This is a genomic window from Nocardia aegles (assembly GCF_052545135.1).
In genome coordinates this window covers 1-57,671 of record NZ_JBQWRI010000002.1, presented here as the reverse complement: position 1 = coordinate 57,671, position 57,671 = coordinate 1, and the positions used below count along the sequence as shown (strand labels likewise).

Sequence of the window (57,671 nt, the reverse complement as noted above, 5' to 3'; positions counted from 1 at the left end):
AAGGTTCGGTCCGAGAGGGCATTTCGCACAGGTTCGTGTGGATACCGGTCGCGGTCGCGATCATGCCCACACTGTTGTGGCGCCGGAGCCGACCGCTGCTGATGATCGGCATCGCCTTCGTCGGCTCGGCCGCGGCGACGGTGCTGCTGGACGGCGATCAGTCGGGCATCACCGCGATGGGGGCGATGCTGCTGCTGCCGTACGGGTTGTACCGGTGGGGGTCCGGGCGCGACATGGTGATCGGATCGGCGATCGCCTTCCCGAGCGCCGGCGTCGCGATGCTGACCGGCCGCCTTCCCGCCGCCGATGCCGCCGGAGGGTTCATCGTGCTGTTCTCGGCCGTCGCACTGGGCTTGGCCTTCCGGTACCGGGCGCGGGCGAAAGCCCGTGAAATCGATCAGGTCAAGTTGGTCGAACGCGAACGACTGGCCCGCGATCTGCACGATACCGTCGCACATCACGTGTCGGCGATGGCGATTCGCGCCCAAGCCGGCCTGGCGACCGCGCAGTCCACGCCCGGCGCCGCCGTCGAGGCGTTGCGCCTGATCGAGACCGAGGCCGCGCGCACGCTCGCCGAGATGCGCGCCATCGTGCGAGTGCTCCGGCGAGACCAACCCGACGACGAAGAAGCCCGCTCGCCGCACCCCGGCATCACCGACTTGACACGGCTCGCCGGTCCCGCTGGTAACGGTCCGTCCGTGGAAGTGGAGATCAGTGGTGATGTCAGCGATCTGCCCACGACGGTCGGTACCGCGATCTACCGCTTGGCTCAGGAGTCGATCACCAACGCGGTGCGTCACGCCCGGCACGCCACCCGCATCGAAGTGCGTGTCACCGCCGACGACACAGCGGTACGGCTGCTCGTACGGGACGACGGCGACGGCGGTCCCGCACGCCCGGCCGGATCCCCGGGTTACGGGCTGGCCGGCATGGCGGAGCGCGCCGACCTGCTGGGCGGTACCTGCGAAGCCGGCCCGAACTCCGGCCGCGGGTGGACCGTGACGGCGGTGCTACCCCGCGCGGGCGCGGCGACATGACCGCGGGCGGGCTGCCGGCGTCGAATCTCCGGGTGGTCGTCGCCGACGACCAGGAGATAGTCCGCACCGGGCTGGTGATGATTCTCGACGCCCAACCGGGAATCGAGGTCGTCGGCGCGGCCGCGGACGGGGAGCAGGCCGTCCGGCTTGCCCGCGATCTCCGTCCGGATGTGTGCTTGTTCGATATCCGCATGCCCGGCGTCGACGGCATCGAGGCCACCCGCAGGCTCGCCGGGCCGACCGTCGATGACCCCCTCGCCGTGGTCGTCATCACCACGTTCGACCTCGACGAGTACGTCTACGCGGCGTTGCGTGCCGGCGCGCGCGGATTCCTGTTGAAAGAGGCCGGGCCCGCGATGCTAGCGCAGGCCATCCATGCCGCCGCACGCGGCGACGCGCTCATCGCCCCGAGTGTCACCGCACGTCTGCTCACCGCCTTCGCCGGCACCGGACGCGCGACATCGCCGCTTCGGCCTGCCATGGAACTCACCGACCGCGAGGAGCAGGTACTGGCCACCGTGGCCCGGGGACGAACCAACCACGAAATCGCCGCGGAGCTGCGCATCAGCCTGAGCACGGTCAAGACCCACATCGCGAGCCTCATGGCCAAGCTCGGCGCGCGCAATCGAGTGGAACTGGTCATCTGGGCGTACGAGACCGACCGGGTCGAGCGCTGACGCTGGCACCTCGGCCGAAAGTACCACGGCACCACCGGCCTATCGGCCGGCGCAGATCCAACCGCCCGTCCGATGTGCTACGTCGGCCTGTTCGCCAGGATGGCCTCATACCCACGCCGCGCGCCGCCCGGCGTGACCGTCCGAGGAGAAGCCATGTCGGCATCGACGAACGCGACCACACCCCGCGACGACCGGAACACCACAATGAAGGCGATCGTCCAACGCGGCTACGGCCTACCGGAACAGGTACTCGTTGCCGACGACATCGCCCGCCCCACTCCTGGCGACGACGACGTCCTGGTACGCATGCGAGCCACCAGCGTGAACACCCCGGACTGGCTCGCGGTGACCGGTGTTCCGTATCTCCTCCGACTGGAGTTCGGACTCCGTCGGCCCGCGTCAACGGTGCGGGGAAGTGACATCGCGGGAATCGTGGAGTCCGTGGGAAAGAACGTGACCGGCTTCCGGCCCGGCGACGAGGTCTTCGGTTCACTGTGGGACAACAGCGCGACATCGCGGGCGGGCACGTTCGCCGAATTCACGGTGGTACCGGCGTCCCAGCTGATCGCGAAACCCGCCGAGCTGTCGTTCCACGAGGCAGCGGCATCGGTCATGTCCGGAATCACGGCGCTGCTGGCGATGCGCGACGCGGGTAGAGCCGAGCCGGGCAAACACGTGCTGATCAACGGCGCGTCGGGCGGAGTCGGGACACTCGCGGTGCAGATCGCCAAGGCGCTCGGCGCTGAGGTCACCGGCGTGTGCGGCACCCGCAACATCGAGTTCGTGCAGTCGTTGGGCGCCGACCACATCATCGACTACACCCGGGAAGACTACACCCGCAGCACCCAACGCTACGACGTGATCCTCGATAACGTGTTGAACCATCCGCCCTCGGCGACAGCCCGTCTGCTGACCGCCACCGGAACACTCATTCCCAACAGCATCGGAAACGCCCGAGGGGTTTTCGGAAGCCTGCCGAGGATCGCCCGAGCGAAGGCGATGAGTTGGGGCTCGACCGATGTCCGCACCGTCACCTGCCTCCCCGACCGGGACAATCTCAACGATCTCGCCGCACTCTTGGTGTCCGGTGCGGTCAAGGTGATCATCGAAAACGCCTACCCCTTGGACGAGGCCGCCCATGCGGTCGCCCACATGCTCGGGCACCACGCCAGGGGCAAGATCGTCATCACCGATCAGCTCGACGATCGCGCGGCGTGCCGCCGGATACCATGAGCCGGTGCCCATTTCGTTCGATGCCGCGAACTTCCAGCAGGTGGACAACGAGACCTGGCGCGATCCCCGGACCGGCGACATGGTCAACATGACCTACTTCGACCTCGTCGCGGATCTGCCCGCGCCATGGGAGGATCTGCCGACCCTGCGCCGGCGGCCGGCCGAGCGAAGCGCCGAGAACGGCTGCCTGATCGAAGCTTTCGTGGTGTGGCTTGACGCGCAGCCCGCACGGCGCTGGATCGCGCGCACACCCCGTCCCGACCGCCCGGCTCAGCCGCGCGAGCACCCGCTGAGGCGGGAGGAGACCCACGCGGACGGCGGGACACCACGCCACCCCACGCCACCGGCATGGGACTCTGCATCTTCGACAACGTCGCCGCCGCCGACGCGAAAGATGTTCTCGGCGTTGGCCGCATCGCCGTCGTCGACTGGGACGTCCACCACGGCAACGGCACGCAGGAGATCTGGTACGAGGATCCGTCGGTGCCGACCATCTCGATTCCACCAGCATCTGTGTTTTTGCCGTCGTCTGCCAGGCAGCGTGCTCGGGCCAGGTTCACGCCGGCGGTGAACTGCCGTCGGAGTGGCCGTCCCTCACCAGTGGAGTCGGTCACCTACGCCAGGTGGTGGAGCCCGCTCGCGCGCACGATCGTCCAGTCCGGATCGCCGGCGCGCGGCTCATACTGTGCCCGCGTGGACCAGGTGCGGCACCGAATCCGCAGGCCGAGCGGTCGTTCCGACGCCATAGCTGTCCAGTAGCTCTGTCGCGGTACGGTCTTCGACCCGCGTGAAACCGAAAGACAGCAAGTTACTGCGGATTTCCTCCGCCGTGAAGAAACTCAGCCATGGCTCGCCCACCGCGGCGACTCGATCCGCGCGCGCCCGCCTGCCGTCGGCCGCGGCATCATGCGGCGCCGAGGAGAGCGGATACAGGTAGTCGAAGACCACCTCCGCCGCCGCGCCGTGACCGGCGAGGTAGCGCAGGGTGTCGTCGACGGATGCTCTGGTCAGGTACATGACAACGCCCAGCCAGATGAACAAGGCGTCGCGGGTGCGGTCCAGACCCGCCGCGGCGAGCCCGGCGGCCGGCGTCGACTGTTCGAAGTCGATCGGGGCGAAGGTCAGCGATGACGGGATCGCGATTCCGCTCTCGGCGAGCCTGCGCCGCTTCCATTTCTGGGTGTCGGGGTGATCGACCTCGAAGAATCGTACGTTCTCATCGGTATTCCGGTAGGCGCTGGTATCCAGCCCCGCTCCGAGGACCACTACCTGGTCCGTCCCCCGGGCGACCGCGGCCGCAACGACGTCGTCGGCGAAGCGGCTGCGCGCCGCGATGAACATGCGCCGTCGACGAGCCAGATCCTCATCGACACCTCGATCGAATTCAGTTGTGCCGATGGCGGTTTCGCCGATGATCCGCAGGGCCAACGGATCGGTGAACACCCGAGGCTCGTCGGCGACCTGATGGTCGGCCCGCGCTCGCGCTACGGCCATGGCTGTTCTACTCGGTTCCCCGACCTGCATGCGGCCACACTACCGACACGCCCGAATCATCCCCGCGCCGGACGGTGACAAGGACCGCTTGACGCATCGCCGAAATCGATGAGAGCATTGCTCTCTATAAAGAGCGGTTGTCACTGGAGGTTGTTGTGCTCGGCGTGGTCAAAGGGGCCAATCTCGGCCTGATGTTCCTGTTGGAGTTGAGCGTGCTGGGGAGCGCCGGATATTGGGGTTTCACCGTGAACACACAGTGGCCGATCAAGATTGTGGCGGGCATCGGCGCACCGCTGCTGCTGGCCGTACTGTGGGGACTGTTCGCCGCCGGCGGCGGAACGAATGCCATCTACCCGTTGCACGGCTTCGCTCGAATTCTCTTCGAAGCGGCCTGGTTCGGCGCCGGCGCTGCGGCGCTGTACGGTGCCGCGTCACTCACGCCGGCCGCGATCCTCTTCGCCTGCTATCTCATCAACGGCGTGCTGCGCCTGGCATGGAATCAGGGGTGACGCCGCATATCGACGCCTGCCCGTAGAACTCATTGCGTCGCAGAAAAGGGGCGGGGCCGGCAACTGCGCGCCCTTCCACCTTCAACCTATAGCGCACCCGGGGGCTTGCGGCAAGACCCCGGTCGTGCCGCAGAATCGCTGGCTGCGGCGCTGCTGCTCGAGGTCATCAAGCGAGGCAGCATCCGCGCGGAATCGTCGAGCCGAGAAACGGAGGGGCCTGTGTCCACTCAGGGGTACGAGGACGAATTGCGGTCCGAGCGGAGCTATGTGGCCGGGCTCTACGCACGGCTCGACGCCGAGCGCGCGCGAGCGAAGAGCGGGTACACCGCGGCCTTGCGCGGAAACGGCGGAACGCCGATGGAACGGGATGTCGAGGTCCGCACGCTGGCCAGGGAGGTGAAGCGGCTGGATGTGGCCGACAACGGGCTGTGTTTCGGGCGGTTGGACGCACTCTCGGGCGAATATTCCTACATCGGCCGGATCGGCCTGTTCGACGCGGACAACGAGTACGAACCACTGCTGCTCGACTGGCGGGCACCCGCGGCGCGCGCGTTCTACGTCGCCACCGCCGCCAGCCCGGAGAACATGCGCCGCCGCAGGCAATTCCACACCCGCGGGCGCCGAGTGGTCGATTTCACCGACGAGATCCTCGGTCGCCCCGGCGGCGGCGAGCGAGGCGACGCGGCGCTGCTGGCTGCGGTCAACGCGCCGCGCGGCGAGGGCATGCGCGACATCGTGGCTACGATCCAGGCCGAACAGGACGAGATCATCCGGCTCGACCATCCGGGCGTGCTGGTGATCGAGGGTGGCCCCGGCACCGGCAAGACCGTCGTGGCGCTGCACCGCGTCGCGTATCTGCTCTACACCCAGCGGGAGCGGATGGAACGCAACGGTGTGCTCGTGGTCGGCCCCAATCCCGCATTCCTGAACCACATCGGCCGTGTCCTACCGTCGCTGGGCGAGACGAACGTCGTGTTCGCGACCACCGGCGACCTGGTGCCCGGCCTGCACGTCACCGCCGAGGACAACCCGGAGGTCGCGCGGCGCAAAGGCTCGCTGACGATGCTGGACGTACTCGCGGCGGCAGTGGCCGATCGGCAGCGGCTGCCGGAGCATCCGCTGTCGATCGAACTGTCCGACGTCACGGTGCGAATCGACGCCGAGACGGCGGAGTGGGGCCGGGAGGAGGCGCGCGCGAGCGGGTTGCCGCACAACGCGGCTCGCGCCGTGTTCGCCGAGATCGTCACGTGGGTGCTCACCGAGCGGGCGATAGCTCGCATCGGCCGGGGCTGGCTGACCAGGCAGGACCGCGAAGCTTGGGAGAACCTGCGGTCGGACCTGCGCGCCGAGCTCGCGGACAACGACCGGTTCGCCGCCGCCCTCGACGAACTCTGGCCGGTCCTGACACCGGAGACATTGTTGGCGCAGCTGTACGAGTCACCGGAACGACTGGCAGCGGCGGGCGCCCACCCGACGCTCCTGCGGCCCGACGGCGATGCCTGGACGGTATCGGACGTGCCCCTGCTCGACGAAGTGGTCGATCTGCTCGGGCCCGACAAGCCGGCCGACCGCGCGGCCGAACGGGCACAGCGGGCCGAGGCCGAGTACGCGACAGGCGTGCTGGACATTCTCATCAGCCGTGCGGACCTGATGGACGACGAGGACCACCTGCTCGCCCAGGACATGCTCTACGGGGCGGACCTGGCGGACCGCTTCCTCGAGCGCGACACCCGGGAACTCGCCGAACGCGCTGCGGCGGACCGGGATTGGACCTACCGGCACGTCGTGGTGGACGAAGCCCAGGAACTGTCGGAAATGGACTGGCGGGTGCTGATGCGGCGCTGCCCGGGCCGCTCCTTCACTATCGTCGGCGATCTCGCCCAACGCCGGTCGGCCGCCGGAGCGACCTCGTGGTCCGCGATGCTGGAGCCGTATGTGCCCGGCCGGTGGGTCTACCGGTCGCTGACGGTGAACTACCGCACCCCGGTGGAGATCATGACCGTCGCCGCCGAGCTGCTCGCCGAGTTCGCGCCCGGCGTCCGGCCACCGGAGTCGGTTCGCGCATGCGGCGTACGGCCCTGGTCCAGGCGGGTCACCGCGGCCGGCATGAGCACGGCCATCGAGGAATTCGTCCGTGCCGAAGCCGCACGCGAAGGCACCAGCGTCGTGATCGGGCCACCGGATGTACCGGGCGTGGTGGCGGCATTGGAGACCAAGGGCCTGGAATACGACGCCGTCCTGGTGGTGGAGCCGGAACGAATCCTGGCCGGCGGCCCCCGGGGCGCCGCCGAACTCTACGTCGCCCTCACCCGCGCCACCCAACGCCTCGGCGTACTACACCTGGGCCCGCTGCCGCGGGCGCTGACCGGCCTCGCCGAGACCGGGGCTCCGGTCGGGGCCGTGGGTGATGGTATGCCGTGACAATTCTGGGCCCGCGCCGCTGTTCACCTCGAGCAGCGTAGATCAGCGGCCGGAACGCAGATCGCTGTCCCGCTCGGCCCCATCCGGCCCGCCGCGGTGCGCGCGGAGGTCAGGGCCCGGTGTCGAGTTCGGTGAGGTCCAGCAGCGCGGCGGCGCGGGTCAGCATGTCGTCGATCATCGTCTGCGTGCTGCCCAGATAGTCGTCCGTCGGCGCATCGGCACCGGTGAGCTCGGCGATCGATCTCCGTTCGGCGGTCAGAGCGCTCCAGGAGTCGGCCGCCGTGGCGGACATTCGATCGGCGTTCACCCGCAGGCCGGTCAGGAGTTCCGTAGTCTGCGAGGCCGCGACCACGGTCCGGCGAGCAAGGCTGCGCAGGGACGCCCACTCGGTATGCCAAGCGCCGTCCGACCGTTCGTCGCCCGCCAGGCTCGCCGCGAGGTGGAGCGTGGCGGCGAGCGGTGGCGCGGCGATGGCGGCGCGGCGGATGAGTACCGAGAGCACGGGATTCCGCTTGCCGGGCATCGTGGACGATCCGCCGCGGCCGGGCGCGGCCGGTTCGGCGAGTTCGGCGATCTCCGGCCGGGACAGCGTCACGACATCGGTCGCGATATGGCCCCACGCGTCGGTGCAGCGCACCAGCGCATCACCGACAGCGACCACCGCGGCGCGGGCGGTGTGCCACGGCGGCGCCGGTTCCAGGCCGAGGAGTGCGATCGCGGCCGAGACGAGTTCGGTGGCAGCGCTGGCGCCGCCCGCGAGATCGGCTATCGCGGAGCGGGTTCCGGCCGCGCCGCCCAGCTGCGCGGGCAGCTGCACCCGGTCCACGACTTCGGCGGCGTCGAGTATTCCGCCCAGCCAGCCGGAAGCCTTGAGCCCGAACGTGATCGGGACCGCGTACTGGGTGAGGGTCCGGCCCGCCATCACGGTGTGCCGGTACCGGCGGATCAGGCCGGTCAGGGCCTCGACCTGCCGGCGCAGTTCGGCACGAAGCCGCTCGACCACCGCGCGCAGGCACAGCACCAGCCCGGTGTCGACCACGTCCTGGCTGGTGAGACCGCGATGGATCCACCGCGCGGCCGCGGAGTCGGCACGTTCGCGCAGCAGCGTCACCAGCGGCAGGACAGGCGTGCCGGTGAACTCGGCGCCGCGGGCGATGCCGTCGATGTCGGCGACGCCGAGCAGGCCCGCCAGCGGCACGGTCACGGGTGCGACGCGGCGGGCAGCGAGGGCGTCCAGCCACGCCTGCTCGACCCGCACCATCGCCACCAGCCATGCCTGCTCGGTCAGCAGTTCGCCGGCGCGCTCGTCACCTGCCCAGAAGAGGTCGCTCACCGGCCCGGGAAGCGAAGGAACACGGTCTCGTTCTCGCCTTGCAAGCGGATGTCGAAGACGAATCCGCGCTCGTCACGATCGGCGACGAGAGTGCGTCGGCGTTCCGGGGCGAGCGATGCGAGAAAAGGATCCGTGGCCAGGGCCGCCGGGTCATCGGGCAGATAAGCGCGGGTGAAAAGACGGTTCAGCAGGCCGCGTGCGAAGACGGTGATCGCGAAGAACGCGGGCCTGCCCGGCTCGGTGGGACCGGGCGGCAGTGTGCTGAAGGCGTAGCGGCCGTCGCGGCCCGTGGCAGCGCGCCCGAATCCGGTGAAGGTCCAGCCATCACGCCGAATGGGACCCGGCTCCCGCACGACGACACCGTCGGGCCGGGCCTGCCAGAGCTCGACCAATGCGTCCGGGAGTCCGACGCCCGCGCCGTCGACCACTCGTCCGCCCAGGCGCACCGAGCCGGGACTGCCCGGCGGGACCAGGTCGCGATCACCGGGATAGGGCAGGCCGTAGTGGAAGAACGGGCCTACGGTCTGCCCCGGGGTCGGGGGAAGTGTCACTGGTCATCGCCTTCCTGTTCGATGTAGGTGCGCCGAGCGCCGGACAGCACGATGTCCCAGCGGTAGCCGGTAGCCCATTCGTGGGTGGTCAGGTCGTGATCGTAGGTGGCCACCAGCCGTTGCCTGGCTTTGCTGTCGGTGATGGACTGGTAAATCGGATCGAAGGGGAACAGCGGGTCGTCGGGAAAGTACATCTGGGTGACGAGCCGCTGGGTGAAATCGGTGCCGAACAGTGAGAAGTGAATGTGCGCCGGTCGCCATGCGTTGTGGTGATTGCGCCACGGGTAGGGGCCGGGCTTGATGGTCTGGAACCGGTAGTGCCCGTCGTCGTCGGTCAGGCACCGGCCCGCGCCGGTGAAGTTCGGGTCGAGGGGGGCCGGGTGCTGGTCGCGCTGGTGACGGTAGCGGCCGCTCGCATTGGCCTGCCAGATCTCCACCAACTGCCGCCGGACGGGGCGTCCTGCTCCGTCGGTGATCCGGCCGGTCACCACGATCCGCTGCCCGAGAGGTTCACCGGCATGGCCGATGGTGAGGTCGGCTTCGAGCGGATCCACGTCCCAATGGCCGAAACACGGCGCCGCCAGCTCGATCGTCTCCGGGTCGGCCGGCTGCGGGTCCTTCGTCGGATGCCGCAGCGCGCTGGAGCGGTAGGGCGGATAGTTCAGTCGCGGCTGGGTCTCCTCGACTCCCGTCTGCTGGTAATCGGTTTCGATGGCGGCGATCTCCGCATCGATGACCGACTGTGGCGACAACCGGGCCACTGCCGGGGGAAATTCGTTGCCCATGGCTCGCAGCGTATGTCCGCACTGCCCAGCCGACCACGTCCGGTCTTCTGCTCAGTGGAATACTCACCGCATGGCAGGCAACACCAGCACTCCCGGGGCAACTGTCACCGGTCGCGTGCTGTCGATCCTGTGGGCCTTCGACGAGCAGCATCCGCGGCTGACGCTGTCGGAGATCGCGCGCCGGTCCGGATTGCCGCCCGCCACCGCGCACCGCCTGGTCGGGGAGCTGACCGAGCACGGCGCGCTCATCCGGGAGCGCAGCGAGTACGTCATCGGTCGACGGCTGTGGGAGATCGGGTTGCTCGCCCCCATGCAGACCTCGCTGCGGGAAGTGGCCTCCCCGTTCCTGCACGACATCTACGCCGCGACGCGCGCCACTGTGCATCTCGCGATCCGCGACGACGACCGGGTGCTGTACCTGGAGCGGTTCTCCGGCCGCGCATCGGTGCCGGTGGTGAGCACCGTCGGCGGCACACTGCCGATGCACTCGACCGGGGTGGGGAAAGTGCTGCTGGCGTATGCGCCGGAGGACGTGCGGCGAAGGGTGCTCGGTTCGCTCACGCGGATCACTCCGTACACCATCACCCATCCGGGACGGCTGAACGAACAACTCGCGCGAGTTCGGCGCGAGGGCTTCGCGAGCACGGTCGAGGAGATGACACTGGGCGCCTGCACCGTCGCGGTTCCGGTGCGGCGTGACGACACGACGGTCGCGGCCATCGGGGTCGTAGTGCCGGATCTGCGCCGCTACCGCGGACGGCTCGTCGCCGCGCTGCAGGTCGCCGCCCAGGGTATCGGGCGGCAACTGGAGTCGGGTACGGCCGGGGCGCCCCGCCCGCCCGGACGAGTTCGACCGGAACTATTTCACTGAGCGGAAAGCACGGCTCGCCCGAAGAATGGCTCCCTCCCTAGCGTCGGCCTGGCACGAAGGGAGTGACGATGTCCGTTGCGTACAGCTCTACCCGGGTCGAGGTAGCGATCGTGGGAGGTGGCCCGGCCGGTCTGATGCTGTCGCATCTGCTGCACCTGGCCGGAATCGAGAACACCGTGATCGACAATCGATCGGTCACCGCGATCGAGAACACGCATCGCGCGGGAATTCTCGAACGCGACAGCGTGCGGCTGCTCGTCGAGTCGGGGGTGTCCGACCGGGTGCTGCGGGAGGGACATGAGCATCAAGGCATCGATCTGCGGTTCGGCGGAGCGAGCCATCGGGTCGACTTCCAGTCCGCGGTCGGCGCCTCGTGCTGGCTGTATCCGCAGACCGAGGTCTTCGTGGATCTGCACCGCGCCCGGGTCCGCGACGGCGGCGATCTGCGCTACGGCGTCACCGGCACCGAGATCCTCGACGTGCTGGACAAACCGCGTGTCCGGTGCACCGGCGCCGATGGGCAGCCACAGGAGATCGTCGCCGATCTGGTGATCGGCGCGGACGGCTCGCGCAGCGTGTGCCGCAAGCTCGTCGACGGCGCCGCCCAATACTTTCGCGAGTACCCGTTCGCCTGGTTCGGCGTGCTGGTCGAGGCGCCGCCCAGCGCACCGGAACTGATCTATACGCGCTCGGCGCAGGGATTCGCGCTCATCAGCCAGCGCACGCAGACCGTGCAGCGCATGTATTTCCAATGCGATCCGTCCGAGGATCCGTCCGCGTGGTCCGACGACCGGATCTGGGACCAATTGCAGACGCGGCTGGCGGGAGCCGACGGCTTCACCTTGCACGAAGGAGCTGTCATCGAGCGGACGGTGCTGCCGTTCCGCAGTTTCGTGCAGACCCCCATGCGGCACGGACGGCTCCTGCTGGCCGGCGACGCCGCCCATACCGTTCCACCCACCGGCGCGAAAGGTCTCAACCTGGCCTTGGCCGATGTGCGGGTACTCGCGGAATCGGTCGAGCGGGCGCTGCGCCACGGCGACGACGACGCGTTGACGACCTACACCGATCGCGCACTCGCTCGGGTGTGGAAGGCGCAGCACTTCTCGTACTGGATGACGACGCTGCTGCACCGGGACGCGAGCGCGAGCGAATTCGACGAACGACGCCAGCTCGGCGAACTGGACAGCGTCATCGGTTCCGCGGCGGGTACGGCCTACCTCGCCGAGGGCTACACCGGCTGGCCCAATTCCTAACAATCCTTCTCGGCCATCGAATCGGAGAAACTGTGCAAGCAATCGCGGTCGACTATACGGTCCACGGACCCGACAACGGCGTTCCCGTGCTGTTCAGCGGCTCGCTGGGCAGCGATCGGCGGATGTGGGAGCCGCAGATCGCCGCGCTCGCGGCGGCCGGGTACCAGACCATCGCCTACGACCATCGCGGACACGGCGGCTCGCCGACCCCCGCGGGGCCCTATACCGTCGCGGATCTCGGAGCCGATGTGCTCGCCTTGCTCGGCACGCTGGAGCTCGAATCGGTGCACTTTGTCGGCCTGTCCTTGGGCGGCGCGGTCGGGCAGTGGCTCGCGGCGCATCACCCGGCCCGGGTGCGCAGTTTGACGCTGCTGTGCACGGCCGCCGTCTTCCAGCCCGCGCAAGGGTGGATCGACCGCGCCGCCACCGTTCGCGCAGACGGGGTGGCCTCGATCGCCGGAACCGTCGTCGGCCGGTGGTTCACCCCGGAGCTCGGCGAGCGCGACCCCGACTTGGTGACCCGTCACGTAGCGGTGGTGTCGGGCACCGGCGACGAGGGTTACGCGGGATGCTGCGACGCGCTCGCCGTGTGGGACGGGCGCGCCGATCTCGCACGGATCGTCGCGCCGACCCTGGTGATCGCGGGGGCACAGGACCCGGCGACCCCACCGGAGATCATGCGGGAAATAGCCGACGGCGTAGCCGACGCCGAATTCCGGGTCGTCCCGGGCGCGCACCTGGCGAGTCTGGAGAGCGCGGGCCGGGTAACCGCGCTCATCCGCGCGCACATCCAGCGCGCCACCCCGGCGGGAGCACAGCGCGCCGCAGCCGTCGAGCAGGGCATGCGGGTGCGCCGAGAGGTCCTCGGCGACGCGCACGTCGATCGATCGATCGCCGCGATCACCGAATTCACCGCTCCCTTCCAGGATTTCATCACCCGGACCGCGTGGGGCGACATCTGGTCGCGCCCCGGCCTCGACCACCGCACCCGCCGACTGCTGACCCTGGCGATCCTCACGGCGGTCGGGAACGAGCACGAACTCGACATGCATATCCGGGCCGCGCTGCGCGCCGGGGTGCCCGCCGCCGAACTCGCCGAGGTGTTCCTGCACACCGCGATCTACGCGGGCGTCCCGAACAGTAACCGTGCCTTCGCCCTCGGTTCGCGGGCGCTCACGGAATCGTCGCCGCACGACTGACCCACCCGGTGCCGCCCGGGCCGGCGTACGGACCGCCGCCCCACCCGATTGCGCGGTCTCCTGGTGGTCCCCGCCGCCTACGATCCGGCCTGGCGGGAATCGCGCTTCGCCGCGCGACCGACGGCCGAGAGCGGCCGATCGAGATGATCGGTGCAGGTGCGGGTGTGGGCTGATGTCATCGGAATCGGCGGGAAACGGTTTGGCGTTTGCGGCGGCGGGTAGACGCTGCGAGACCGCATAGGACATGCGTAACTGTGCGGCCCGAGTTCGTGTCCCGACCGCAGGGCACGGCGGCTTCTCGTGTGTGCCGGGTGGCTTGCGACCACGGAGAGCGAGAGGAGGTCCCATGCACTACATCGATGACACCAAACACCTGCTCAGCGATCTCGTGGGGCGGGTGATCGAGTCGGCGAGCAGATACTCGAGCAGCCAAACCGTGACCATCGCCCGGCCCCGCGCCGAGGTCGAGCAGTTCTGGCGCGACCCGGCGAAACTGTCGCAGGTGCTGGGCGATGTCGCCGACGTCAGATCGACCGCACCGTCGACCTACGAGTGGACGCTGCACGCGGGCACCGACGGTCGCCCGACCTGGAAGACCGTGCTGCGCGAGGAGGAAGGGCACTTCCGGTTCGTCGGCGCCGCCGACCAGAACACCACTTCCGGCGAAGCGCTCGAGATCGAGCTCAGCTTCCGCGAAGCTCCGCGAGACCTCGGTACCGAAGTGACGATGCGGGCGCGGACCCCGCTGCCCGATCTGCTGACCGGCGCGGGCATGTTCACCGCCCTCTACCGTGCCCGTGCGCTGCTGCAGACCGGCGAAGTGCCCACCCTGGCCCACAATCCGAGCGCGCGCTCTTCCGCTCGGTGAACAGGAGGAGACCATGCATGCGCTCTGCTGGAACGGCGTCGACGACCTCGCTGTGGAAACCGTGCCCGACCCGGTCCTGGTCAATCCGCACGATGTCATCGTCCAGGTCCGACTGACCACCACCTGCGGGTCCGATCTGCATTTCATCGACGGATATCTGCCCGGAATGCGGGAAGGTGACGTCTTCGGACACGAATTCATGGGCGAGGTCGTCGAAACCGGAGCCGAAGTCACCTCGACCTCGGTGGGTGATCGTGTCGTGGTGCCGTCCTTCATCGGGTGCGCATCGTGCTGGTACTGCGACCACGAACTGTATTCCCTCTGCGACACCACCAATCCGAACAGCGCACTGCAACAACCGGTTCTCGGCTATCCGACCGGCGGAATCTACGGTTACACCCATCCCTTCGGTGGTTATCAGGGCTCCCATGCGCAATATGTCCGGGTCCCCTTCGGCGATACCAATTGTTTCCGGATACCGGAAGGCATCACCGACGAACAGGCATTGTTCCTCTCCGATGCCGTGCCGACGGGTTTGATGGGCGCCGAATTCTGTGACATCCATCCCGGTGACAGCGTCGCGGTGTGGGGCAGCGGCGCTGTCGGGTTGATGGCCGGGCACACCGCTCGTCTGCTCGACGCGGGCGAGGTTTTCGTCATCGACCGACTTCCCGAGCGCCTGCGGATGGCGAAGGAGCAGTTCGGCGCCGAGACGATCGACTACACCGCCGTCGACAGCGTGCACGAGATCCTGCGCGAGCGCACCGGTGGCCGCGGGCCGGACGCCTGTATCGAGGCCGTCGGAATGGAGGGACACGGCAGCGGACTCCAGCAATTCTACGATCGAGCCAAACAGCTGCTACGGCTCGAATCAGATCGCGCCACACCGCTGCGCGAAGCAATTCTCGCGTGCCGGAAAGGTGGCATCGTCTCGGTGCTCGGCATATACGGTCTCACCGACAAATTCCCCATGGGCGTCGTGACGAACAAAGGCCTCACCATCCGCACCGCACAGCAATATGGCCAGCGCTTCGTTCCCCGTATGTTCGACTACATCCAGCAGGGCGATCTCGACCCCTCCTACCTGATCACCCACGACATGCCGCTCGACGACGCCGTGTACGGCTACGACATCTTCAAGAACAAAAAGGAAGGCTGTATCCGATCCGTTTTCCGGCCGTGATCCCGCGTTTCCGGGAACCGATCGAACCCGGTGCGGCCTTCCGCTTTCCCGAGCCCGGCTCGCCCGGTTCCCGCATGGTCGGTGGAGCGGGGCACTCTGGTCGGCCGACACGTCCGTTCACGTGATCGCAACCTGCCGCCGCTGGTTCGGCGCCGGCTCGGCTGCGATGCCGACATCCGCCGGTGGTCCATCCGAACCGCCGGGGCCGATCCGACCCATCGCTCGCACCGTCGAATCACCGCGAACGCAGCCCCGCCTCGTCCCGGACTCGATACGCTCCCGGTAGCCCGCGCCGCCGCACAACGGATCGGCGCGACTTCGAAACAAACTCTTGACTCGTTCCAGAAAACGGACGAGACTTCCGTGCATGCCAACGGCCTCGGAGTTCCAGCAGATGCTGCGGGGAGTTTCGCTGCGTGTGACCCGTCCGCGGGTCGCGGTGCTCAGCGCGGTACACGACCACCCGCACGCCGACACGGAGTCGATCATTCGCGCTGTTCGATCCGCTCTGCCCGAGGTATCCCACCAAACGGTCTACGACTCCTTGAACGCACTCACCGCCACCGGCCTGGTGCGGCGTATCCAGCCGTCCGGATCCGTCGCCCGGTACGAATCCCGGGTCGGCGACAACCACCATCACGTCGTATGCCGCGCCTGCGGGGTGATCGCCGATGTCGACTGCGCCATCGGCGAAGCCCCCTGTTTGACCGCTTCCGATGACAGCGGGTTCTCGATCGACGAGGCCGAGGTCGTCTACTGGGGCCTGTGCCCCGACTGTGTCGAATCACAGGCTTCCCGATCACGTTCGTGATCGCCGCCACCACTCATTCAGGAAGGAATACCTGTGTCATCCGAAAGCCGCCCGCCGAGTTCTGACACCAATACGCACAGCACCAGCGAGAGCGAGAACCCGGCGATCGCGTCCCCCACCGCGAAGACCGACCATCGCCCCCGCAGCAACAAGGACTGGTGGCCCGAGCAGATCGATGTCTCGGTGCTGCACGCCCACACCTCCAAGTCCAACCCGCTCGGAGCGGACTTCGACTACCCCGAAGAGTTCAAGAAGCTCGACGTCGACGCCCTCAAAGCCGACGTCACGGCAGTCCTGACCAATTCCCAGGACTGGTGGCCCGCCGACTACGGCCACTACGGCGGCCTGTTCATCCGGTTGAGCTGGCACGCCGCGGGCACCTACCGCATCTCCGACGGCCGCGGTGGTGGCGGTCAGGGCGCTCAGCGTTTCGCGCCACTGAACAGCTGGCCGGACAACGCCAACCTGGACAAGGCGCGGCGGCTGCTGTGGCCGGTCAAGCAGAAGTACGGCAACAAGATCTCCTGGGCCGACCTGCTGGTGTTCGCGGGCAACGTGGCCCTCGAGTCGATGGGGTTCAAGACCTTCGGCTTCGGCTTCGGCCGTCCGGACATCTGGGAGCCGGAGGAGGTCTTCTGGGGTCCGGAGGACACCTGGCTCGGTGACGAGCGCTACAGCGGTGACCGCGAGCTGGCCAACCCGCTCGGCGCCGTCCAGATGGGCTTGATCTATGTCAACCCGGAGGGGCCCAACGGCCGGCCGGATCCGGTGGCCGCGGCGCGCGACATCCGTGAGACGTTCCGCCGCATGGCGATGAACGACGAGGAGACCGCCGCACTGATCGTCGGCGGCCACAGTTTCGGCAAGACCCACGGTGCAGGCGACGCCGGCCTGGTCGGCGCCGAACCGGAAGGCGCTCCCATCGAACAGCAGGGCCTGGGCTGGAAGAGCGCCTACGGCACCGGCAAGGGCAAGGACGCCATCACCAGCGGCCTGGAGGTCGTCTGGACGGCCACCCCGACCAAGTGGGGCAACGGCTTCCTGCAGAACCTGTACGGGTACGAGTGGGAACTGACCAAGAGCCCCGCCGGGGCCTGGCAGTGGAAGCCGAAGGACGGCGCGGGCGAGGGCGCCATCCCGGATCCCTTCGGTGGGCCCGCGCGTACGCCGTCCATGCTGACCACGGACCTGTCGCTGCGCGAGGACCCGATCTACCGCGAGATCACCCGTCGCTGGCTGGATCACCCCGAGGAGCTGGCCGAGGCGTTCGCCAAGGCGTGGTACAAGCTCCTGCACCGCGACATGGGGCCGATCAGCCGCTACCTCGGCCCGTGGGTTCCCGAGCCGCAGCTGTGGCAGGATCCTGTTCCCGCCGTCGACCACGAGCTGATCGACGAGCAGGACATCGCGGACCTGAAGAGCAAGGTGCTCGAGTCCGGGCTGTCGGTCACGCAGCTGGTCAAGACCGCGTGGGCGTCGGCCGCCAGCTACCGCAGCACCGACAAGCGCGGTGGCGCCAACGGTGCCCGGATCCGCCTCGAGCCGCAGAAGAACTGGGAAGTCAACGAGCCGGACGAGCTGGCGAAAGTGCTGCCGGTGCTCGAGCAGATCCAGCAGAACTTCAACGGTTCCGCCACCGGCGGCAAGAAGGTCTCGCTCGCCGACCTGATCATCCTGGCCGGGTCCGCGGCGATCGAGAAGGCTGCCAAGGACGCGGGCCACGACATCACGGTGCCGTTCACGCCCGGACGGACGGACGCCACCCAGGAGAACACCGATGTCGAGTCGTTCGCGGTGCTCGAACCGCGAGCCGACGGGTTCCGCAACTACGTGCGGACCGGCGAGAAGGCCCCGCTGGAGCGCCTGCTGCTCGACCGGGCGTACATGCTGGACGTGACGGCCCCGGAACTCACGGTGCTCATCGGCGGCCTGCGCGCTCTCGGCGCCAACTACGGCGGCACCGACCACGGTGTGTTCACCGACCGGCCGGGCGTGCTGACGAACGACTTCTTCGTCAACCTGCTCGACCAGAACACCGAGTGGAAGGCATCGGAGTCGGCGGAGAACGTCTACGAAGGCTTCGACCGCTCCTCCGGCGAGGCCAAGTGGACGGCGACGGCCAACGACCTCATCTTCGGGTCGCACTCCGTGCTGCGGGCGGTGGCCGAGGTCTACGCGCAGGACGATGCCAAGGGCAAGTTCGTCGACGACTTCGTCGCGGCGTGGGTCAAGGTGGCCGACAACGATCGGTTCGATCTCGCCTGATCGGTACACGATGACATCCAGGCCGGTCCTTTCCGGGCCGGCCTGGATCGTCTTGTCACCCGCCGTCCGCTGGACGGTCCAGGGTAGCGAATTCTGTTCCGGTCACCTGTGATCGACGGACCCGGATCGATGGCGCGGCCTCGTTGTCGGGGCGGCGCCCGGTGGTCATGTAAAGGGTGCGGCGACCGACCTGGACCGCGTGGTCGCCGAAGCGTTCGTAGTAGCGGCCCAGCAGGGTGACGTCCACCGCGGCGGCGGTGCCGTTGTCCCACCCTTCGGCGAGGATCGCCGCCAGCAGGTCACGGTGCAGATCGTCCATGGTGTCGTCGCGGGCATCGAGGTCGGCGGCGTCACCGGGGTCGGCGGTGGTCAGCACACCGATCGCGGCATCGGCGAGGTCGACGGCCGCCGCACCCATGTGGGTCATCAGATTTCGCACCGGTTCGGGTACCGCGTCGGCGGGATGCCTGCGTCGCGCCGCGTCGGCGATGTGCGCGGTCAGCGCGCTCATCCGGGTCAGGTCATCGACCAACTGCAGCGCCGTCACCACCTGCCGCAGTTCTCCCGCGACGGGAGCCTCGAGCGCGAGCAGGGTGACCGCGGCATGTTCGGCGTCCTCGCGCATCGCCACGGTTTCGGCGCAGTAGTCGATGGTGCGCTCGGCCAGCTCCAGATCCGCGCCGAGAAGAGCATCGGTGGCCATCGCGATGGCCTGCCGATTACGCACGCACATCGCTCGCAATTGGTCGGCGAGCTGCTCGAGGTGATCGTGGAAGCGGGTGCGCACCCTTCCATCATCGCGCGCATCCTGGCAGCGCGCTGCCCGTCGCGCCACGGATCGCGCGATGTGCCCCCGGCGCAGCTGCTCGTTCCACCTGTCCTGCAGGCGCCGATCGCCCATCCACCCGTCGGGTGCGCGGCGTGAGAAGCCTCCCCTGCCAGAGGAGTCGGCCATGCGTGCACGAGTCGTCTAGGGCGAGCTGGAACGCGCCTGTGCCTGGGCCGAGTTCATCGGCAGCCGGACCGTCGCTCCCGCCTCGAGCCGCGCGGTCTGATCCCGGCAGGTGACTTCGATCGGCGCCGAGGCGCCGGAATCCGAGCTGATCTCGACACCTTCGCCAGTGACACGCACGGTCAGCCGATGGCCGCGATAGATCATCGGGAACGACAGGGCGCCGAGCGCCTCGGGCCAGTACGGGCAGAACACCAGGCGGTCGCGGCGCAGTTCCATCCCGGTGAAGCACCGTTGCAGCAGGTCGACACTGCCTGCCATCGCAGCGAGGTGAATCCCCTCCGCGGTGGTGCCGCCCTGGATGTCGGCGACGTCGGAGCCGAGCACCAGATCGAAGAACTCCACGGCGCGATCCCGGTTGGCCCGCGCCAGCACCCACGAATGCACCAGCGCGCTCAGCGTCGAGCCGTGCGACGTGCGCGACAAGTAGTAGTCGATGGTCCGCGGAATCATCGCACCGGGCAGTTCGTATCCGAGATGACCGAGCAGTTCCCGAAGTTCGTCGGCCGACAGCAGATAGAACAGCATCAGGACGTCGGCTTGTTTGGCGGCCCGATAGCGGTTGACGTCGTCGCCCTCGGCCTCGAGCAGCCGGTCCAGCCGCTGGATGTTGCCGTATCGCCGACGGTAGCGGTCCCAATCGAGTTCGGCCAGTTGTTCGTATCCCTCGAACTGACTGATGACTCCATCGTGGAACGGGACGTACATCCGCCGGGCCACAACGGGCCAGTGTTCCGCTTCCGCCGCTCGTACCGACAGTTTCTCCAGCAACTCCGACCGTTCGCGCGGGGCCAGAAGGGCGAGCGCCTCGGTCGCCCGCAGGATCACCCAGGCCGCCATCACATTGCTGTAGGCGTTGTTGTCGATACCGGCCTCCGGCGCGTCCGGATAGCCGGAATGGAACTCGTCGGGGCCGATCACACCACGGATGGTGTAACGGTCGCGCGCGGCGTCGTAGCCAGCCAGGCTCGACCAGAAACGAGCGATCTCCACCAGCAGCTCCGCGCCGCATTCGACGAGAAACTCCAGGTCGCCGGTGGCCTGGTAGTACTGCCAGACGTTATAGCCGATCGCGAGCCCGATGTGGTGGGCGCGGCGACTGGGATCCGGATTCCATCGGCCGGACAGCGGATTCAGGTGCAATCGCTGGCTTTCTTCCCGGCCGTCGCTGCCGGACTGCCACGGGAACATCGCACCGGCCAGTCCCGCGTCCGCGGCGGCCCGCCTGGCCTCGGGCAGGCGGCGATGGCGGTACCGGAGCAGAGTGCGGGTCAGGTCGGGAAAGCGCGGATTCAGCACGGGAAAGACGAACAACTCGTCCCAGAACACGTGACCGCGATAGGCCTCACCGTGCAGGCCGCGGGCGGGCACACCCACATCCATGGTCGTGGTGTTCGGGGACAACGTCTGAGCCAGATGTAACAGGTGCAGGCGCACGATTCGCGTCGCGTCCCGCGCACTGTCGAGGTCGATGCGCAGCCGTGCCCACAGATGCTCCCACGCCACGGCGTGTCCCTCGAACAGATCCGCGTAGCTGTCGAAGGCGTCGATCCAGCGCGCGGCTTCCTCGTCGGGTCCCGCGGCGGCCGGATCATGTCCGGTGAACACGGCGACGATCTTCTCCACGGTCACCGCGTCCCCGGTGGTGACCGAAACGGTGAAATCGTGCCCGATGAGGCCGTCTTCGCTGATCGCTGCGCAGCCGGGGTCGATCGGCTCTACTCCGCGACGCAGACTGCTGCGCGTCGCGACGGCCACCGGTGTTCCCGAGACGCGGGTTCGCGCCGCCAGCAGCACCGCTCTCGCGGACAGGTGGACGGCGCGCTCGGTCACCAGGTGAGCGTCGGACAGGTCCCGATAGCGCTGCACCAACTGATTGCGCACCGATCCGTCGATCGCCGAGCGGATGGTCACCTCACCCGACCAGTTCTCGGCGGTGATCGTCGCCGCCATGGCGCCCGAGTGCGGACGGTGCATGGCGACGAACCGCCGTTGCGTCACCGCGGTGATCCGCCCCGACGCATCGCGAAAGCGGAATCGCCGCACGAGTTCGGCACGGCGCAGATCGAGCTGCTGCCGGTAGTCCAGCAGGTCCGCTGTATCGATGTCGAACCAGTCGCCGCGTTCGATCCGGAAGGTGAGCGGGAGCCAATTGGGCAAATTGACCAGGCTTTCGTTGTCGACCACATGCCCGGCGACCGTGTCGGAGAGCCGGTTGTACACCCCACCCACATAAGTGCCCGGGTAGTGCACCGCTCCCGCCGCGCATTCCGGTGCCGCGCCGCGGGTCGCGAAATAGCCGTTGCCGACCGTGCACAGCGACTCCCGCAGCTTCTCCCGGCCCGGGTCGTATCCATCGAAGCCGAGTGTCCACGACTCCGGCGCGGCCGCGACGGTTTCGGTTCGCAGTTGGTGGGCCAGCCGATCGAGGAAGTCGCGAACCCGGTGCGGCCCGTCGACGGCATACCGGGCCGCGGTGTGCCTGTCACCCGTCTCATCGTGGCGCACGACGACGGCGAGCCCGTCGGATTCGACGGCGTCGAAGGCGTCTTCGTCGGTGAGGTCGTCACCGAGATAGATCGGGAACACCGGGCCGGTCAGATGATCGAGAATCCACCGCACCGCGGCGCCCTTGTCCCAGTCGACATCCGGACGCAGTTCGGCGACGCGTCGGCCGTGGGTGACCCGCAACCCTCCGGTGTGCCCGGCCTCGTGCACCGCGGCCACCACGCGCCCGACCTCTTCCGCGTGGACGTTGCGGTAGTGGACGGCGACCGCGAACCGCTTGTGCTCCACCAGGACTCCGGTGACATCCCGCAGTCGACGCCGGAGTTCGCCGGCCGCCGCGGTGAGCGCCCGCTCGGCGCCGGGCACGGCATCGTGCACGTGACGGGTACCGTCGGGGGCCACAAGGTCGAAGCCGTGACTGCCCGCGTACCAGATTCCGGGGACGCCGACGCGGGCACGCAGATCGGTGAGATCACGGCCGCTGACCACCGCGACCGGGCATTGCGCGGCCAGCTTCCGCAGCACCGCCGCCACGCCGGCCACCGGTTCGGCGGCGGACGGATCGGCGACGATCTCGGCTACGGTGCCGTCGAAGTCGAGCAGCACCGCGGCCTTCTCGGTGCGCAGACGATCAGCGATATGCGGCCGGGCCTCCCGGATGTCCGGAATCTCCGACATCCGCCGGAAGCCGCCGCGCAACCACACCCGGGCGAGGTCGTCGACGACCACATCCGCTCCGCGCGCCGACAACCGATCCGGCTTCGCCTGCCGATCGACCCCGACGACCAGCGCGAAACCCCCACTGCGCCCGGCCGCGACGCCTGCCTCGGCATCCTCCACGACAACAGTCCGGTCCGGTTCGGCCCCGAGTCGGCGCGCGGTCTCGACAAGCATCGCCGGATCTGGTTTTCCCGGCAGGCGCAATTCCTCGGCATCGTTCCCGTCCACCCGTACCGTGAACAGCTCCGCGACGCCCGCGGCCGTGAGCACCTGCGCGCTGTGCCGACTGGCCGAGAAGACACCGGTGCCGATGCCTGCGGCGTTCAGGCGGCGAACGAGGTCGGCGGTCGACGGGAACGCCCGGACACCGTCTCGCGCGACACGCTCGCGGAACAGGCGATCCTTCCGGTTTCCGAGCCCGCAGACGGTTTCGGCCGTCTCCGGGTCGCCGGCAGTGCCCCAGGGCAACGTGATACCTCGCGCGGCGAGGAAGTCAGCCACACCTCGATAGCGGGGTTTGCCGTCGACGAAGCGGAGGTAGTCGGTTTCGGTGAACGGCGACCGGTCTTGTCCGGCGCCGGCGGGTCGCCGAGTGAGGAAATCGTCGAACAATTCCGCCCACGCCGCGGCGTGCATCGACGCGCTATCGGTCACCACCCCGTCCATATCGAAGATCACCGCGTCGTGGCGGCGCGAATCGATCCGAGGCCCCGCCTGCACACCGTTACCCACGACTCCAAGCCTGACCGAGCCGCCGGTATCCCGTCCAGGGACGAAAGTCCGCAACAAACGCCTGACGTGGGGGCCACCAGCGACGAGATCCGTGACCAACGACTGTTTTCCCATCGGCGCGGGAGACCTAGCGTCGGCCATATGAACGAGCTACCCACCGGAGAAACCATCGAGAAGGCCGTCCTCCTCGCCGGCCGGGCACCGTCGCTGCACAACAGTCAGCCCTGGCACTGGACCTTCGACGGCCAAGCCCTGCGGCTGTTCGCCGTGCCCGAACGCCGACTCCCGGCGACCGACACCACCGGGCGTCAGATGCTGATCAGCTGTGGTGTCGCGCTGGGACACCTCCGCGCGGCCATGTCCGCTGCCGGTTGGCGCACCCTCGTCGCCCACTTCCCCAACCCGAATCGTCGTAATCATCTGGCCACCATTACTTTTCATCGGGCGCATTTCGTGACCGACGGCGACCGCGCCCGCGCCGACGCCATCCTGCGCAGGCACACCGACCGGCTGCCGTTCGCGGCGCCGCCCGGATGGCCCGATTTCGAAACCGTGTTGCGCAGCACGTTCGATCCCACCGACGCCACGCTGAACGTGCTGCACGACGACAGCCGTCCCACGTTGGCCCGCGCATCCGAGATGACGGCGTCTCTGCGCCGCTACGACCCGGATTACCACGCCGAACTGCAATGGTGGACCGGGCATGTCGTCGCCGATGCGGGGGTCCCGAAGGAGTCGTTGATCTCCGAGCAGGAACGGCAGCGGGTGAGCGTGGGCCGCAAGTTCCCCACCGTCGCCGGTGACCGGCGCGGTGAGGTCGCCGAGGACCATTCGGTGATCCTCGTCCTCTCCACCGACAGCGACAGCCCCGACGACGTGGTGCACTGCGGTGAGGTGCTGTCCACGGTGCTGCTGGAGTGCACCTTGGCGGGGTACGCGACCTGTCCTCTGACCCATCTGACCGAAGTTCCGCAGAGCCGTGCGCTGGTCCGCACGCTGACCGACGGTTTCGGCGTGCCGCAGGTGCTGGTGCGCGTCGGCTCGGTGCCCGATTCGGCGCAAGAGGGTCCGCAGACGCCGCGACGCCCGCTCTCGGAGATCCTCGACATGTCCGGTCCGGAGGACGAGCTGGACTGAGGCCACACCCGGATCGGGACGTTCGCCCCCCGCGCCACGGGCAGCAGTACCCTCCCGTCGCACCCGCCGCTCGAACAAGCTGAGTTCCATGTCATCCCGACGAATACCTGGAGGCCCCACCGGCGGAGCGCAGGACCAGGACGCCGTGCCGCTGGCGGTTCCCGCGGTGGTGATCGCTTCGACCATGCTGGTCGGGATGCTGGTGGCGCTCGCGCTGGTACTGCCCGATTGGGCCCGCGACTACGGCGCGGACCTGGTGTACCTCGCGGCGTTGATCTACGCGGGTCTCGCGCTCCGGCTGTTGTGGTGGGGCGTGACGCTTCTGCGTGCCCGGGTGACGGACACCGAAGAGTAGGACGCCATGCGGAAGATCCCGGGGCCCGCGCGTCGGACCGGCACGACCAGCAGGCGACGGTGACCAAGGACCCTGCGTCGCGGGCGGAACGCCCGTATTCGCCCGCGACGATCCCGCGAACACTCGAATCATGACCGCGAACGACGAAGCACCCACCCTCTCGGCACCCGACCATCGGGTGATCCTCGCCGCGCTGCGGCTGGCCACCCGGGCGCCTTCGGTGCACAACACTCAGCCGTGGCGGTGGGTGTTCGACGGAACCCGCCTGCACCTCTACACCGACGCCGATCGGCTGCTGCCCTCGACCGACCCCCACGGCCGCCAGCTGGTGATCAGCTGCGGAGCCGTACTGCATCACGCGCGCACCGCCTTCGCCGACCGAGGCTGGCACACCGACACGATGCGCGTGCCGGACCGGCAGCGCCCCGACCATCTCGCGGTGATCGAATTCCGGCCGTGGACGGACCCGCCGGAGGGCATCCACACCCGAGCACGCGTCATCGACCGGCGCCGCACCGACCGGCTGCCGATGACCGAACCGCAGGGCTTCGCCGGCCTCCTGCCCCGGCTGCGGATGCTCACCTCCCCGCACGAGGTGGAACTCGACGTCTTGGACGACACTGTCCGTCCCCGGCTCGCCGCCGCCTCGGAACAGGTCGGCGCTCTCCGTCGGCAAGACTTGCTGTACCAGACCGAATTGGAATGGTGGACAGGACATTCGGAGGCACTCGAGGGCGTGCCGACCTCCGCGCTGGCCTCCGGCGCGGAGTCCGCCCGGGTCGGCGTCGGGCGCGCCTTCCCCCCGGCTCCGCATTCGACGCGACGGGCTCGGCTCGACGATCACGCGCGGCTGGTGGTGCTCAGCACCGAAGAGGATTCGGTGACGCGGTGGCTACACGCCGGCGAAGCTTTGTCGGCCGTGCTGCTGGAATGCACCGCCGCGGGCCTGGCGACCTGCGCGCTCACCCATGTCACCGAACTGCCGACGACCCGTGGATTGCTCGCCGGCCTGGTTCCGCGTCCGGCGGTACCCCAAGTGCTGCTCCGGGTCGGCATCGCACCCACCGACGACGCCGATGCGGTCCCGCCGACTCCCCGCCGACCGGTAACGGACGTCTTCACCGTCACCGGCTCCCGCTGAAACCCGCGGCCATCGACACCCGAAGGGCGTGGCCCGCGCCCATGGCATGAAACGAATCGAGGAGGACGCGGTGGAGTACCGGATCGCCCTGATCGAGTCGGCTCCGGAAACGGTGCTGCGGATGGCACGCCTGCTTCGTCCGGATCCGGGTCTGCTCGGCGAGGACATCGCCGAGGGAATGCGGGAAGTGACCCGCATCGTGCAGCGGGCCGGTTTGGTCGCCAACGGCGCGCCGACGATCACGTTCCCCGCCGACACACCCGAAGGCGAAGCGACCGCGGTGGAATTCGGCGTCGCGGTGGAGCCGGCCCCCAACCTCGGGCCCAGTTCCGGCGCGCAGGTAGTCGTCCAGCCCGGCACACTCGTCGCTCGTACCTGCCACCGTGGCAGCTACCGCGACCTCGGCGCGGCGTACCGGGCGCTGCGGGAATGGCTGCGCGACACGGGCTACCGGCCGATCGGTCCGCCCACCGAGGCCTACCTCATCGGCCCCGACGAGGTCACCGACGCTCGGCGGCTGCTCACCGAGATCCGGTTGCCGGTCGCCCCCGCAGCCACCGTCGCGGTGCACCTCGACGCGCCCTTCGACGAGACGGTGCGCAGGACCAAGGATGCCTTGCGGGGTGCGGAACTGGCGGTGATCGCCGAAGTCGACCTGCAGGCCACGCTGCGCGAGAACATCGGCGAACAGATCGAGAACTACCTGATGTTGGGTGTCTGCGACCCCCGGCTGATCTACCGGGCCCTGTCGGCCGACCGCCACGCCGGGGCGATGTTCTCGTGCGGTGTCGTGGTGCGCTCCACCGACACGGGCACACAGGTCGAGGTCACCGACCCGGAACTGCTGGTCGGCGTCACCGCTGAGCCGGCGCTGCGGTCCGTCGCCGGCGAGCTGCGGCGCCGGCTGGCCGGCGCATTGGCGAGTCTGCGCGACTCGGCACCCGCGCGAACGTGATCGGATCGCGTCCACCGTGATCCGGCATTCGGGGTGACCATGGTCCCGTCAGTGCGGGTACGAGTCCTCTCACCGGCCCCGGCCACGGCGAGCAGTCTCGTCGATATGGAGCCGGAAGACGCCACCGGGCGGCCCTCCGCAGGGCGATCCGCGCGCGGACCGCCGGCCTCGCTCGGTACCCGGTTCCCCTAGGCACGATCAACCACGATCCACCCCGTGAAAGGCACACGTCATGAGCTACCACCGCGACCCCCTCGCACCGGCGGTGCACACCGCGCACGAGTGGCTGCGCACTCTGACCGATGAACTCGCCACCGAAGACCGGGCATTCGCGCACCGCGCGCTGCGCGCCTGGCTGCACACCGTGCGTGACCGCATCGGCGTGAACGCGGCCGCGCATCTGAGCGCCCAGCTGCCCGAACTCCTGCGCGGGATCTTCTACGAGGGCTGGGTGCCCGCACACGTTCCGTTACCGCACGACGTGCCCTCCTTCCTCGATCAGTTCGCGCGGGAAGCGGGCGTCTCCCGGGACGAGGCCTACGCCCTCGCCGGTGCGGTGACCGACGCGCTGACCGACTTGTTCTCGCCCGGCCAGCTCGATCACGTGTTCGCGCTGCTGCCGGAAGATCTGCGAGCCGTCCTGCGTGGCGCCGACCTCTCGGGCACCCTGCAGGAGGCCGCGACCCCGGTGACGCGACCCGAATTGACTCGTCTCGACGAATTGGACAGCAGGCTACGGGCACTCACCGACGCTGTGACGGTGCTCGCCCGCAGCATGGAAGAACTTTCCGGTGGCGCACCGCCCGACAGCGCGCAGGTTTCGGCCGCGCAGCAAGCCCACCGGATCATGATCGCCGAAGGACTCACCCGCTCGGAGGCATCGACCTGATCGCTGCCGGGCTCCGGTCGAACTGCGCCCGGTTCCCGCCCGCCGTCGGGCGGACATTTTCTCCGGCGCGGCGCGCCGAGAGTGGCACACCTGCGCGGCGAATACCGTGGCCACGTAGGAAGGGACTTTGGTCCGTACCGAGCGGCCTTGCCGATGCGTAGTGTCGGTCCCGACCCGCCACTCCCGGATTGGACACTCGATGATCACGGTGTTTCTGGTGGACGACCATGAGATCGTCCGCCGCGGCCTCGCCGACCTGCTCTCCGACGACCCGGAGCTCACGGTGATCGGCGAAGCGGGCGACGTCGCCCAAGCCCTCGCCCGCATCCCCGCACTCCGGCCGGACGTCGCCGTCCTCGACGTGCGCCTGCCCGACGGCAACGGCATCGAGCTCTGCCGCGAACTGCTGTCCAAACTCGACGACCTGCGTTGCCTGATCCTCACCTCGTTCACCGACGAACAGGCGATGCTGGACGCGATCCTCGCCGGAGCCAGCGGCTACGTCGTCAAGGACATCAAGGGCATGGAGCTGGCCAAGGCGATCAAGGAAGTCGGCGCGGGGCGCTCACTGCTCGACAACCGCGCCGCCGCCGCCTTGATGCAACGACTACGCGCCAACACCCACCACGACGGTCCCCTGGCCGGACTCACCGATCAGGAACGCAGACTGCTCGACCTCCTCGGCGAAGGCCTGACCAACCGCCAGATCGCTCAGCGCATGTTTCTCGCCGAGAAGACGGTGAAGAACTACGTATCCCGGCTGCTGGCCAAGCTCGGCCTGGAACGACGCACCCAGGCCGCGGTCTACGCCTCCAAACTCCGGTCCCGGCCGTCCGGCTCCACCATCGACTTCTGACCGGTGGCGCGCACATTTCCGCCGGGCGGCGGCGTTCATTTCCGGAACCGGGTGAAATATTCTTGAGCCATGGCGAGAGGCCGCGCCGACGGCGTTCCAGGAGCGAATACGACTGATTACGCGTCGGCCGACACCTATTCGGTGCGCGATACGCTTTCGCAACTGCGGCTGCGCGAATTGCTCGGCGAGGTCAAGGACCGGATCGAACAGATCATCGACGCCCGCGACCGCATGGACGGACTCGTCGAAGCCATGCTCACCGTCACCTCCGGCCTAGACCTCAACCGCACTCTGCGCACCATCGTGCACACCGCCATCTCCCTGGTCGACGCCCGCCACGGCGCGCTCGGCGTCCGCGGCCACGACCAGCAACTCACCCAATTCATCTACGAAGGCATCGACCAACCGACCCGCGAGCTGATCGGCGACCTCCCCCAAGGCCACGGCGTACTCGGGCTGCTGTTCAGCCAACCCAAACCGATCCGCCTCGACAACCTCGCCGACCACCCGTCGTCGGTCGGATTCCCCGCCCACCACCCCCCGATGCGTACGTTCCTCGGCGTACCCGTCCGCATCCGCGACGAGGTATTCGGCAACCTCTACCTCACCGAGAAGGCAGGCGGCCAGCCCTTCACCGAAGACGACGAAGTCATCGTGCGAGCCCTGGCCGCGGCCGCCGGAATCGCCATCGACAACGCCCACCTCTACGAATCCGCCCGCACCCGCCAAGCCTGGATCGAGGCGACCCGCGACATCACCACCGAATTCCTCGCCGGCACCGCCCCGGGCCAGGTCCTCACCCACCTCGTCGACGCCACACACCGGCTCACCGGCTCCGAGCGGACCTATCTGGCGGTCGTTCCGGACTCCGAGGCGCCGCCCGAAGAGATCTCCGAACTTCTGATCACACACACTGCGGGCGTCGCGCACGACCAGCGGCTGATCAAGCTCCCGTTGGGAGACACCACTATCGGCCGAGCGTTCCGACTGCGGTCCCCCCAGCAGGTGGACGACGCTCGCCGTGCGGATCTCGGCAAGATCTTCCCCGACGCCGGGCCCGCACTCGTGCTGCCCATGCAGACCTCCGACACCACGGTGGGTGTGCTGGTCGCGCTGCGGGCGGTGGAATCGGCGCCCTACAGCAACGAGACCCTCGAATTGACGGCCGCCTTCACCGACCAGGCGGCACTGGCGATGCAACTGGCCGACGCGCAACGGCGCATGCGGGAACTGGACATCCTCTCCGACCGCGACCGCATCGCCCGCGACCTGCACGACCATGTCATCCAGCGACTGTTCGCCGTCGGCCTGAGCCTGCAGGGCACCGTCCCCCGCACCCGCGTTCCGGAGGTGCGGGAGCGCATCACCGAGGCCATCGACGACCTGCAAGACGTCGTCCAAGAAATCCGCACCTCGATCTTCGACCTGCACGGCGGCACCGGCGACAGCGCGCGGGTACGGCAACGCATCGAGGAAGCGATCCGCCAGCAGGCTGCCCCCAGCGGCATCCGCACCGCCGTGCGGATCAGCGGCCCGCTCTCGGTGATCGACCCCGAACTGGCCGATCACGCCGAAGCCGTGGTGCGCGAAGCGGTCAGCAACGCCGTCCGGCACTCCGGAGCCGACACGATCGCGGTCGAGATCGCCGTCGCCGACGACCTGATCATCGTGGTCGAGGACGACGGCTGCGGAGTGCCCGCCGATGTCACCCGCAGCGGCCTGTCCAATCTGGCCCGGCGTGCCGAAGAAGCGGCCGGTACCTTCACGATCACGGCAGGTACCGGGCCGGATGGGCGTGCCGCGGGCACCCGGTTGTGCTGGCAGGTGGCGCTGCGCTGAGCACAGCACGCCACCCCCGCGGCGGTCCGGACTGGGAACAACGACAGCGAAACCTGCGCACTCGTCGATCGGATAATTCGATCATTCGCGCGCCATTGGAACGCCGTCGATCGGACATGATGAAAGTCGGCGCGCTCGGCGCACCGAACGCGCGCCCATCGACCGCAGGAGTGCTGGATGATCGTCTCGACCGACTGGACACAGTCCATCTCCGGCGCCGTACTGCGCGGCGAGGACATCCCGGCCGCCTATCGCAGCGACCGCTCCGGCATGGTGCCCTCGGGCACACCGGAGCTGCTGGTCATCGCTGCCGACGTCGACGACGTGCAGCGTGCGGTGGCGCTTGCCGCGGAGGCCGGCTTGTCGGTGGTCGTTCGGGGCGGCGGCACCGGATTGGCCGGCGGCGCGAGCGCCGGTCCAGGATCGGTGATCATCGATCTGAGCCGGCTCGACCGGATCCTGGAGATCGCAGCCGAGGACGAACTCGCGGTCGTGCAGGCCGGTGTCAGCGCGACGACACTCGATGCCGCGGCGGGGCGGCACGGTCTGCGTTACACCCCGGATCCGGCCAGTGCCGCGATCTCCACCATCGGTGGGAACATCGCCACGAATGCCGGTGGTCTGCGCTGTGTGAAGTACGGTGTCACCCGCGATTCGGTGCTCGGGCTGAGCGTGGTGCTCGCCGACGGCAGCCTGCTGCACACCGGACGCCGCACCGTGAAAGGCGTTGCGGGCCTGGATTTGACGAGTCTGTTCACCGGATCGGAGGGTACGCTCGGCGTGATCGTCGCCGCGACAGTGCGCCTGCATCCGATTCCGCCGCACACCGTCACCGTGGCAGCCTACTTCGACGAGATCGAACAGGCGGCCGCGGCGACAACGGCAGCACTGTCCGCTCGCGTGCGACCGTCCCTGCTCGAACTGCTGGATGAGCCATCGGTGCACGAAGCGCAGGAATTCCTGGGCCTCGGAAAACCGGCGCCGGGCGCGTTCGTGGTCGCGCAGACCGACGGATTCGGCGCGCACGCCGAGGCAGCGGTGCTCGAATCCGTCTTCGGGCAGTTCACCTCCCGTGTTCTGGTCGGTGACGATCCCAGCGCGGCCGAGCAACTGCTGGCCGTGCGCCGCGCGGCACTGCCGGCGCTCGAACGCCACGGCCGGGTTCTCATCGAGGACATCGCCGTGCCACGCACCCGCATCGCGGATGCGGTACGGCGGATCACCGAGATCGCTGATCGGCACCGCAGCCGGATCCACACCTTCGGCCACGCCGGCGACGGCAACCTGCACCCGATCCTCGTCGTACCCGGTGACGATGCGGCGGCCGCCCGCCGCGCCGCTCGCGCGGCCGACGAAATCTTCTCGACCGCCTTGGAACTGGGCGGCACGATCACCGGCGAGCACGGTGTCGGCGTCCTCAAGCGGCAGTGGCTGGCGCGCGAGGTCGGGCCCCAGGCACTGCAGGTTCAGCGGGCGGTGCGCCAGGCGCTCGATCCCCGCGGACTGTTCAACCCGGGAAAGGTGTTCTGACCGGTTGTCCGGGTGTCGGCGTGTCGCCGGTGGCGACCGGGCGGCTCGGGTCCGCGCTCCACTGCGACCATGAGCCGGGAAACAGCGCCGCATCTATGCCGATGATCCGCAGCGCGACGATCTGCACGGCGGCGGTGACACCGGATCCGCAGTAGGCGCCGATGTCGCCGGCGCCGCGAACACCCGCGGCCTCGAACAAGGCGGCGAGTTCGGTTGCGGGGCGGAACAATCCGTTGCCGTCGAGCGCGGCGGCGCTGGGTACGTTACGAGCGCCGGGGATGTGTCCGGCCACCGGATCTATCGGTTCGGTTTCGCCGCTGAAGCGCTCCGGGGCGCGAGCATCGATCAGTATGCCGCGCGAGGTGGCGGCGGAGGCCTCCTCCGCAGTAAATGCCGGAAGTGCCCCGGAATAGAGATCGTCGTGCGTCACCTCGATGTCGCCGCTGTGTGGTTGCTCGACTCCGGTATCCAGCCGATGCCCTTCCGCTACCCACGCGCCGAGTCCACCGTCGAGAATGCGGACGCCGGGAATGCCTGCTGCGCGCAATACCCACCATGCTCGCGCCGAACCGGCCCGATTCCAGTCGTCGTAGACCACGATCGGAACTCCCGTGCGCGCACCCCAACGCCGTGCCGCCGCCTGCACCGCCGACCCGGCCGGCAGCGGATGCCTGCCCCGTCCGGGCACCGTGTGATCGGACAGCTCGGTCTCCAGATCCACGTACACCGCGCCGGGGATGTGACCGTCGGCGTAAGCGGAGGGGCCGTCGGTCCGGCCCAGCTGCCATCGGATGTCGAGGATGGTGACGGGCTCGGCGGCGTCGATCCATCGGGCCAGTTCCGTGGCGGTGATCAGGGTATCCGCGCGAGATGGCATTATGCGACTCCTCTGAGCTGGCGCCCGGTGATCGACCGGTAATGCGCGCTGATCGTCTCGATGGCGGTCAGTTCGATATCGGGGTCGAGGCCGCGGCGCGCGACCAGACGGACGTCGATCGCGCCCATCGGTGGCAGGTCGGTCACTTCCACCAGTCCGCGCGGGACACCGGCGTGGAACGGCAGCAACGCGATTCCCAGGCCGGCCTGGGTCGCGGCCAGCACACCGTCGAGTGTGCCGGATTCGGCGGTGACCGACACGCCATAGCCCAGTTCGGTGAGCCGGTGTACAGCTCGCCGCCGCAGACCACACGGCTCCTCGAACGCCACCAAGGAGATCGGGCTCACCGTCGGCGCCAACTGCCACCCGGGCGCGGCGACCCAGCGCAACTCGAGCTCGCCCACCTCGGCACCCAACGCTTCACCACTGCCACCGAGCACCACCGCGAGATCCAAGGCGCCTTTGGTCACCGACTCCGACAGGCTGGTGGATCGGTCGATCCGGAAATGCGAGTGCATCTCGGGGTAGGCAGCGCGTAATACGCCGATCAGTTCCGGCAGCAAGCGATCGGCCGCGTGTTCGGTGGAACCGATGGTGATCCGCTGCGAACCGACCGCCACGAATCGCTCGAGCAGTTCGTCGTGCGCGGCGAGCAGTGTGCGCGCCTCGACGACGAACCGCTCGCCGTCGGCGGTAAAACGCGACCCGCGACCGTCCTTCTCCACCAGCGTGCGCTTCAGCCGCCGCTCCAATAACCGCACGTGCTGGCTGACCGTGGGCTGACTCAAGTGCAAGGCGTCGGCCGCGCGCCGGAATCCACCGGTGTCGGCTATGGCGACCAGGGTCTGTAGATGCACCAAGTCCAAGGGGTCCGCCATACCGATCATCTGCCTTTGCCTCGACACCTATAGGGAAACAAGGCAACTACATTGTCGAAGCGGAGCGAACCTTTTGAATCTGTGAGATCGCAAAGTCTGGTGGATCAGGTGTCGCCGTAGCATTCTCGGTTTCCGATGGAACACTGCGGCGCGTGGTTTCGCTATCGGTTCCGATCGGCGATCCCAATCGAAATCGGCGATCTAAACACTGGTTTCGGCGATCCGACGGTCCCTACCATGGCATTCCACCATCGACCTACAGCGACTTTCGATTCGGCCGCAAAACGTGCGCCAGACACCGACCGGGAAGGGACGATCAATGACCGCCGATCCAGCCGGGGACCCGGTGCCGATACCTGCGAGTGCCGCATCGACTGTGGAATTCATCAGCCTGACGCACCTGAATCCCGCCACCGAACTGCACCCGGTACCGACCCGGGGTATCGATCTGGCCTTCTTGCGCCGCTATGTCCGCGCACTCGAGGACGGAGGTTTCGACCTCACCCTGCTCCCCTACGCGTCCACCAGCGCCGATTCCTTCGTGCTCGCCTCGGCTGTGGGGCAGCTCAGCGATCGGCTGAAGCCCATTGTGGCCTTGCGTCCGAACACGGTGTTCCCGACCGTCGCCGCACAGCAGCTGGCGACGCTCGACCAGCTCACCGAGGGACGCGCGGTGGTGCACCTGATCTCGGGGGGTAATGACGCAGAACAGGCGCGCCAAGGCGACTACCTGTCGAAGGACCAGCGGTACGCCCGCACCGATGAATACATCGATATCCTGCGGCAATCGTGGACGAGGACCGAGGCGTTCTCCCACCACGGCGCACACTATCGCTTCGACGACTTCGGGCCGGGGTTCGCCCCATACGCGTCGCCCATCCCGGTCTCGATCGGCGGCTCCTCCGATGCGGCGTTCACCATCGGCGGACGGAAGGCCGACATCTTCAGCTTCTGGGGCGAGCCGCTGGCCGACATCAAAGGTCAGATCGAGCGGGTGCACTCGATCGCCGCGGCAGCCGGGCGCACCGACCGGCCGCGCATCTGGGTCACCTTCCGTCCGATCATCGACCGCACCGACGAGCTCGCGTGGGCCAAGGCCCACGACTATGTGGAACGCATCGCGCACACCTTCCAGACCGGCGAGCTGCGCAAGCGATTCTCGGGCGCGGTGCCCGAGAATGTGGGTTCTCGGCGCCTGCTCGAATTCGCCGGGCGCAAAGACGTCTACGACCGCGCTCTCTGGACGCGTACCGCAGCGGTCACCAACGCCGCGGGCGCGTCGACGGCACTGGTGGGCAGCCCGGAGACGGTGGCAGCGGCGATCGTGGACTACATCGACCTCGGCGCCGACCTGGTATCCATCCGCGGGTACGACACCCTGAACGACGTCATCGATTACGGTCGGTACGTGCTGCCCCTGGTGCGTCAGGAACTCGCGCACCGGGCGGCCACCGGCCGGCGCGGCACCTTGCAGGCCGAGCATCCGGGTGCGCTGGCCTCGGCGGGACGGTCGTGACCACCGCGCAAACCGGACCCATCGCACTGACGGTCCCCGATACCTCGGCCGACGCCTTGGCCGCGCTGACGGCGGAAATCGCGGCTACCGCAACCGCATACGACCGCAGCGGGGAGATTCCGGCGGCGGGCCTGGCAGTAGCCCATCGCGGTGGATATCTCACCGCCACGGTGTCCGCGCGCTACGGCGGACCAGATCTGGATCCCGTCGAGGTAGTGCGGATCCTGGTGGCCCTCGGCGAAGGTGATCCGTCGGTGGCACTGATAGCCGCCAACAATCTCGCGGTACACCGGATCCAGGCTGTCGCCGGCGGCTGGCCGGAGGAGGTGTACGACGACCTCCTGCGCCGGTCGGCGCGCGGTCCGGCACTGGTGAACACGATCCGCGCCGAACCCGAACTCGGCGCACCGGCTCGCGGCGGGCTGCCCGCTACCACCGCCCGACGCTCGGAGACCGGATGGATTCTCGACGGTCGCAAGACATTCGCCACCGGAGGAACGGCGCTGACCTACCATCTCGTGTGGGCGGTGACCGATGAGACACCGCCGCGGGTAGGGCATTTCATCGTTCCCGCCGACTCCGACGGCATCGCCTGGCACGAGACCTGGGACCATCTCGGGCTGCGAGCGTCGAACACGCACGACGTCAGCTATACGGGTGTCGTCGTGCCGTCGCGCAATTTCCTGGAGATCCCGCAGGAGGACGGCGTCTACCGCGATCCGGCGATGGCCGCCGGGCCCGGGTCGTTCGGACACGTGGCGCTCTATGTGGGTGTGGCCCGCGCGGCTCGCACCGCCTTCGCCGACTACGCGCGGACCAGAGTGCCGACCGCGCTGGGTCGCCCGATCGCCGACACCGAACGCATCCAATCCGTGGCGGGCGAGATCGAGACGCAGATCATCCAGGCCGAAACGCTGCTCTACGGCACGCTGCTGCGCTTGGCAACCGGTGAACCCGGTGTCGCGACTCGACTGTCCCCGGTGAAGGTGCTGATCGCCCGGTCGGCCGTCGCGGCGGTCGAAACAGCCGTCGCGGCCCTCGGCAACGCGGCTTTGACCCGGCACAACCCCCTCGAACGCCACCTGCGCGATGTGCTGGGTGTGCGTGTTCATCCGCCGCAGGAGGACGCCGCGGTGCTGGCCGCAGGGCGGGCAGTACTGCGGCCGGGCGAGTAATCCGCCCCCACCCGTTCACCACGCTGGGCCCGAGCCCGGCTACATGATGAGGAATCACCCGACGATGTCGAAGAACGCCCATGCCCACACCGGCGGCAGATCCGGTAGACGCACCGCGGCCGCCGTGTTCGCCGTAGTGCTGGCTCTGCTCACGGCCGCTTGCGGCGCCGGTGACAAGGCCAGCGGCCCGTCCGGCGCCGGACGGGACCCGGTGCGCGGCGGTGTCCTAGACATCGCCTTCTGGCCCGACAACCCGGCATTCGCGTGCATCGACCCGTTCCAGGTCTACTGGATCGAGCATCGCTCGTTGATCCGCAATTTCGCCGACTCGCTGACCGACCAGGACCCCGAGACCGGTGAAATCGTCCCGTGGCTGGCCACGGGTTGGCAGGTCGGCCCGGACGGTCGCGACTACACGTTCACGCTGCGCGACGGGGTGACGTTCGCCGACGGAGCGCCGCTGGACGCCGCGGCGGTGAAGACGAACTTCGACGCCTTCACCGATCTGGTCCGCCAGACCGGGGGCAGCGCCTACGGTGCCAGCTATATCGTGGGTCTGGAGTCGACCGAGGTCATCGATCCGAAGACCGTGAAGTTCCATTTCACCCAGCCCAATTCGTCCTTCTTGCAGGCCACCTCGACCACCACCCTGGCACTGCTTTCGCCTGCCTCGTTCCGGAAGACGCCGCAGGAGCGCTGCCAAGGCGACATTGCCGGGTCCGGGTTGTTCGTGCTGGACAAATACACGCCGGGACAGAGTGTGTCCTTGTCCCGGCGCGCCGGGTATCGGTGGGGATCGAAACTGAACCACAACACCGGCGAGGCGTACCTGGACAAAGTGCAGGTGAGCTACGTGGCCGAGGACAGCGTGCGTACCGGCAACCTGGTCAGCGGTCAGATCGACATCGCCTGGCCGCGCAACCCGTTCACCGTCGAGGACCAACGACTCATCGAACGATCGGGCGGCTACCTGCGATCGCGGCCGCTGCCCGGAGTGTCCTTCGCGCTGTTTCCCAATGTTTCCGACGGCCATCCGCTGGCAGATGACCAGGTGCGCAAGGCGCTGTACCGGGCCATCGATGTCAAGACCTACGCGGCAACGGTCTATGGGGCCGACTACCCCGTCGTCAGTGGAGCATTCAACAGCACCACGCCGTACTTCGTGTCGCAGGCCGCCAAACTGGCCTATGACCCGAACGAAGCCGGACGCATCCTCGACGCGGCGGGCTGGCGGATCGCACCCGGTGAGCAATATCGCAGCAAAGACGGCAAGCGATTGACGCTGTCGTTGCTGACGACCACGCCCGGCGCCGGGACCGAACTGTTTCAGGATCAGCTGCGCAAGGCGGGAATCGAGTTGCGCATCGACGTGGTCACCGCCGCCGAGCGCCCGGCTGCCATCACCGGCGGCCGCTACGATCTCACCGAGAACTACTTCACCCGGGCAGATCCGGGCGCGCTGCAATTCATCCTGGTCGAACAGCTGGCCAACTCGAAGGCGCTGGCCCGCAACGCGCAGTCGCCGAGCACGGCAGCCCGGGTGCAGCAGTTGTTCACCCGCGCGGTGCAGGCCACCGACAAGGCGCAGAGTGCGCAAGCCTACGGCGAACTACAGCAGCTGCTCATCGACGACGGCGTGGTATTTCCGCTGTTCGAACGGCTGCAATACGCCGGAATCCGGAATCAGGTCAATGGGTTCCGGTTCACCTCGGAGAGCTTCCTCGCCTTGAACGACACCTGGATCCTGCCCTGACCGAGTCGGCGGAACAGAAGGCTCTGGGAAGGAACGGTTGAGGCCATGATCCGATATCTCGCGGGGCGTGTCGCGCAGGCGATCGTGGTGCTGTGGGCGGCGTTCACGGTGGCGTTCATCGTGCTGTATCTGCTACCGAGCGACCCGGTCGCGCTTCAGCTCGGCGCGGCGGGCATCGAAACGGACGCGCTGACGCCGCAACAGCTGACCGCGGTGGAGGCGAAGTACGGGCTGGACCGCCCCGTACTCGAGCAGTATTTCAGCCGGCTGTTCGGTGCGCTGCACGGCGATTTCGGCACGTCGATCACCAAGCAGGTCGCGGTCACCGAGCTGATCGGCGATCGGCTCGGCGGCACGCTGACCCTCAGCGCCCTGGCCGGGATACTGGCCGTGCTGCTGGGCACCGGTTCGGCGTATCTGGCGGCCTTCGTGCGAAACCGGCCACTACAGCTGCTGCTGAACCGGTTGCCCGCCGTCGGCGTGGCCGTTCCATCCTTTGTGGTGGGGCTGCTGCTGATCCAATACTTCGCCTTCCAGCTCGGATGGTTGCCCTCGATGGGCAGCGGAGGCTGGCAGCATCTGATACTGCCGGTGATCACGATGGCGCTGCCGGCGGCGGCGCAGCTGGCGCAGGTGCTGACGCGAAGTTTCGAGGAGACACTGCGCGAGCCGTACATCGTCACCGCGCAGGCGAAAGGGCTGTCACGCGGTGCGGTCCAGCTGCGGCACGCCTTTCGCAATGCCGCGCTGCCCGGGCTGACGATTCTGGGGCTGCTGGTCGGCGTCACGGTGACCAGCGCGATCGTGGTCGAAACCGTGTTCAACCGCAACGGAATCGGCAAGCTCGCGCAGGAAGCGGTGCTGGCCAAGGACGTTCCGGTGGTACTGGCGATCGTGGTGATCGCGGCCACCGGATTCGTCGTCGTCAATCTGATCGTCGACCTGATCTATCCGCTGCTGGACCCACGCATCACGTATACGTCGAGAGCCGAGGTGAACTGACATGGTGCAGACGCTGACCAAGCGTGCCGAAATCACCACGACCACCGCCGAGCTACCGGCCGGGTCCGGTCGGTGGGCGCGACTGGGCTCGCACGCCACACGACTGGGCCGCAGGCCGTTGTTCGTGCTGGCGTGCGCATCGATCGCCTTCGTGATCGTCGCCGCTTTCGCGCCTTCGGTCTTCACCTCCTACGATCCCTACGCCACCTCCCCGCGAGAGCGGCTGCAGGCACCGAGCGGCACACACCTCTTCGGCACCGACGACGTGGGGCGCGACCTGTGGGCGCGCACACTGTACGGCTCCACCCTCACCATCCAGGCAGCGCTGATCGCCGTCGGTATGGCCATCGTCGTGGGGCTGGCCTTCGGTGTGCTGTCCGGGTTCTTCAGCGGTATCACGGATTCGGTGATCATGCGCGGGGTGGACGTGCTGCTGGCGATTCCCGGACTGCTGCTGGCGCTGCCGATCGTGACCGCACTCGGCTTCGGCACCGTACCCGTGGCCATCGCCGTCGGCGTCGCGATCGTCCCGGGCTTCGCGCGGACCACCCGCTCGGAGGTGCTGCGCGTGAAGACCTTGCCCTACGTCGAGGCCGCCCGCGCCGGCGGCGCCTCGTGGACGCGAGTGCTGCTGCGGCACATTCTGCCGAATTCCTGGGGCCCGGTCATGGTGCTGGCGGTACTCGACTTCGGCACGGCGATCATCGCGGTAGCGGCGCTGAGCTTTCTCGGTTTCGGCGCGGCACCTCCGCAAGCCGAATGGGGAACCCTGGTCGCCAACGGCCGCAACTATCTGATGACAGCGCCATGGGTGTCACTGCTGCCCGGTCTCGTGGTCGCCTCGACGGTGTTGTCGCTCAATCATGTCGCCAAATCGGTCCAGGAGTTGCGGCGATGACACACGACTCTCTGGTCGAGATCGACGGTCTCGATGTGGATTACCTCGGCGGCGGCGCGGCGGTGCCCGCGGTCCGCGACCTCACCCTCCACGTGCGACGCGGCGAAATCGTCGCGCTGGTCGGCGAATCCGGCTCCGGCAAGACCACCACCGCGCAGGCCGTGCTCGGGTTGCTGCCCCCGTCTGGTCGGATCACCGGTGGCTCCATTCGGGTCGCCGGAATCGACATCGCTACCGCCGGTGCGAAAACTATTCGGTCGCTGCGTGGCTCGACGATCGGTCTGATCCCGCAGGACCCGATGGTCGCTCTGAATCCCACGCAGCGTATCGGCCGGCAGGTGGCGGAGGCGGTGCGATTGCGCGGAGTCCGCGGCCCGCAGGTGGACGTGGAGGTCCTCGACGTCCTGCGCAAGTCGGGGCTCGACGATCCCGAGGGACGGGTGCGGCGCTATCCGCACGAGCTGTCCGGTGGACAACGCCAACGGGTGCTGATCGCCATCGCGCTGGCCGGCCACCCGGATCTGATCATCGCCGACGAGCCGACCAGCGCCCTCGATGTGACGGTGCAGGCGCGCATTCTCGACCACCTCGAATCGTTGGTGCGCGAGACCCGGACCGCGCTGGTGATCATCACCCACGATCTGGCCGTGGCCGCCGATCGCGCCGACCGCGTGGTGGTGATGCGACACGGCCGGATCGTCGACGAAGGCTCCCCCACCGACATACTGGTCGACTCCGAGAACACCTACATCCGTCGGCTGATCGCCGCCGCGCCCGCCCTCAGCCGCGGCGGTGGTATCGATCCGCGCTTCGTCGTGCCCCCCGACCAGGTCGATGTGGACGAACCGATCATCGAACTCGAGTCGATCACGAAGGTATTCCGGTCGGTGGGCCGCGGCATGGCGAGGGGGGACCGATTCGTCGCCCTCGACGACGTCTCAGTGCGAGTGGCGCCGGGCCGGACGCATGCGCTGGTCGGCGAATCCGGCTCCGGAAAGACCACCACCTTGCGGATCGCCATGGGCCTGACCCGGCCCACCGCAGGAACCGTCCGTTTCGACGGCACCGAGATCACGCACCTGACCTGGCGCCGGCTGCGTCCACTGCGGCGCAGATTCCAACTGGTGCAACAGAACCCGTTCTCCTCGCTCGATCCGCGCTTCACCGTTCGCGAGAGCGTCACCGAGCCACTGGTGTCGTTCGGGCTCGGCAACCGGGCCAGTCGCCGCGCGCGGGCGCAGGAGCTGCTCGACCAGGTCGCGCTGCCGCGGACCTTTCTCGATCGGCGCCCGGCGGAACTGTCGGGTGGGCAACGCCAGCGCGTGGCCATCGCGCGAGCCCTCGCTCTCGAACCCGAGGTGGTGCTGCTCGACGAGCCGGTGTCGGCGCTCGACGTGTCGGTCCAGGAGCAGATTCTGGGTCTGCTCACCGAACTGCAACAGCGGCTGGGGCTGACGTATCTGTTCGTCTCGCACGACTTGGCAGTCGTCGGGCAGATCGCGCACACGGTTTCGGTGTTCGAGAAGGGGCGGGTGGTCGAATCCGGCTCGGTGGCGGCGGTATTCCACGATCCGGTCAGCGACTACACGCGACGTCTACTGGACGCGATTCCGGGCCGCCGGTCGGCCGCGTCGATCGAACTCGCCGGAAAGGACCATCGCTGATGCGATATGTCATCGTGGGAGCCGGGGCGGTGGGGGTGAGCCTTGCCGTCGAGTTGAGTGGCCGTGGGCACGACGTGCGCGTCATCGCCCGCGGCGAGACGTTGCGTTACTTCGCCCGCAATCCGGTGGCCTACCGGACGGCATCGGGCACACGGACGGTATCGCTGCCGGTCGCGGCGATCAGCGACGATCTCGGCCTGGCCGTCGGCGATATACTCGTGCTCGCGTCGAAGACGCAGGATACGCGCGATATCGCGCAAGAACTCGCCTGGCGAGACGTGCGCGATCGGCAGGGCACGGTAGTGGGCGTCGCCGCGGATCACATTCCGATCGTCACCCCGCAGAACGGTCTCGACGCCGAGCGCGCCGCGGCCAGGTGGTTCGCTACGGTCATCGGCGCCACCGTCCTGATCTCGGCTAGCTATGTTCGGCTCGGCGAGGTCCGAGTCGGTGGGCACCCGTATGTGGGCAGTGTGCTCGCCGGACTGGCCACCAGCGCGGGTGCGGCCGGGGAACGGGCGCTGCACGCTCTCACCGAGGATCTGCGAGCCGCCGGTTTCTGGACCGAGACCGTACCGGACATCGGCGCCTACAAGGCAGCGAAGATACTCCACAGCGTCAAGAACGGACTCGAGGTGCTGGCCGGCGACCGCCTCACCAAGGAGGCGGTAGGCGCCGCGCTGGTGGCGGAGGCGCGGGGCGTGCTGGCGGCGGCCGGGATCGCGCATCATGAACCGTCCGATTTGCTTCCCAGCTCGGTGCAGCGCAGTTTCAGCACGCAGGCCGGCGTCGTACCCGGCCGGCAGTCGACCTGGCAGAGCTTCGCGCGGGCAGCACCCACGAACGAAGTGGACTACCTCAATGGCGAAATCGCGCTCCTCGCGCGATTGCACCACGTCGCGGCCCCGCTCAACACCTGCCTGCAACAGCTGCTCGGCCGCGCCACCCGCTCCGGCGGCGGACTCGAACTGCCAGGCCTGGACACCTTGACAGATTTGATGGCAAGCGGCCCACGCGCTGGCGAGACGGCTTGATGAATCGCGGCGGCGGGAGCTCACCCTGCTGCGGCAGGGGTGGCCGCGAGAGGCCGGCCTGGCGGCCGAATTCGGGTTCCGGCCGCCGGTAGTTCTGCGGGCGCGGGCGGAGGCCGGCCTGTCGCAGATGCAGACCCGCCCGTAGCCGATTCGCATGGCGGAGTGCCTTGCGAACCTCCGACAGGTTGACCTTGGCGCATACACGGCGACCTTCAAGTTCCGGCTTGCGGAAATGTTCTCCGGGCGATGGTATCTCGCAATTGTTCGTTGTTCCGGCCGCGTCGCCGGGTGGTCTGACTCTCCTTACATTTGTCGAGCTTCGAAGCCGACTGCACGAAGGTGTGTAGACGATTGCGATCGTGTGCTCATTGGTTCGTGGGTCTGCTGATGTGGCGGAGGTAGGTGGCGGTGGTGCGGGCGATCCAGCCTGCCAGGATCCCGTAGTAGAGGCCGGGTAGTCCCCACCGGCACACGATGGTGAATAGCCAGACGGCGGGCAGCGTGACGCATGAGACGGAAAACAGCGAGGCGTACATGACGCCTTTCGTGTCACCGGCGGCGCGCAACTGTGCGGCGTAGACGGTGCCGATCGCCATGACCGGTGCCAGCACCGGCACGGTCCACGCCACCGACACCGCGGCCGCTGTCACTGCGGGATCGGCGGTGAGAAGCCCGAAGAACATCGGGGACAGCCCCGCGATCAGCAGCGCTGTCACGCAGGAGGTGGTCAGCATCAGCACCGTTCCGGCCCGTACGAATGCCCGTCGGCCCTCATCGTCGGCGGCGCCGAGACGCTGGCCGGCGAGTATCGCGATCGCTACGCCTGTTCCGAAGATGAGCATCCACACCAGCGAGATCGCGAGGCTGGTCACTCGATGCGCGGCCAGGTTCACCGTTCCGGTACTCGCCGCGACGGCCGCGATTGCCGCGTCGCAACCGTAGCTGACCACCCCGAAAACGACATCCGGGACGGCGAGCGCGGTCCAGGCTCGGAGCACTCCGCGTTCACTCCGTACCGCGGATCTCCCATAATTCGCTGCTGCACGGGCCCACAACCCGGCGGCACCAGCCGCGATGGCGAGAGTCGATCCGATCGCGGACCCCACCGGCCCCAAACCCGCACCGAAGATCAGCGCCGCCGACAACGCCGAGTTCAACACGGCTACCACCACCGCGATCCGGGCGCCGGACAGCGTGTCGCCGGTTCCGGCGAGCAAGCCGCGCAGGTGGGCGGTGACCGCGGTGAGCGGCAAGCCGCACAACAGGATCCACAACATGAGTGTCGCCTCGGCGCGATCCAGCCCCGCTGGTGCGGTGTAGGCGACGATCACCGGTGCCAGCCCCGCCGCGGCGAGAGCACACACCACCCCCACCGCGAGGGCGGCGCTCAGCCCAGCTGTAGCCAACTCCCGGATCGAGCCCGTGTCCCCCGCGCCGTGCCAGCGGGCGACGAGGACTTGCGTCGCCGATCCCCACGGCACGACGAGCGCGGTGCAGAAGATCCACACCGGCACCACCAGGGCGGCGACGCCGAGCGCCTCGGTGGAATAGTGACCGAGCAGAGCGGTGTCGGTCAAGCCGAGTACGACGGCGGTGGCCGAGGTGAGCACCACCGGTCCGGCGATCCTCGCCACCTGCCGCAGCCGCCCGCAGAAACGCGCATCCGGCAGCTGAGCCAGCGAACCGAGCTCTGTCACTGGATGATTCGCTTCGCACGCCGCCCCATGCGAGAACTCTAATGAGCCCTCGGAGTCATCACTTCCGCGGGCCCCGGACCAAGGAGCCCAGTCTGCGTATCACCGATTACCGCTGGCGACTTGGTGCCGACCACCACTGTCCATCCGAGGTAGACACCTCGATCAGGAGTGTGCCTGGGTTGCGAGATTCCCCTGAGCCGGTATATCCGGTATGGAAGCCGTCGCGAACGTAGATTCGTGGTGCGTTCCCGATCCTGTGTGTTGTCGACTCCCGAAGTCGGCTACACGGATGTCCGGAGTCGCCTGCATTATCGGGTTCGGGCCGCCGGTGGAGGGTGAACCGAGGGGCGGATTCGGATGCCTTGACTCACGAGTCGGGCCCCACGGATTGCCGGGTCTACTGGCTGACGGGCTGTAAGTGGCCCGTCAACCTATAAACTCAGGGCCCTGTCCGGGACTCGGTGACCGGCACGCGCCCTTAGGGTGGACCGATGGCACCGGTCAAGCAGATCCAGATCACCTTCGACTGCGCAGAACCCGATCGCCTCGCTCGTTTCTGGTGCGAGGTGTTGGGCTACGTCGTACCGCCGCCACCGGAGGGGTTCACTACGTGGGACGATTTCGATCGCTCACAGCCGCCGCAGCGTCAGGGTTCGTCGTTCGCCTGCGTCGATCCGTCGGGAGTCGGCCCGCGACTGTACTTCCAGCGCGTTCCTGAGGGCAAGGTCGTCAAGAATCGGGTGCATCTCGACGTGCGGGTCGGTAGCGGTCTCGTGGGTGAAAAGCGCCTCGCCGCACTCGAAGCCGAGTGCGCACGACTGATCGCCCTGGGCGCGGTACGTGTGCGACTGCTGTCCGCCGATGGCTACAACGAGTCGTGCATCGTGATGCACGACATCGAGGGCAACGAGTTCTGTCTCGACTGAGGAACGCGAACTTGTTCTCGCGCACGTCCGCAAGGCGCATCTGCTAGACGCGCGCCGCGGCCGCCTACGGGTCCACCGACGACACCACCAGTGGCCACGTTCCCGGCACGCACAGCTCGCCGGGCGTGGACAACCTGGGCGAGGGCTACCTTGCCGACAAGGCCGCGCTCCGGGAGCTCTGGGCACCTCATCCGGACGACGCGCTCGTGGGGGCTGCGGTGAGTCGGGCCGGTTCGCGTCGCCACCACGACCGGCCCGCTCCTTCGATCAGCCCTTGTCCACAACCCCCGGCCCGCCGGAAAGATCTCCGGTGAACAGGTCCCGCAGTTCCCGTTCCTCCTCCGGGGTCGGCACCCAGCGCGTCGCGGTCAGATTTTCGTCGAGCTGCTCGGGCACCGTGACACCGGCGATGACACTGGTCACCGTCGGCTGGGCGAGCAACCACCCCAGCGCCAGCGCGGATGGCGTCACCCCGCGGTCGGCGGCGAACTTGCCGAACCGCTCGAGCGCGTCCCAGGGCGCGGTGGCCAGCAGATAGCGCTTGAGGTTGGTGATCTTGGCGCCCTCCGGCGCAGCGCCCGAGCGGTACTTGCCGGTGAGCAGACCGTTCTGCAGCGGGAAGTACGGGATGAACCCGAGACCGTAGTGCCGCAGGGCTGGGACCAGTTCCTCCTCTGGCTTGCGCCAGGTGAGGTTGTACTCGTCGGTGGTCGAGACGAATCGGGTGTATCCGTGCTGCGCGGCGACGTGTTCGGCGTCGGCGATCTGCCATGCCTTGAAGTTCGACGCACCGATGTAGCGGACCTTGCCGGAGCGGACGAGAGTGTCCAGCGCCGCCAGCGTCTCCTCGATCGGGGTGTGGGCGTCGGGGAAATGGATCTGGTACAGATCGATATAGTCGGTGCCCAACCGCCGCAGCGAGTCCTCCACCGAGGCGACGATGTATTTCCGGGAGCCGGTCAGCGCGTACGACGGACCCCGGTCGGCCAGCAGTGAGCGACCGAATTTCGTACCGATGACCACACTTTCGCGCCGCGTGCCCACGGCCCGCGCGAACAGTTCCTCGCTCAGGCCGGTGCGGTCGCCGTAGCCCTCGGCCAGATCGAAATAGGTGATGCCCAGATCCAACGCCCGGTCCACGATCGCACGGACCCGGTCGGGGTCCACCGCCCGCATACCGGAGCGACCGAACGTACTCGCCCCGATCCCCAGCTCCGACAAGACCAGACCCGACCGGCCGAGCGGGCGGTAGCCGGCCGGGATCACCGGTGCCCCGGCCGTCAGATCTCGACCGGCGCCGGCGGCGGGTCGCCACGCGCCGGTGTCCGTTCCGGTGCCGTAGTCGGCCACGCCCGTCCCGGGTTTTGTTTCACTCATCGAACATCCTTCGTACGCTGGGAATTGTCGGTGAACTGGTTGGGCGGCACCGGCAGGCCGAAGTGCCCGCGGAAGGTCGCGGCGGTGTACTCGGTGCGGAAGACGCCCTTGTCCTGCAGGATCGGCACCACCTCGCCGGTGAACCGTTCCAGCTGGTCCCACAGGTACGGCGAATTGATGTTGAACCCCTCGGCGGCGCCCCGGTCGAACCACTCGATGAGCCGATCGGCCACGTCCTGCGCGGTCCCGATGACCTGGGGGAAGCCGCCGCCGATGGCGTTGCGCAGCAGGTCGCTCGCGCGCACCTGGCCTCGGTCGACGGTCCGGTCGGTCCGGGCGGCGACCGCGTCCAGCAGGCGCCTGCCGTAATCGTTGAACGCGGCGGCGGTGTCCGTGGTGACGATCGCGTCCAGGCCACCGGCACGCAGATCGACTCCGACCCGCTCCGACAACGCCCGCAGGCTGCGCACCCCACGCGGCAGCGGGAAGCGGGACTGCTGGATCGCCGTCCACGCGTCGCTGCTCCAGAAATCCTCGGCTTGGTCACCGTCGACCGGATCGTCGTCGAGCACGAGCCCGGCGTTGAGCCGCTCGAAGATCTCCACGGCGTCCGCGCGAGTGTCCCCGATGACGGGCGAGATGCCGGGCAGGAAGAAGATCGGAACGTCGCGGCCGTGGATACGCCGAGCACGGCTGCGGATGTCGGCGTTGAACTCGATGGACTCCTCGATGGTGCCGGGCCCGGTGAAATTGAGTTCGCAGTGCCGCGCGGTCAGTTCCCGCGACTGTTCCGACGCCCCGGCATAGAGCAGCGGGATCTGGCCCTGCGGTGGCCGGGCCAATGGCAGAGTGCCTGCCACCTGGAAGAACTCGCCCTTGTGCTCGAGGCGATGGATCTTCGACGGGTCGAGGTAGTGCCCGCTGTTCTTGTCCTGCAGGTACGCACCGTCCTCGATGCTGTCCCAGAGCTGCCGGATGACTCGGATGAACTCGTCGGCGCGCGCGTAGCGGCGCTCACCGCCCAGATCGGGCAGGCTGAAGTTGCGGGCCGCCAGATCCGAGGCGCCCAGCACCACATTCCACGACAGCCTGCCCTTGGAGAGGTGGTCGAGCGACGCCGTGAGCCGGGCCAGGATGTAGGGCTCGTAGTAGGTGGGGTGCGCGGTGACGACCAGACCGATGCGGGAGGTTGTCAGCGCCAGCTGCGAGGCCAGCGTGAACGGCTCGAGCCGGCCCGCGTTGTGGGTAGTGCCCCAGTGCTCCTGGTAGATGTCGCCGGGGAGGGTGTCACCGAGGAAGAAGAAGTCGAACTTGGCGTCCTCGACGAGCTTGGCGGCCTTGGCGACGTAGTCGAGTTCGAACGCGTTCGCGGTCGGGGCCTCGGGCAAGCGCCAGCCACCCCAGTGGGTGCCGTTGAGCCAATACATATAGCCCAGATGCAGTTGACGTTTCGCGGGAGACCCCACGGAGATTCCTTTCGATGGTCAGACGGCGACGGTCGCGGCGCCCGCGCCGGGAATCGACGCGAGCAGTTCCTTGACGTAATCCGTCCGGGGAGCGGTGAGAATGCCTGCCGCGGTGCCGCGCTCGACGATGTCGCCGTGGTGCAGCACGAGGATCTCGTCGGACATCTCGGCGATCACGCCCAGATCGTGCGAGATGAACACATAGGTGAGCGCGAACTCGCGCTGCAGCGACACGAGCAGGTCGAGGATCTGGCGCTGGACGGTGACATCGAGCGCGGAAACCGGCTCGTCGAGGATCACCAGTTCCGGGTCGGGCGCCAGGGCACGGGCGATGGCCACCCGCTGACGCTGGCCACCGGACAGTTCGGCGGTGTAACGACCGGCCACATCCGCGGGCAGGCCGGTGACCTCCAGCAGCTCGGCGACCCGGCGCCCGCGCGACTCCCGGTCACCGATCCGGTGGCCGCGCAACGGTTCCTCGATGAGCGCGCGGACAGTAGCGCGCGGATTCAGCGAGGCGAACGGGTCCTGGTAGACCATCTGGACCTTGCGGTAGAGAGCCGCCTGCCCGACGCCGCGCCGGTGGTGCACCACCGGCTCCCCCGCGACCTCGATCGTCCCGGAATCGGGCGTGGCCAGCCCGGCGAGCAACCGCACCAGAGTGGTTTTGCCGGAACCGGATTCGCCGACGACGCCGAGCGTGGTGCCGCGACGCACCTCGAACGAGGCGTCGGCGACCGCGGTCACCGGCTCCCGGCCCCGCCGCCCGCCGAAGGTCTTGCGCACGTGGTCGGCGCGCACCACGATCGGTGCGTCATTCGTGCCGGTGCCCGCGCTCTCCTGGCGCTTCGCCGCCGCGGCAGCGCCGTCGAAGCCCAGCGAGGACGACCGTAGGAGGGCTGTGGTGTACGGATCCCCAGGATCGGCGATCACCTCCGCCGCGCGCCCGGACCGAACCAGCTGCCCGTCCTTCAGCACCGCGATCTCGTCGGCGCGTTCGGCGGCCACGCCCAGGTCGTGCGTGATGAGCAGGACCGACAGCCCGTCCTCGGCGACGAGGTGGCTCAGCAGATCCAGAATCCGCTTTTGCACCGTCACATCGAGCGCGGTGGTCGGCTCGTCGGCCACCAGCAGCCCGGGGCCGGTGGACATCGCGGCGGCGATGAGCACCCGCTGGCACATGCCGCCGGACAGCTCGTGCGGGTAGGCGTGGAAGACCTTCTCCGGGTTGCGCAGACCGACCTTGCCGAACAGGTCGACGACCCGCTCGCGACGCTCGGCCTTGTTCGCCAGGCCGTGCGCGCGCAACGGCTCACCGGCCTGGAGACCGACCGGCAGCAACGGGTTCAAGCCGAGCAGCGCGTCCTGCGGGATATAGCCGATCTCCCGGCCGCGAATCGCCCGATATCGCTTCTCCGGGAGGCCGTTGAGCTGCCTGCCGCCGAAAAGTACCCGCCCGCCCGCGACCCGGCCGTTCTCGGCCAGCGTCCCGGTGACGGTGCGCGCGAGCGTGGACTTGCCGGAACCGGACTCACCGACGAGAGCCAGCACCCGGCCCGCGCGCAGACTCAGGCTCACCTCGTCCACCACACGGGCTGGTGCCCGTCCTGGCACATCGAAATCGACGCTGACCTTGTCCAGGCTCAACAGCGCAGCGGATTCGGGGACAGTCGACTCAAGCGACGACACTGGTCCTCCCGCGGTTCAGGGAACGGCCGATCCGGTAGACCGCGACGACCGAGACGGTGATGACGAGCCCGGGCAGCAGGCTGAGCCACCACTGGGTAGCGATGAAGGTGCGCCCCTGGGCGACCAGCAGGCCCCATTCGGGCGTGGGCGGCGGCGCGCCGAGGCCGAGGAAACTCAGCGCCGCCACGGTGAGGATGGCCGAGCCGATCTCCATGGTCGCCGCGGCGAGCACCGAGCGTGACGAGTTGGGCACGACGTGCCGGAGCAATCGGTAGGCATAGCCGTGCCCGGCGAACACCGAGGCTTCGACGTACTTGGCGGCCGAGACCTTCAAGACCTCCGAGCGCATGAGCCGGGCGAATCCCGCCGTGCTGTTGATGCCGATCGCCACCGCGATGTTGACCACGCCGTGTCCCAGTGCCGAAATGATGGCCAGGGACACGATCAGGCTCGGCACCGCGAGCATGATGTCCATGATGCGCATCAGGACGCTGTCGACCCAGCCGCCCACCGATCCCGCGATCAATCCGATCAGCGCGCCGCTCACCAGCCCGATGAGCACCGCGACCACCGCGGCCTGCACCGACAGCGAGGTGCCGTGCACGAGGCGGGTGAACTGGTCGCGCCCGAGATCGTCGGTGCCGAACAGATGGGTCGCGCTCGGCGCCAGCAACAGGGCGTCGGCGTCCTGGGCCAGCGGGTCCCGGGAGGTGAACACTCGCGGGGCGACGGCCGCCACGAGCATCACCACCACCCACACATAGGCCAGCAGCAGGCTCGGCTGGGAGGCGATGTGCCGCGACCACCGTGCCGTGTCCGCGACTCGGCTACGCCACCCACCGGTCGGGGTAACGGCGGCGGGCACGGGCTTCGTGGCGGCCGGGCGAACCTCGACGATACTCATCAGGCGTCCAATCGGATTCGCTTGTCGATGACCGGATAGATCAGGTCGACGACGAGGTTCACCGTGACGAAGATCAGCGCGCTCGCGGTGACCGCGATCAGCACGATCGGCATGTCCCGGCCGTTCACCGCGTCCACTATGAGCCGGCCGACCCCGAGCCGGGAGAACACCGTCTCGGTGAGCACGGTTCCGCCCACCATCACACCGACCGTGGTGCCCAGCGCGGTCACCACCGGCAGCGCCGACGCGCGTAGTGCGTGCCGGACCACCAGATCGAACCGGCTCAGCCCCCAGTTGCGGGCGGTCTCGATGTACGGCGAGGTCAGCGCCGCACGCAGATTCACGGTCAGCAGTTGCGAGATCTGCCCGCCACCGGCGATCGCGATCGACAACGCCGCGACCAGCAGCCCCAGGGTGCTCTTGTCGCCGAACGCCTTGATCCAGTGCAGCTGGAACGCGAAGATCTGCACCGCGATCAGGGCCACGATGAACGGCGGCAGCGACACCGCCACCGGGGGCAGCGAGATCAGCAGCTCCCGCGCCCACCTCCAGTTGATCAGCTCGATGACCACCGAGAACGTGACCCCGAGGACCACCGCGAGCAGCAACCCGAGAAAGGCCAGCTCCAGTGTCCGGCCGAAGGACTCGAAGAAGATCTCGGTGGCCGGCCGACGCTGGTAGATGCTGGCACCGAAGTCGCCGCGCAGCGCGCCGAACAGCGCGTCGAAATACTGCACATACAGCGGCCGGTTCAGGCCGAGCAACTCGCGCTGCTCGGCCAGCATCTTCTCGATGTCACCACCGCCGGCGCCCATGGTGAGGCCGCCCGCCGCATCGCCCGGAACGATGTAGAGCAGGAAGAACGCACCGGTGAACGCGCCCCAGACCACCACGACGGCGTAGGCCAGCCGCCGCAGGGCGTATCGCACCCTGGACATGTGTGACCTACCGTTCGAGCCAGGTGTTGTACAGGTACTGATCCAGGCCGACCGCCTGCAGACCGTGCACGCTGGGCTGGTAGGCCCAGACGTCGACGTCGTTGACCACCGGGATCATGTACGCGTCCCGCACCAGCAGTTCGGAGGCGCGGTCGACGATCTTCTGGCGGGCCGCCTTGTCCAGGACGGTGTTCTGTTCTTGCAGCAGCTGGTCCACTTCAGTGCCGTCGGGCAGGAAGGACCGGTTGGAGCCGGTGGCCTTGCCGTAGTTGGCGCGCAGGACATCGGGGTCCGGCGTCGAGTGGTACCAGTAGGCGATGTCGTACTCACCGGAGAGCAGCTTCTTGTTCGCCTCCGCGGCCAGCGGCGGATCGAGCACCAGCTCGACACCGATCTTGCGCCACTGACTCTGCAGCACCTGCCAGGCCGCGGTGTCCTGCGGCGCGCGCAGGCTGAGCCGCTCGCCCGCGGCATTGACCCGGATCCCGTCGGCTCCGATCGTCTTCCAGCCCGCGTCTTCGAGCAGGGCGACAGCTTTCGCGTGGTCGTAGGTCAGGTACCGGCTCACGTCGGTGAAGTACGGATTCGACTCGCTCAGAGGGCCTTTGGCGGCCTTGTCGTATCCGTTGGATACGATCTTGACGAACTCGTCGCGATCGAGGCCCACCTGCAGCGCCTGGCGGACCCGCACATCCTTGAGGAACTTCGAGGAGGAGTTCACCGGCAACTCGGTCCCGGTCGCGGGATTGAGCGTCTTGGAGATGGTCAGGCCGGCCGCCTTCAGCTGATCGACGTACTTGCCATTGACCCAGTAGATGAACTGAAGCTCGTCACCGCCGGCGACCGCGCCGTTGCGCACCGAGTCCTCGGGGATGACCTTGTAGACCACCTCGTCCAAGCGCGCCGGACCCGTCCGCTTGAAGTAGGCGGGCGCCCAGTTGTATTCGGGCCGTTTCTTGAGCACGATCTGCTGGTTGGGCACGAACTTGTCGAGGTAGAACGGCCCGGAGCCATCGACCCACTTCTGTCGCTCCGCCACCGGCAGCGCGGCCGTCTTCGCCGAGACGATGCCCGCGTGCGCCCGCGACAGACTGGTCAGGAACGCCGCGTTCGGCTTCTCGAACTCGACGGTCACCTCGTACTCGGACGGCACCGTGATCTTGCTGATGCCCTCGACGATGGTCTTGGCGCTGGAGTGGATACCCGGTCGATTCAGGCTCTCGAAGTTCTGCTTCACCACCTCGCCGGTCATTTTGGTGCCGTCGTGGAACGTCACGTCCTGACGCAGCTGGAACCGGTAGATGCGGGCATCGGTGACATCCCACTTGGTCGCCAGCCACGGTTCGAGCTCTTTGGAGTCGGGGTTGTAGAACACCAGCGAGTCCGACAGCGCGCGGGCCACGGTCCGCCAGGTCTGGTTGACCACCGCCGCATCGACGCCGTTGTTGTCGCTGGACAACCCGATGTTCAGGGTTCCGCCGGAGCGGGGCTCACCCGAGCCGTCTCCGCTCGGCGATCCACCGCCGCACCCGGCGGCCACCAACGACACCAGCACCACCGCGACAGCGCAGCGCCACCCTCCCCTTACCCGCCCGACCGACACATCCGACTCCTTTCACACGCGAACCCGCCCATGACCATCGGGCGGGTGGAAGTGGCGCACAGCGCCGGCCGCGCGCCGATCCCTTCGCCACACTCGAGCCACAGACCAGATGCGCAACAGTCGGATACACCGCGTCGACTGCGACACGCGACTGACCGCTCGACGCACATCCCCACTTGCACGCGAGCCACCGGAAAGCGATCGCACGCAAAATTTATCCGCCGTGCTCAGGCCATGAAATAGTTTGGCTCACGGCTATTTCAACTCCACCCGCTACCGTTCAGCACATGGCCGCATGCAAGTATCTCGGCACCGCGACCTCGCGAGCACCGGGTACGCCATCACCATGTCGCGGGCGAGCTGGAAGAAATGCGGGTCCGGACCGAACGCCGGGCGAAAGCCGGCATGGTGTCCGTCGCCCGGTCGACCGTCCCGCCCCCTCAGCCGCCGATCGAGAGCAGCTGGTCGAACAACGCCCGGTACCCACGCAGAGTCTGCCGCAGTCCCTCGGTGTCGGACGTGTCCCCGAGCCGCTCATCCAGTTCACGTTTGCGCTGGTCGTAGCTGGTGGTCAACTGGTGAATGGTAGCGCCGAGCAGTTCGTCGGCACGAGCGACCGCATCCCTGGGATCGTCGACGAAGGTGACCTGAACTTCCCGCCACTTGGTGCGCAGGCGATCGAGGTCGGCTTCGGGCAGCAACGGTGCGGGCTGAGCGGCCGCGGCGCCGGCCGTCGGCGCGTTCGGCGCGGCGGGTTGCTCGGCAGTCCCCGGGACACCGATCTCCTCCTGTCGCGCGGAGGCGTCGGAGACCGGCTCCGATCCGTGGGCGACGGGCGTGCTCGACTCGGGCGCCGCACCGGTGGTCTGCGCGCGCTCGGCGTCGTCGATCCCGCCGGAGGCCGCGACCTCTCCGGGATCGCGCTGTGTCGCTGCGGGTTCTCCGACCGGCCCGGCTTGCTGCCCGCGATCGGCCTCCCCGGTCCCGGCGTAGCGCGGCTCGGCCCCGCCTTGTCCTGCTGCCGCCGAATTCTGGTCCGCTCCATCACTGTAGGGTCGGTGCTCGGATTCGGTACTCATGCTTCCACGCCCTTCTCGCCCTCGCCGCCCACGCCGATGAGTTCCTGGAACACTTCCCGGTAGTGCACGATGGCCGTGCGCCGGTCCTCGGTGGACACCGCCGTCCCGGCGGGGCGGGTCGCGATATCGTGTGCGGCGCGATAGTGGCCCAGCGGCTCGGCGTGCTCCACGGAAAGATCAGCTACCTGCTGCTCATAGTTCTCCGTGGGGTAGCCGCGCTCGGACATGATCGTGGTGACGAGGCGGTCGGCTTCGGTCAACGCCCCGGCGGGATCGTCGATGAATCGCTCCTGTACCTCTAGCCAGCGGGTGGAATAGACCCGCTTCTCGTCGTCCGACAGCTCACGCAACCGCAGTTGTGCGTGCCTGCGCTCGCGTTCGGCGAGTTCCCGCTCGGCGGTCTTGCGGTCCTCGTGTTCCCGAACCGTCCGGTCGTACTCCGGGCCGAACCTGCGGCGTAGCCGCTGCCTGCGCAGCATCGGCCACACCAGGAGCGCGACAGCGGCGGCGACGACGACAATGGCGATGACGACGATGATTGCCCATATTCCAGCCGACATCTGAACCTCCTTGTCGAGCTTGTCCGCTGGCGTAATGCCTCGTGGGCGTGGTCGCAAACATATGTTCGGCACGAAGGCGTCCATCGCCGACAACCCGGGCCGGCCGGACACCCCTCATACATCATGTCGGGCCTGCGCTCGGGGAGGTCAGCGCACCAGCGCCGGACGCTTACACCCGCCGAGGTGGAGCAGGTGGTCACCGCCGCGGTAGTCGAGGCGCCCGAGGGGCTGCCGGTGATCACGCCGACCGCGCACTGATGCCGCTCGACAGCGGCGCGCCCCGATGAATAGGGTCGTGCGGCACGGAGGACTTCGCCGAATACTCGTCCCCATGAAGGCGATCACCGCGGGCGGTCCTTGTGACGACCACCCTCCTCGCACCCCTGTCGACCGCGCACGCCGCGCCGATCGAGCGGAAGGCGACAATCGCGGAAACAGGGTCGCCCTCGACCGGATCGGCCGCCCGAGCGCTGCGCATACTGCGCACCGGATACGTCGACAGTTCGGGCGGCGGCCCGGCCGCGCACTCCCATAACGGCGTGGACGGCACACGGTGTAGACGCAAGCTGAAGGATCGCCGGCGCCCCGACCGGATCGCGACTCGTGAACACGCCGCCGATATCGGAAATGGCCTGTTTGGGCGCACCATTCGGCCAGGCGAGAGGCGACTCGGCGGCGGCGGTGTTGCGCGAGCCACCGAAACAGGTCGGCCCGAATCGTCGTCCGGGCCGGTGCCGCATTGGCACACTTGACCAGTGAACGGTGTGAGACACAGCATAATTCGCCGGCGCCGCAGTATGCCGTGCCGTGAGCGGGTTGCCGGCTGTGTACTGTCCCGACGGGGCCAGACAGTCCGAGGCTTCTCGCGAGAGAACGCACGGACTGTCTGCGACACCATCGCGAGCACGTAGCGAGGTTGTGGGTTGGATCGTTGGTGTACGGCCGCGAATGCCGACACCACCTGAAGAAGAAAGCACGGGAAATGAAGATGGACCGCCGTTCTGCGCGTGGAAACCGCCGTCGCCGTTCCGGCGGTCTGCTCTTCGGGCAACTGCTCACGGCTGCGGTCGAGTCCGCCGCCGACACGGTGGCGATCCGGTTCAGTCCGACAGGTGATCCCGCCGATGCCACGCAGCTGACCTATCGAGAGCTCGACGAATCCTCCTCGCGGCTGGCACGGGAGTTGATCGACCGGGGATTGGGACCCGGCGACGTGGTGGCCATCGGCATTCGCCGCTCCGTCGAGTCGGTGCTGTCGGTGTGGGCCATCGCCAAAACGGGCGCCGCCTACGTGCCGATCGATCCCACCTACCCGCCGGACCGGATCGCCTACATGGTGTCCGATTCCGGAGCCGCGCTGGGCCTGACCACCTCCGCGTACCGCGAAGCGTTCGGCGCGTCCATCCCGTGGATCGAACTCGACAGCCCCCGGGACCAGGAGCGGATCGCCCAGCGGCCTGCGCACCCGGTGTCGTATGCCGATCGGGTGCGACCGCTCACCGAGCAGCATCCCGCCTACGTCATCTTCACCTCGGGTTCGACCGGTCGGCCCAAGGGGGTCGTGGTCACCCACTCCGGATTGGGCGCGATGGTGGCGTCCGAACGGGAGCGCTACGACGTCACCGAAGGGTCGCGGGTGATGCACATCTGCTCGCCGAACTTCGACGTATCCGTGCTGGAACTGCTGCTCGCCTTCGCCACCGGGTCCACCCTCGTGATCGCGCCGCCGACCGTGTTCGGCGGATTCGAACTCGCCGATCTGCTACGGCACGAACGCATCACGCACATGCTGATCACACCGGGAGCGCTGGAATCGGTCGATCCGGCGGGTCTCCCGGACCTGCGCGTCGTGATGGTCATCGGCGACCGGTTCGGCCCGCACCTGGTCAGCCGGTGGAGCGGGGACGGCCGCGCGATGATCAACGGCTACGGCCCCACCGAGGCCACGGTCATCGCGACCAGCAGTGCGCCGCTCGTTGCCGGAGAGACCATCACCATCGGCAGCGCGATACCCGGATTCGGCCTGTTCGTGCTGGACTCCCGGTTGCGCCCGGCCCCGGCCGGAGTGATCGGCGAGCTGTACCTGTCCGGTCCCGCGCTGGCGCAGGGTTACCTGAACCGGCGGGGTCTCACTGCGGAGCGCTTCGTGGCCAACCCGTTCGGCGGCGAGGCCGGCAATCCGGGATCGCGTATGTACCGCACCGGCGACCTGGCCCGCCGACTGAACGCGGGCGGCATCGAGGTCCTGGGACGTTCCGATTTCCAGGTGAAGGTCCGTGGTTTCCGCGTCGAACTCGGCGAGATCGATGACGCGCTGAGCCGCCATCCCGATGTCGAGTTCGCGGTGACCTTGGGCAAACGGCAGCAGAACGGCACCACCATGCTGGTGTCCTATGTGCTGCCGGAGGCGCACGCGGTGGGCATCGGGGCGGAGTTCGACACCACGGCGCTGTTCGACTTCATCTCGC

Annotated in this window: 48 protein-coding genes (1 of these 48 running past the window's edge); 31 read left to right on the top strand and 17 right to left on the bottom strand. The window is 68.2% G+C overall.

What is annotated here, in order from left to right; all coding sequences use genetic code 11:
* The 4 genes from ACT89H_RS05535 to ACT89H_RS05520 all read left to right on the top strand — a co-directional run.
* A protein-coding gene (locus tag ACT89H_RS05535; protein WP_445107412.1) for a sensor histidine kinase crosses the window boundary here: on the top strand, positions 1-1,037 show its 3' portion. The gene continues 31 nt to the left of window position 1, outside the view; the window shows 1,037 of its 1,068 coding nt (coding positions 32-1,068); its start codon lies beyond the left edge, outside the window; it ends in the stop codon at positions 1,035-1,037.
* On the top strand, positions 1,034-1,714 hold the full coding sequence (locus ACT89H_RS05530) for a response regulator (RefSeq protein ID WP_445107411.1): 681 nt from the start codon (positions 1,034-1,036) through the stop codon (positions 1,712-1,714). The genes ACT89H_RS05535 and ACT89H_RS05530 overlap by 4 nt, the downstream gene beginning before the upstream one ends.
* A gap of 153 nt (positions 1,715-1,867) precedes the next feature.
* Positions 1,868-2,947 (top strand): NAD(P)-dependent alcohol dehydrogenase, encoded by a 1,080-nt coding sequence (locus tag ACT89H_RS05525; RefSeq protein ID WP_445107410.1) that lies wholly within the window; start codon positions 1,868-1,870, stop codon positions 2,945-2,947.
* A gap of 348 nt (positions 2,948-3,295) precedes the next feature.
* On the top strand, positions 3,296-3,706 hold the full coding sequence (locus ACT89H_RS05520) for a hypothetical protein (RefSeq protein ID WP_445107409.1): 411 nt from the start codon (positions 3,296-3,298) through the stop codon (positions 3,704-3,706).
* On the opposite strand, the gene ACT89H_RS05515 is transcribed toward ACT89H_RS05520, so the two are convergent.
* Entirely contained in the window at positions 3,626-4,441 is an 816-nt protein-coding gene (locus ACT89H_RS05515; protein WP_445107408.1) for a class I SAM-dependent methyltransferase, read from the bottom strand. The two genes, ACT89H_RS05520 and ACT89H_RS05515, sit on opposite strands and share 81 nt — an antisense overlap.
* Positions 4,442-4,596: 155 nt before the next feature.
* Between ACT89H_RS05515 and ACT89H_RS05510 the strand changes: the two genes are divergently transcribed.
* Complete coding sequence (locus ACT89H_RS05510; protein WP_445107407.1) at positions 4,597-4,950, top strand: YrdB family protein; 354 nt, start codon at positions 4,597-4,599, stop codon at positions 4,948-4,950.
* A gap of 219 nt (positions 4,951-5,169) precedes the next feature.
* Entirely contained in the window at positions 5,170-7,371 is a 2,202-nt protein-coding gene (helR, locus tag ACT89H_RS05505; protein ID WP_445107406.1) for an RNA polymerase recycling motor ATPase HelR, read from the top strand.
* Positions 7,372-7,480: 109 nt separating this feature from the next.
* On the opposite strand, the gene ACT89H_RS05500 is transcribed toward helR, so the two are convergent.
* Genes ACT89H_RS05500 through pcaH form a run of 3 tightly spaced genes read right to left on the bottom strand, consistent with a single transcriptional unit; the run spans position 7,481 to position 10,040 of the window.
* Positions 7,481-8,704, bottom strand: a complete 1,224-nt coding sequence (locus ACT89H_RS05500; RefSeq protein ID WP_445107405.1) for a lyase family protein — start codon at positions 8,702-8,704, stop codon at positions 7,481-7,483.
* Complete coding sequence (gene pcaG / locus ACT89H_RS05495) at positions 8,701-9,255, bottom strand: protocatechuate 3,4-dioxygenase subunit alpha (RefSeq protein ID WP_445107404.1); 555 nt, start codon at positions 9,253-9,255, stop codon at positions 8,701-8,703. The genes ACT89H_RS05500 and pcaG overlap by 4 nt, the downstream gene beginning before the upstream one ends.
* Positions 9,252-10,040 (bottom strand): protocatechuate 3,4-dioxygenase subunit beta, encoded by a 789-nt coding sequence (pcaH, locus tag ACT89H_RS05490; protein WP_445107403.1) that lies wholly within the window; start codon positions 10,038-10,040, stop codon positions 9,252-9,254. The genes pcaG and pcaH overlap by 4 nt, the downstream gene beginning before the upstream one ends.
* 70 nt (positions 10,041-10,110) lie before the next feature.
* On the opposite strand from pcaH, the gene ACT89H_RS05485 reads away from it, so the two are divergent.
* The 7 genes from ACT89H_RS05485 (at position 10,111) to katG (ending at position 18,493) form a co-directional block, all read left to right on the top strand.
* The gene (locus ACT89H_RS05485; protein WP_445107402.1) at positions 10,111-10,911 is read left to right on the top strand and encodes an IclR family transcriptional regulator; all 801 of its coding nucleotides are present in this window, start codon (positions 10,111-10,113) and stop codon (positions 10,909-10,911) included.
* Between the two features lie 68 nt (positions 10,912-10,979).
* Positions 10,980-12,167, top strand: coding sequence for a 4-hydroxybenzoate 3-monooxygenase (locus ACT89H_RS05480; RefSeq protein ID WP_445107401.1), 1,188 nt, complete (start codon positions 10,980-10,982; stop codon positions 12,165-12,167).
* A gap of 41 nt (positions 12,168-12,208) precedes the next feature.
* A complete protein-coding gene (gene pcaDC / locus ACT89H_RS05475) occupies positions 12,209-13,366 on the top strand; it encodes a bifunctional 3-oxoadipate enol-lactonase/4-carboxymuconolactone decarboxylase PcaDC (RefSeq protein WP_445108232.1) in 1,158 nt (385 codons plus the stop codon).
* A 346-nt stretch (positions 13,367-13,712) separates the two neighbouring features.
* Positions 13,713-14,234 (top strand): hypothetical protein, encoded by a 522-nt coding sequence (locus ACT89H_RS05470; RefSeq protein ID WP_445107400.1) that lies wholly within the window; start codon positions 13,713-13,715, stop codon positions 14,232-14,234.
* A gap of 13 nt (positions 14,235-14,247) precedes the next feature.
* The gene (locus ACT89H_RS05465) at positions 14,248-15,417 is read left to right on the top strand and encodes a zinc-dependent alcohol dehydrogenase (protein WP_445107399.1); all 1,170 of its coding nucleotides are present in this window, start codon (positions 14,248-14,250) and stop codon (positions 15,415-15,417) included.
* A 367-nt stretch (positions 15,418-15,784) separates the two neighbouring features.
* Positions 15,785-16,228 (top strand): Fur family transcriptional regulator, encoded by a 444-nt coding sequence (locus ACT89H_RS05460; RefSeq protein WP_445107398.1) that lies wholly within the window; start codon positions 15,785-15,787, stop codon positions 16,226-16,228.
* Between the two features lie 33 nt (positions 16,229-16,261).
* Positions 16,262-18,493, top strand: a complete 2,232-nt coding sequence (gene katG / locus ACT89H_RS05455; RefSeq protein ID WP_445107397.1) for a catalase/peroxidase HPI — start codon at positions 16,262-16,264, stop codon at positions 18,491-18,493.
* Between the two features lie 55 nt (positions 18,494-18,548).
* On the opposite strand, the gene phoU is transcribed toward katG, so the two are convergent.
* Positions 18,549-19,280, bottom strand: coding sequence for a phosphate signaling complex protein PhoU (gene phoU / locus ACT89H_RS05450; protein ID WP_445107396.1), 732 nt, complete (start codon positions 19,278-19,280; stop codon positions 18,549-18,551).
* 183 nt (positions 19,281-19,463) lie between these two features.
* The gene (gene otsB, locus ACT89H_RS05445) at positions 19,464-23,465 is read right to left on the bottom strand and encodes a trehalose-phosphatase (protein WP_445107395.1); all 4,002 of its coding nucleotides are present in this window, start codon (positions 23,463-23,465) and stop codon (positions 19,464-19,466) included.
* Positions 23,466-23,606: 141 nt separating this feature from the next.
* Here otsB and ACT89H_RS05440 point away from each other — a divergent pair, with 141 nt between their 5' ends.
* The 8 genes from ACT89H_RS05440 to ACT89H_RS05405 all read left to right on the top strand — a co-directional run bounded on the left by ACT89H_RS05440 (position 23,607) and on the right by ACT89H_RS05405 (position 32,167).
* Positions 23,607-24,602, top strand: coding sequence for an Acg family FMN-binding oxidoreductase (locus tag ACT89H_RS05440; RefSeq protein ID WP_445107394.1), 996 nt, complete (start codon positions 23,607-23,609; stop codon positions 24,600-24,602).
* Positions 24,603-24,690: 88 nt separating this feature from the next.
* Positions 24,691-24,957, top strand: coding sequence for a hypothetical protein (locus ACT89H_RS05435; RefSeq protein ID WP_445107393.1), 267 nt, complete (start codon positions 24,691-24,693; stop codon positions 24,955-24,957).
* A 130-nt stretch (positions 24,958-25,087) separates the two neighbouring features.
* Complete coding sequence (locus ACT89H_RS05430) at positions 25,088-26,098, top strand: Acg family FMN-binding oxidoreductase (protein WP_445107392.1); 1,011 nt, start codon at positions 25,088-25,090, stop codon at positions 26,096-26,098.
* 46 nt (positions 26,099-26,144) lie between these two features.
* Complete coding sequence (locus ACT89H_RS05425) at positions 26,145-27,053, top strand: DUF302 domain-containing protein (protein WP_445107391.1); 909 nt, start codon at positions 26,145-26,147, stop codon at positions 27,051-27,053.
* Positions 27,054-27,285: 232 nt separating this feature from the next.
* A complete protein-coding gene (locus ACT89H_RS05420) occupies positions 27,286-27,942 on the top strand; it encodes a DUF2267 domain-containing protein (protein ID WP_445107390.1) in 657 nt (218 codons plus the stop codon).
* Positions 27,943-28,141: 199 nt separating this feature from the next.
* Entirely contained in the window at positions 28,142-28,798 is a 657-nt protein-coding gene (locus ACT89H_RS05415; RefSeq protein WP_445107389.1) for a response regulator, read from the top strand.
* Between the two features lie 69 nt (positions 28,799-28,867).
* The gene (locus ACT89H_RS05410; protein WP_445107388.1) at positions 28,868-30,637 is read left to right on the top strand and encodes a sensor histidine kinase; all 1,770 of its coding nucleotides are present in this window, start codon (positions 28,868-28,870) and stop codon (positions 30,635-30,637) included.
* A gap of 177 nt (positions 30,638-30,814) precedes the next feature.
* A complete protein-coding gene (locus ACT89H_RS05405; RefSeq protein WP_445107387.1) occupies positions 30,815-32,167 on the top strand; it encodes an FAD-binding oxidoreductase in 1,353 nt (450 codons plus the stop codon).
* On the opposite strand, the gene ACT89H_RS05400 is transcribed toward ACT89H_RS05405, so the two are convergent.
* Positions 32,145-33,044: a sulfurtransferase gene (locus ACT89H_RS05400; protein WP_445107386.1), complete on the bottom strand. Its 900-nt coding sequence runs from the start codon at positions 33,042-33,044 to the stop codon at positions 32,145-32,147. The two genes, ACT89H_RS05405 and ACT89H_RS05400, sit on opposite strands and share 23 nt — an antisense overlap.
* Positions 33,044-33,922, bottom strand: a complete 879-nt coding sequence (locus ACT89H_RS05395) for a LysR family transcriptional regulator (RefSeq protein WP_445107385.1) — start codon at positions 33,920-33,922, stop codon at positions 33,044-33,046. Before ACT89H_RS05395 ends, ACT89H_RS05400 begins: the two co-directional genes overlap by 1 nt.
* A gap of 319 nt (positions 33,923-34,241) precedes the next feature.
* Here ACT89H_RS05395 and ACT89H_RS05390 point away from each other — a divergent pair, with 319 nt between their 5' ends.
* The 7 genes from ACT89H_RS05390 (at position 34,242) to ACT89H_RS05360 (ending at position 42,964) form a co-directional block, all read left to right on the top strand.
* Complete coding sequence (locus ACT89H_RS05390) at positions 34,242-35,438, top strand: LLM class flavin-dependent oxidoreductase (protein WP_445107384.1); 1,197 nt, start codon at positions 34,242-34,244, stop codon at positions 35,436-35,438.
* On the top strand, positions 35,435-36,613 hold the full coding sequence (locus tag ACT89H_RS05385) for an acyl-CoA dehydrogenase family protein (protein WP_445107383.1): 1,179 nt from the start codon (positions 35,435-35,437) through the stop codon (positions 36,611-36,613). The genes ACT89H_RS05390 and ACT89H_RS05385 overlap by 4 nt, the downstream gene beginning before the upstream one ends.
* A 64-nt stretch (positions 36,614-36,677) precedes the next feature.
* Entirely contained in the window at positions 36,678-38,366 is a 1,689-nt protein-coding gene (locus tag ACT89H_RS05380; protein WP_445107382.1) for an ABC transporter substrate-binding protein, read from the top strand.
* A 45-nt stretch (positions 38,367-38,411) separates the two neighbouring features.
* A complete protein-coding gene (locus ACT89H_RS05375) occupies positions 38,412-39,368 on the top strand; it encodes an ABC transporter permease (protein WP_445107381.1) in 957 nt (318 codons plus the stop codon).
* A 1-nt stretch (position 39,369) separates the two neighbouring features.
* The gene (locus tag ACT89H_RS05370) at positions 39,370-40,266 is read left to right on the top strand and encodes an ABC transporter permease (RefSeq protein ID WP_445107380.1); all 897 of its coding nucleotides are present in this window, start codon (positions 39,370-39,372) and stop codon (positions 40,264-40,266) included.
* Positions 40,263-41,930 carry a dipeptide ABC transporter ATP-binding protein gene (locus tag ACT89H_RS05365; RefSeq protein WP_445107379.1) on the top strand — a complete coding sequence of 556 codons (1,668 nt, stop codon included), beginning with the start codon at positions 40,263-40,265 and terminating at the stop codon, positions 41,928-41,930. The genes ACT89H_RS05370 and ACT89H_RS05365 overlap by 4 nt, the downstream gene beginning before the upstream one ends.
* On the top strand, positions 41,930-42,964 hold the full coding sequence (locus ACT89H_RS05360) for a ketopantoate reductase family protein (protein ID WP_445107378.1): 1,035 nt from the start codon (positions 41,930-41,932) through the stop codon (positions 42,962-42,964). Before ACT89H_RS05365 ends, ACT89H_RS05360 begins: the two co-directional genes overlap by 1 nt.
* Positions 42,965-43,329: 365 nt before the next feature.
* On the opposite strand, the gene ACT89H_RS05355 is transcribed toward ACT89H_RS05360, so the two are convergent.
* A complete protein-coding gene (locus ACT89H_RS05355; protein WP_445107377.1) occupies positions 43,330-44,661 on the bottom strand; it encodes an MATE family efflux transporter in 1,332 nt (443 codons plus the stop codon).
* A gap of 491 nt (positions 44,662-45,152) precedes the next feature.
* On the opposite strand from ACT89H_RS05355, the gene ACT89H_RS05350 reads away from it, so the two are divergent.
* The gene (locus ACT89H_RS05350) at positions 45,153-45,587 is read left to right on the top strand and encodes a VOC family protein (RefSeq protein WP_445107376.1); all 435 of its coding nucleotides are present in this window, start codon (positions 45,153-45,155) and stop codon (positions 45,585-45,587) included.
* A gap of 267 nt (positions 45,588-45,854) precedes the next feature.
* On the opposite strand, the gene ACT89H_RS05345 is transcribed toward ACT89H_RS05350, so the two are convergent.
* The 8 genes from ACT89H_RS05345 to ACT89H_RS05310 form a co-directional block, all read right to left on the bottom strand.
* Complete coding sequence (locus tag ACT89H_RS05345; RefSeq protein ID WP_445107375.1) at positions 45,855-46,964, bottom strand: aldo/keto reductase; 1,110 nt, start codon at positions 46,962-46,964, stop codon at positions 45,855-45,857.
* Positions 46,961-48,430, bottom strand: a complete 1,470-nt coding sequence (locus ACT89H_RS05340) for an NtaA/DmoA family FMN-dependent monooxygenase (RefSeq protein ID WP_445107374.1) — start codon at positions 48,428-48,430, stop codon at positions 46,961-46,963. Before ACT89H_RS05340 ends, ACT89H_RS05345 begins: the two co-directional genes overlap by 4 nt.
* 18 nt (positions 48,431-48,448) lie before the next feature.
* The gene (locus tag ACT89H_RS05335) at positions 48,449-50,119 is read right to left on the bottom strand and encodes a dipeptide ABC transporter ATP-binding protein (RefSeq protein WP_445107373.1); all 1,671 of its coding nucleotides are present in this window, start codon (positions 50,117-50,119) and stop codon (positions 48,449-48,451) included.
* A complete protein-coding gene (locus tag ACT89H_RS05330; RefSeq protein WP_445107372.1) occupies positions 50,106-51,023 on the bottom strand; it encodes an ABC transporter permease in 918 nt (305 codons plus the stop codon). Before ACT89H_RS05330 ends, ACT89H_RS05335 begins: the two co-directional genes overlap by 14 nt.
* Positions 51,023-51,961 carry an ABC transporter permease gene (locus ACT89H_RS05325; protein WP_445107371.1) on the bottom strand — a complete coding sequence of 313 codons (939 nt, stop codon included), beginning with the start codon at positions 51,959-51,961 and terminating at the stop codon, positions 51,023-51,025. The genes ACT89H_RS05330 and ACT89H_RS05325 overlap by 1 nt, the downstream gene beginning before the upstream one ends.
* 7 nt (positions 51,962-51,968) lie before the next feature.
* A complete protein-coding gene (locus ACT89H_RS05320) occupies positions 51,969-53,564 on the bottom strand; it encodes an ABC transporter substrate-binding protein (protein WP_445107370.1) in 1,596 nt (531 codons plus the stop codon).
* 440 nt (positions 53,565-54,004) lie between these two features.
* Positions 54,005-54,643, bottom strand: a complete 639-nt coding sequence (locus ACT89H_RS05315) for a hypothetical protein (RefSeq protein WP_445107369.1) — start codon at positions 54,641-54,643, stop codon at positions 54,005-54,007.
* Positions 54,640-55,203 (bottom strand): hypothetical protein, encoded by a 564-nt coding sequence (locus tag ACT89H_RS05310; protein WP_445107368.1) that lies wholly within the window; start codon positions 55,201-55,203, stop codon positions 54,640-54,642. Before ACT89H_RS05310 ends, ACT89H_RS05315 begins: the two co-directional genes overlap by 4 nt.
* A 123-nt stretch (positions 55,204-55,326) precedes the next feature.
* Here ACT89H_RS05310 and ACT89H_RS05305 point away from each other — a divergent pair, with 123 nt between their 5' ends.
* Positions 55,327-55,461, top strand: coding sequence for a hypothetical protein (locus tag ACT89H_RS05305; RefSeq protein WP_445107367.1), 135 nt, complete (start codon positions 55,327-55,329; stop codon positions 55,459-55,461).
* A gap of 724 nt (positions 55,462-56,185) precedes the next feature.
* On the top strand, positions 56,186-57,671 hold a 1,486-nt coding region (locus ACT89H_RS05300), incomplete at its 3' end, for a non-ribosomal peptide synthetase (protein ID WP_445107366.1).

Bases quoted from the DNA above. Each gene is read 5' to 3' on its own strand.
- ACT89H_RS05485 (WP_445107402.1), top strand. From the start codon at position 10,111: ATGGCAGGCAACACCAGCACTCCCGGGGCAACTGTCACCGGTCGCGTG.
- ACT89H_RS05325 (WP_445107371.1), bottom strand. From the start codon at position 51,961: ATGTCCAGGGTGCGATACGCCCTGCGGCGGCTGGCCTACGCCGTCGTG.
- ACT89H_RS05350 (WP_445107376.1), top strand. From the start codon at position 45,153: ATGGCACCGGTCAAGCAGATCCAGATCACCTTCGACTGCGCAGAACCC.
- ACT89H_RS05380 (WP_445107382.1), top strand. From the start codon at position 36,678: ATGTCGAAGAACGCCCATGCCCACACCGGCGGCAGATCCGGTAGACGC.
- ACT89H_RS05435 (WP_445107393.1), top strand. From the start codon at position 24,691: ATGTCATCCCGACGAATACCTGGAGGCCCCACCGGCGGAGCGCAGGAC.
- ACT89H_RS05370 (WP_445107380.1), top strand. From the start codon at position 39,370: ATGGTGCAGACGCTGACCAAGCGTGCCGAAATCACCACGACCACCGCC.
- ACT89H_RS05440 (WP_445107394.1), top strand. From the start codon at position 23,607: ATGAACGAGCTACCCACCGGAGAAACCATCGAGAAGGCCGTCCTCCTC.
- pcaH (WP_445107403.1), bottom strand. From the start codon at position 10,040: ATGGGCAACGAATTTCCCCCGGCAGTGGCCCGGTTGTCGCCACAGTCG.
- ACT89H_RS05415 (WP_445107389.1), top strand. From the start codon at position 28,142: ATGATCACGGTGTTTCTGGTGGACGACCATGAGATCGTCCGCCGCGGC.
- ACT89H_RS05305 (WP_445107367.1), top strand. From the start codon at position 55,327: ATGTCGGGCCTGCGCTCGGGGAGGTCAGCGCACCAGCGCCGGACGCTT.
- ACT89H_RS05375 (WP_445107381.1), top strand. From the start codon at position 38,412: ATGATCCGATATCTCGCGGGGCGTGTCGCGCAGGCGATCGTGGTGCTG.
- ACT89H_RS05315 (WP_445107369.1), bottom strand. From the start codon at position 54,643: ATGAGTACCGAATCCGAGCACCGACCCTACAGTGATGGAGCGGACCAG.
- ACT89H_RS05400 (WP_445107386.1), bottom strand. From the start codon at position 33,044: ATGCCATCTCGCGCGGATACCCTGATCACCGCCACGGAACTGGCCCGA.
- ACT89H_RS05420 (WP_445107390.1), top strand. From the start codon at position 27,286: ATGAGCTACCACCGCGACCCCCTCGCACCGGCGGTGCACACCGCGCAC.
- ACT89H_RS05365 (WP_445107379.1), top strand. From the start codon at position 40,263: ATGACACACGACTCTCTGGTCGAGATCGACGGTCTCGATGTGGATTAC.
- ACT89H_RS05360 (WP_445107378.1), top strand. From the start codon at position 41,930: ATGCGATATGTCATCGTGGGAGCCGGGGCGGTGGGGGTGAGCCTTGCC.
- ACT89H_RS05520 (WP_445107409.1), top strand. From the start codon at position 3,296: ATGGGACTCTGCATCTTCGACAACGTCGCCGCCGCCGACGCGAAAGAT.
- ACT89H_RS05425 (WP_445107391.1), top strand. From the start codon at position 26,145: ATGAAACGAATCGAGGAGGACGCGGTGGAGTACCGGATCGCCCTGATC.
- ACT89H_RS05410 (WP_445107388.1), top strand. From the start codon at position 28,868: ATGGCGAGAGGCCGCGCCGACGGCGTTCCAGGAGCGAATACGACTGAT.
- ACT89H_RS05395 (WP_445107385.1), bottom strand. From the start codon at position 33,922: ATGGCGGACCCCTTGGACTTGGTGCATCTACAGACCCTGGTCGCCATA.
- ACT89H_RS05470 (WP_445107400.1), top strand. From the start codon at position 13,713: ATGCACTACATCGATGACACCAAACACCTGCTCAGCGATCTCGTGGGG.
- ACT89H_RS05525 (WP_445107410.1), top strand. From the start codon at position 1,868: ATGTCGGCATCGACGAACGCGACCACACCCCGCGACGACCGGAACACC.
- ACT89H_RS05515 (WP_445107408.1), bottom strand. From the start codon at position 4,441: ATGGCCGTAGCGCGAGCGCGGGCCGACCATCAGGTCGCCGACGAGCCT.
- ACT89H_RS05390 (WP_445107384.1), top strand. From the start codon at position 34,242: ATGACCGCCGATCCAGCCGGGGACCCGGTGCCGATACCTGCGAGTGCC.
- ACT89H_RS05530 (WP_445107411.1), top strand. From the start codon at position 1,034: ATGACCGCGGGCGGGCTGCCGGCGTCGAATCTCCGGGTGGTCGTCGCC.
- ACT89H_RS05330 (WP_445107372.1), bottom strand. From the start codon at position 51,023: ATGAGTATCGTCGAGGTTCGCCCGGCCGCCACGAAGCCCGTGCCCGCC.
- ACT89H_RS05460 (WP_445107398.1), top strand. From the start codon at position 15,785: ATGCCAACGGCCTCGGAGTTCCAGCAGATGCTGCGGGGAGTTTCGCTG.
- ACT89H_RS05405 (WP_445107387.1), top strand. From the start codon at position 30,815: ATGATCGTCTCGACCGACTGGACACAGTCCATCTCCGGCGCCGTACTG.
- ACT89H_RS05480 (WP_445107401.1), top strand. From the start codon at position 10,980: ATGTCCGTTGCGTACAGCTCTACCCGGGTCGAGGTAGCGATCGTGGGA.
- ACT89H_RS05465 (WP_445107399.1), top strand. From the start codon at position 14,248: ATGCATGCGCTCTGCTGGAACGGCGTCGACGACCTCGCTGTGGAAACC.
- ACT89H_RS05310 (WP_445107368.1), bottom strand. From the start codon at position 55,203: ATGTCGGCTGGAATATGGGCAATCATCGTCGTCATCGCCATTGTCGTC.
- ACT89H_RS05345 (WP_445107375.1), bottom strand. From the start codon at position 46,964: ATGAGTGAAACAAAACCCGGGACGGGCGTGGCCGACTACGGCACCGGA.
- ACT89H_RS05430 (WP_445107392.1), top strand. From the start codon at position 25,088: ATGACCGCGAACGACGAAGCACCCACCCTCTCGGCACCCGACCATCGG.